The 57671-nt window shown below is 73.4% G+C and carries 44 protein-coding genes (1 of these 44 running past the window's edge); 11 read left to right on the top strand and 33 right to left on the bottom strand.

Annotation, left to right across the window (positions count from 1 at the left end; translation table 11 throughout):
• The 25 genes from AB0L89_RS00220 to sbnB all read right to left on the bottom strand — a co-directional run.
• Positions 1-6902, bottom strand: the 5' portion of a protein-coding gene (locus AB0L89_RS00220; RefSeq protein ID WP_365131827.1) for an amino acid adenylation domain-containing protein. 4411 nt of this gene lie to the left of the window's left edge; only the first 6902 of its 11313 coding nucleotides appear in the window; it begins with the start codon at positions 6900-6902; the stop codon falls past the left edge of the window.
• A gap of 114 nt (positions 6903-7016) precedes the next feature.
• Complete coding sequence (locus tag AB0L89_RS00215) at positions 7017-7730, bottom strand: DsbA family protein (protein WP_365131824.1); 714 nt, start codon at positions 7728-7730, stop codon at positions 7017-7019.
• A 54-nt stretch (positions 7731-7784) separates the two neighbouring features.
• On the bottom strand, positions 7785-8531 hold the full coding sequence (fabG, locus tag AB0L89_RS00210; protein ID WP_365131821.1) for a 3-oxoacyl-[acyl-carrier-protein] reductase: 747 nt from the start codon (positions 8529-8531) through the stop codon (positions 7785-7787).
• A gap of 120 nt (positions 8532-8651) precedes the next feature.
• Positions 8652-9746: a beta-ketoacyl synthase N-terminal-like domain-containing protein gene (locus AB0L89_RS00205; protein ID WP_365131818.1), complete on the bottom strand. Its 1095-nt coding sequence runs from the start codon at positions 9744-9746 to the stop codon at positions 8652-8654.
• Positions 9746-10978, bottom strand: a complete 1233-nt coding sequence (locus AB0L89_RS00200) for a beta-ketoacyl-[acyl-carrier-protein] synthase family protein (protein WP_365131815.1) — start codon at positions 10976-10978, stop codon at positions 9746-9748. Before AB0L89_RS00200 ends, AB0L89_RS00205 begins: the two co-directional genes overlap by 1 nt.
• 29 nt (positions 10979-11007) lie before the next feature.
• On the bottom strand, positions 11008-11280 hold the full coding sequence (locus tag AB0L89_RS00195; protein WP_365131812.1) for an acyl carrier protein: 273 nt from the start codon (positions 11278-11280) through the stop codon (positions 11008-11010).
• A 44-nt stretch (positions 11281-11324) separates the two neighbouring features.
• The gene (locus AB0L89_RS00190) at positions 11325-12302 is read right to left on the bottom strand and encodes a LysR family transcriptional regulator (protein WP_365131809.1); all 978 of its coding nucleotides are present in this window, start codon (positions 12300-12302) and stop codon (positions 11325-11327) included.
• A gap of 717 nt (positions 12303-13019) precedes the next feature.
• A complete protein-coding gene (ccrA, locus tag AB0L89_RS00185) occupies positions 13020-14357 on the bottom strand; it encodes a crotonyl-CoA carboxylase/reductase (protein WP_365131806.1) in 1338 nt (445 codons plus the stop codon).
• A gap of 30 nt (positions 14358-14387) precedes the next feature.
• Positions 14388-15593 (bottom strand): cytochrome P450, encoded by a 1206-nt coding sequence (locus AB0L89_RS00180; protein ID WP_365131803.1) that lies wholly within the window; start codon positions 15591-15593, stop codon positions 14388-14390.
• Positions 15594-15708: 115 nt separating this feature from the next.
• Positions 15709-17148, bottom strand: a complete 1440-nt coding sequence (locus AB0L89_RS00175) for an MFS transporter (protein ID WP_365131800.1) — start codon at positions 17146-17148, stop codon at positions 15709-15711.
• The gene (locus AB0L89_RS00170; RefSeq protein ID WP_365131797.1) at positions 17148-17945 is read right to left on the bottom strand and encodes a TauD/TfdA family dioxygenase; all 798 of its coding nucleotides are present in this window, start codon (positions 17943-17945) and stop codon (positions 17148-17150) included. The genes AB0L89_RS00175 and AB0L89_RS00170 overlap by 1 nt, the downstream gene beginning before the upstream one ends.
• An 18-nt stretch (positions 17946-17963) precedes the next feature.
• Positions 17964-19202 (bottom strand): hydrolase, encoded by a 1239-nt coding sequence (locus tag AB0L89_RS00165; RefSeq protein ID WP_365131794.1) that lies wholly within the window; start codon positions 19200-19202, stop codon positions 17964-17966.
• A 5-nt stretch (positions 19203-19207) separates the two neighbouring features.
• Positions 19208-19471: an acyl carrier protein gene (locus tag AB0L89_RS00160; RefSeq protein ID WP_365131791.1), complete on the bottom strand. Its 264-nt coding sequence runs from the start codon at positions 19469-19471 to the stop codon at positions 19208-19210.
• Positions 19468-23265 carry an amino acid adenylation domain-containing protein gene (locus tag AB0L89_RS00155; RefSeq protein ID WP_365131788.1) on the bottom strand — a complete coding sequence of 1266 codons (3798 nt, stop codon included), beginning with the start codon at positions 23263-23265 and terminating at the stop codon, positions 19468-19470. The genes AB0L89_RS00160 and AB0L89_RS00155 overlap by 4 nt, the downstream gene beginning before the upstream one ends.
• Positions 23258-26341, bottom strand: coding sequence for an AMP-binding protein (locus tag AB0L89_RS00150; protein WP_365131785.1), 3084 nt, complete (start codon positions 26339-26341; stop codon positions 23258-23260). The genes AB0L89_RS00155 and AB0L89_RS00150 overlap by 8 nt, the downstream gene beginning before the upstream one ends.
• A complete protein-coding gene (locus AB0L89_RS00145; RefSeq protein ID WP_365131782.1) occupies positions 26338-27834 on the bottom strand; it encodes a class I adenylate-forming enzyme family protein in 1497 nt (498 codons plus the stop codon). Before AB0L89_RS00145 ends, AB0L89_RS00150 begins: the two co-directional genes overlap by 4 nt.
• Complete coding sequence (locus tag AB0L89_RS00140) at positions 27831-28598, bottom strand: enoyl-CoA hydratase/isomerase family protein (RefSeq protein ID WP_365131779.1); 768 nt, start codon at positions 28596-28598, stop codon at positions 27831-27833. Before AB0L89_RS00140 ends, AB0L89_RS00145 begins: the two co-directional genes overlap by 4 nt.
• 18 nt (positions 28599-28616) lie before the next feature.
• Positions 28617-29972 (bottom strand): asparagine synthase C-terminal domain-containing protein, encoded by a 1356-nt coding sequence (locus tag AB0L89_RS00135; protein ID WP_365131776.1) that lies wholly within the window; start codon positions 29970-29972, stop codon positions 28617-28619.
• A gap of 14 nt (positions 29973-29986) precedes the next feature.
• Positions 29987-30736 (bottom strand): TauD/TfdA family dioxygenase, encoded by a 750-nt coding sequence (locus AB0L89_RS00130; protein ID WP_365131773.1) that lies wholly within the window; start codon positions 30734-30736, stop codon positions 29987-29989.
• Positions 30737-30903: 167 nt separating this feature from the next.
• Complete coding sequence (locus AB0L89_RS00125; protein WP_365131770.1) at positions 30904-31905, bottom strand: TauD/TfdA family dioxygenase; 1002 nt, start codon at positions 31903-31905, stop codon at positions 30904-30906.
• A 23-nt stretch (positions 31906-31928) separates the two neighbouring features.
• Positions 31929-34526 carry an amino acid adenylation domain-containing protein gene (locus tag AB0L89_RS00120; RefSeq protein ID WP_365131767.1) on the bottom strand — a complete coding sequence of 866 codons (2598 nt, stop codon included), beginning with the start codon at positions 34524-34526 and terminating at the stop codon, positions 31929-31931.
• A 255-nt stretch (positions 34527-34781) separates the two neighbouring features.
• Complete coding sequence (locus tag AB0L89_RS00115; protein WP_365131764.1) at positions 34782-35537, bottom strand: AfsR/SARP family transcriptional regulator; 756 nt, start codon at positions 35535-35537, stop codon at positions 34782-34784.
• Positions 35538-35827: 290 nt separating this feature from the next.
• Entirely contained in the window at positions 35828-38059 is a 2232-nt protein-coding gene (locus AB0L89_RS00110; protein WP_365131761.1) for an MMPL family transporter, read from the bottom strand.
• 224 nt (positions 38060-38283) lie between these two features.
• Complete coding sequence (gene sbnA / locus AB0L89_RS00105) at positions 38284-39261, bottom strand: 2,3-diaminopropionate biosynthesis protein SbnA (RefSeq protein ID WP_365131758.1); 978 nt, start codon at positions 39259-39261, stop codon at positions 38284-38286.
• Between the two features lie 15 nt (positions 39262-39276).
• On the bottom strand, positions 39277-40344 hold the full coding sequence (sbnB, locus tag AB0L89_RS00100) for a 2,3-diaminopropionate biosynthesis protein SbnB (RefSeq protein ID WP_365131755.1): 1068 nt from the start codon (positions 40342-40344) through the stop codon (positions 39277-39279).
• Between the two features lie 276 nt (positions 40345-40620).
• Here sbnB and AB0L89_RS00095 point away from each other — a divergent pair, with 276 nt between their 5' ends.
• The 8 genes from AB0L89_RS00095 to AB0L89_RS00060 all read left to right on the top strand — a co-directional run bounded on the left by AB0L89_RS00095 (position 40621) and on the right by AB0L89_RS00060 (position 48946).
• Entirely contained in the window at positions 40621-42156 is a 1536-nt protein-coding gene (locus tag AB0L89_RS00095) for a tryptophan halogenase family protein (protein ID WP_365133866.1), read from the top strand.
• Between the two features lie 19 nt (positions 42157-42175).
• Complete coding sequence (locus AB0L89_RS00090) at positions 42176-43471, top strand: cation:proton antiporter (protein WP_365131752.1); 1296 nt, start codon at positions 42176-42178, stop codon at positions 43469-43471.
• The gene (locus tag AB0L89_RS00085; RefSeq protein ID WP_365131749.1) at positions 43468-43998 is read left to right on the top strand and encodes a flavin reductase family protein; all 531 of its coding nucleotides are present in this window, start codon (positions 43468-43470) and stop codon (positions 43996-43998) included. Before AB0L89_RS00090 ends, AB0L89_RS00085 begins: the two co-directional genes overlap by 4 nt.
• 242 nt (positions 43999-44240) lie before the next feature.
• Positions 44241-44567, top strand: a complete 327-nt coding sequence (locus AB0L89_RS00080) for a winged helix-turn-helix domain-containing protein (protein WP_365131746.1) — start codon at positions 44241-44243, stop codon at positions 44565-44567.
• Complete coding sequence (locus tag AB0L89_RS00075; RefSeq protein WP_365131743.1) at positions 44564-44797, top strand: hypothetical protein; 234 nt, start codon at positions 44564-44566, stop codon at positions 44795-44797. The genes AB0L89_RS00080 and AB0L89_RS00075 overlap by 4 nt, the downstream gene beginning before the upstream one ends.
• Positions 44794-45588: a sensor domain-containing protein gene (locus AB0L89_RS00070; protein WP_365131740.1), complete on the top strand. Its 795-nt coding sequence runs from the start codon at positions 44794-44796 to the stop codon at positions 45586-45588. The genes AB0L89_RS00075 and AB0L89_RS00070 overlap by 4 nt, the downstream gene beginning before the upstream one ends.
• A complete protein-coding gene (locus tag AB0L89_RS00065; RefSeq protein WP_365131737.1) occupies positions 45585-46382 on the top strand; it encodes an ABC transporter ATP-binding protein in 798 nt (265 codons plus the stop codon). Before AB0L89_RS00070 ends, AB0L89_RS00065 begins: the two co-directional genes overlap by 4 nt.
• On the top strand, positions 46379-48946 hold the full coding sequence (locus AB0L89_RS00060) for an FtsX-like permease family protein (RefSeq protein WP_365131734.1): 2568 nt from the start codon (positions 46379-46381) through the stop codon (positions 48944-48946). Before AB0L89_RS00065 ends, AB0L89_RS00060 begins: the two co-directional genes overlap by 4 nt.
• A gap of 102 nt (positions 48947-49048) precedes the next feature.
• Here AB0L89_RS00060 and AB0L89_RS00055 read toward each other — a convergent pair whose 3' ends face one another.
• From AB0L89_RS00055 to AB0L89_RS00035, 5 genes are all read right to left on the bottom strand, one after another.
• A complete protein-coding gene (locus AB0L89_RS00055) occupies positions 49049-50062 on the bottom strand; it encodes a helix-turn-helix transcriptional regulator (protein WP_365131732.1) in 1014 nt (337 codons plus the stop codon).
• A gap of 146 nt (positions 50063-50208) precedes the next feature.
• Complete coding sequence (locus AB0L89_RS00050) at positions 50209-51141, bottom strand: ATP-binding cassette domain-containing protein (RefSeq protein ID WP_365131729.1); 933 nt, start codon at positions 51139-51141, stop codon at positions 50209-50211.
• 43 nt (positions 51142-51184) lie between these two features.
• On the bottom strand, positions 51185-51403 hold the full coding sequence (locus AB0L89_RS00045) for an MbtH family protein (protein WP_365131726.1): 219 nt from the start codon (positions 51401-51403) through the stop codon (positions 51185-51187).
• A 135-nt stretch (positions 51404-51538) separates the two neighbouring features.
• Entirely contained in the window at positions 51539-51772 is a 234-nt protein-coding gene (locus AB0L89_RS00040; RefSeq protein WP_365131723.1) for a hypothetical protein, read from the bottom strand.
• A 27-nt stretch (positions 51773-51799) separates the two neighbouring features.
• The gene (locus AB0L89_RS00035; protein ID WP_365131720.1) at positions 51800-52159 is read right to left on the bottom strand and encodes a winged helix-turn-helix domain-containing protein; all 360 of its coding nucleotides are present in this window, start codon (positions 52157-52159) and stop codon (positions 51800-51802) included.
• A gap of 168 nt (positions 52160-52327) precedes the next feature.
• Between AB0L89_RS00035 and AB0L89_RS00030 the strand changes: the two genes are divergently transcribed.
• From AB0L89_RS00030 to AB0L89_RS00020, 3 genes are read left to right on the top strand one after another with little or no spacing between them, the layout of a single operon-like run.
• On the top strand, positions 52328-53014 hold the full coding sequence (locus tag AB0L89_RS00030; protein WP_365131717.1) for a DedA family protein: 687 nt from the start codon (positions 52328-52330) through the stop codon (positions 53012-53014).
• Between the two features lie 22 nt (positions 53015-53036).
• On the top strand, positions 53037-54179 hold the full coding sequence (locus AB0L89_RS00025; RefSeq protein WP_365131714.1) for a sensor histidine kinase: 1143 nt from the start codon (positions 53037-53039) through the stop codon (positions 54177-54179).
• A complete protein-coding gene (locus AB0L89_RS00020; RefSeq protein WP_365131711.1) occupies positions 54170-54814 on the top strand; it encodes a response regulator transcription factor in 645 nt (214 codons plus the stop codon). Before AB0L89_RS00025 ends, AB0L89_RS00020 begins: the two co-directional genes overlap by 10 nt.
• A 37-nt stretch (positions 54815-54851) precedes the next feature.
• Here AB0L89_RS00020 and AB0L89_RS00015 read toward each other — a convergent pair whose 3' ends face one another.
• The 3 genes from AB0L89_RS00015 to AB0L89_RS00005 all read right to left on the bottom strand — a co-directional run bounded on the left by AB0L89_RS00015 (position 54852) and on the right by AB0L89_RS00005 (position 57204).
• Entirely contained in the window at positions 54852-55241 is a 390-nt protein-coding gene (locus tag AB0L89_RS00015) for a hypothetical protein (protein WP_365131708.1), read from the bottom strand.
• A gap of 125 nt (positions 55242-55366) precedes the next feature.
• On the bottom strand, positions 55367-56023 hold the full coding sequence (locus AB0L89_RS00010; RefSeq protein ID WP_365131703.1) for a response regulator transcription factor: 657 nt from the start codon (positions 56021-56023) through the stop codon (positions 55367-55369).
• Positions 56005-57204, bottom strand: coding sequence for a sensor domain-containing protein (locus AB0L89_RS00005; protein ID WP_365133863.1), 1200 nt, complete (start codon positions 57202-57204; stop codon positions 56005-56007). The genes AB0L89_RS00010 and AB0L89_RS00005 overlap by 19 nt, the downstream gene beginning before the upstream one ends.
• Positions 57205-57671: the final 467 nt, after the last annotated feature.

The raw sequence follows: 57671 nt of genomic DNA, 5'->3' as shown, positions 1-57671 counted from the left end.
GTGGAGCTGACGACGGCCTCGGTCGGGCCGTAGCCGTTGTAGAGCCGGACGTGCGCCGACCAGCGCTCGACGACGTGCGCGGGGACGGCCTCGCCGGCCACCGCGAGGCGCAGGTCGGCGGGGAGCGTGCTGCCCTCGGGCAGACCGCCGACCACGACCGGCGGCAGGCCCGCCAGATTGACGCGGGCGCCGTTGATCAGGTCGACCAGCGGCTGTCCCGGCGCCCGGCACTCCTCGTCCGCGATGACCAGCGTGCCGCCGTTGAGCAGCGCCAGCATGATCTCCCAGACGGAGGCGTCGAAGCTGATGGAGGCGAACTGAAGGACGCGGGTCTCCTCGTCGAGGCCGAAGCGTTCGACGAGGCTGTCGACCATCGAGAGCAGCCCGGTGTGGGCCACCACGACGCCCTTGGGCCGGCCCGTGGAACCGGACGTGTAGATCATGTACGCCGCGTTCTGCGGCGCGAGCGGTCCGGTGCGGTCGGCGTCGGTGAGGCCGGTGCCGGGCAGCGCGGCGAGGCGCTCCACGGTGTCGGGGGCGTCCAGGACCAGCGGCTCGGTCGCGAGGCCGGGCAGGCCGGCGAGGCGCTCGTGCGTGGCCTCGTCGGTGAGCAGCGCCGCGGGCCGGGCGTCGGCCAGCATGTAGGTGATGCGGTCGGCGGGGTAGCCGGAGTCCACCGGGAGGTAGGCGGCGCCGGTCTTGAGCACCGCGAGCACCGCGACGACCACCTCGGGGGTGCGGGGCAGCATCAGCGCGACGGTCCGCTCGGGGCCGATGCCGCGCTCCACGAGCAGCCGCGCCAACCGGTTGGCGCGGGCGTCGAGTTCGGCGTACGACACCTCCTCGTCGCCGAGGACGACGGCCGTCTTGTCCGGCGTGCGGGCGGCGTGCGCCTCGAAGACCTCGGTGGTCAGCGCGCCGGAGGAGGCCCGCACCCGGCCGGTGCCCGACCAGTCGTCGGCCAGCTGGCTGCGCTCGTCGTCGTCGAGCGCGTCGAGCCTGCCGAGCAGGGCCTCCGGCTCGGCGGCCAGCTGCTCCAGGACGCGTACGAAGCGCCGCAGGATCCCCTCGGCCTCGTCCGGCGTGAAGATGTCGGGCCGGTACTGCGCCTCCAGGTGCATCCGGTCGCCCGGGAACACGTTGAGCGCGAAGGGGTACTCGGCGATGACCCGGGCCTCCCAGTCGAGCATGCTCAGGCCGGGGACGTGCTCGCCGATGCGGTCCAGGACGCCGGTCGGGTAGTTGTGGAAGGAGACGACGGTGTCGAAGAGCTCACCGATGCCGGCGCCCTGCTGCACCTCGGCGAGGCCCAGGTGCTGGTGGGGCTCCAGGTCGAGCTGGCGGCCCTGGAGCGCGGCGAGCATCGAGGCGAGGTCCAGGGAGGGGTCGAGCCCGACCCGGACCGGCAGCGTGCTCAGGAACGAGCCGACCGTCCGCTCGATGCCGGGCACCTCCTCGGCCCGCCCGGAGACCACCGCGCCGAACGTCACGTCCTGGCGGCCGGTCAGCCGGCCGAGCGCGACCGCCCAGCAGCCCTGCATGACGGTGCTCGTCGTCAGGCCGCGCGAGGTCGCCCAGGACGTCACCGCCTCCGTCAGCTCCGCGGGCAGGTCCCGGTGCACGGAACCGGGCAGCACCGAGGCGCGCGGCCGGTCGGCCGGGCCGAGCCGGGTGGGCTCGTCGATGCCCGCCAGCTCCTTCTGCCAGGCCTCGCGCGCGGCCGGCTTGTCCTGGGCGGCGGACCACTCCAGGTAGCCGCTGAGCGGGACGACCGGCGGGAGCGCCGTGGTGTCGCCGCCGTTGGCCCAGAGCGTGACGAGTTCCTCGGCGAGGACGGCGGAGAGCGACCAGCCGTCGACCAGCATGTGGTGCGCGGTCCACACCACGCGGTGCCGGTCGTCGCCGAGCCGGTAGACGGTGAACCGGGTCAGGGGTGCCCGGGTGACGTCGAAGCGGTCGAGCCACTCCTCCTCGGTGCGCCGCCGCACCTCCGACTCCAGGTCGGCGCCCGGGACCTCGGTGAGGTCCACCTCGGTCCAGTCGAGCTCCACGGCCGAGGAGACCAGCTGCACCGGATCGCCCGTGTCGCGCTCGCGGAAGCAGGCCCGCAGGCTGGGGTTGCGCTCCAGGAGCGCCGTCGCGGCGGCGCGCAGCCGCTCCCGGTCCAGCGGTCCGGCCACGTCCATGGTGACCTGGAGGGTGTACGCGTCCATGCCCTGCCGGTCGAACTCGGCCTGGAAGAGCAGGCCGCGCTGGAGCGGGGAGAGCGGCAGGATGTCGTCGAGCCCCGGCACCGCGCGTTCGTACCCGTCGATCTCCGCCTGGGTGAGGGTGACCAGCGGGAAGTCGGAGGGGGTGCGCCCGCCCGCGTCGGGCCGCTCGGCGTGCGCGGCCAGCGCCTCCAGGGCGCGGAACCAGTCCTCGGCCAGGCGCCGCACGTCGTCCTCGGCGAGCAGCTCGCCCGCCCAGGTCCAGTCGGCGACCAGGACGGGGCCCTCCGCGCGGTCCTCGGTCATCGCGTCGAGTTCCAGGACGTGCCGCAGCGGGGTCTCGGGGGCGGCGGTGAGACCGGAGCCGCCGGCCTCCATCGTCCAGTCGCCGCCGGTGCCCGCGGCGAACCGGCCCAGGTAGTTGAAGCCGATCCGCGGGGCGGCGCAGCGGGCGAGGACGGCGGCGGTCTGCGGGTTGAGGTGACGCAGCAGGCCGTGGCCGATGCCGTGGCCGGGCAGGGCCCGCAGGCCCTCCTTGACGCTCTTGAGGGCGGCGCCGCAGGCCGCGCCGCCGTTCCACACCTCGGCCCAGTCCGGGTCGCCGACGTCGAGGCCGACGGGGTAGACGCTGGTGAACCAGCCGACGGTACGGGACAGGTCGAGGCCGTCGGTGAGCTGCTCGCGGCCGTGGCCCTCCAGCTCCACCAGCGTGCGCGAGCCCGTGCCCCGGTGGGCGAGCGCCAGCGCGAAGCCGGTGAGCAGGACCTCGTCGACCTCGGCGTGGAAGGCGGCGGGCACCCGGCCGAGCAGGGCGGCCGTGCGGTCGGCGGGCAGTTCGAGCCGGAGCCGGCCCGCGCTGCCGTGCACGTCCCTGGCCGGGTCGAGGGGGCGGTCGGCGAGCTCGACGGTGCCGCCGCCCAGGATCTCGGTCCACAGCGGGAGTTCGGCGGTGCGGCCGGTGGTGCGGGCCTGCTCGGACAGCACCTTCGTCCAGCGGCGGTAGGAGGTGCCGACCGGGTCGAGGGCGGTGCCGTGCCAGGCGGCGCGCAGGTCAGGCAGGAGGATCCGCCAGGAGACGCCGTCCACGGCGATGTGGTGGATCACCAGCAGGAGGCGGGCCGCGGCGGTGTCGCCGTCACCGCCCTCGGCGTCGAGGAGCACCGCCTGCACCAGCAGGCCGTCCTCGGGGCGCAGGCGCGCGCGGGCCGCCGCGAGCTGCTCCGCCGGTGCCGCGTCCCGGTCCGTGCCGGACGGGGTCACGGCCCTGCTGAGCACGTCGGCGGCGGGGACGGCGCCCTGCGGCAGCGTCTCCAGGGACCACAGCCCCGGCACCGGGGAGGTGAGCCGGGTGCGCAGCGCGTCGTGCCGGTCGAGGACCGTCTGGAGCGCGCGCTCCAGACGGGCGGTGTCGGTGTGCGCGCCCGCGGGCAGCGCGACGGTGACGTACTGGGCGAACTCGCGGACGGCCGTGGGCCTGTCGGCGAGGTCGGCACGCAACTGGTCGACGATCGGGGCGAGTTCGAGCTCGCCGACGCCGTCCGCCACGGCCGCGGCCTCCTCGGCGTGGTCCGCGCGCCGGGCGACCGCCGCGATGGCGGCCGGGGTGCGGTGCTGGAACACGTCGCGCGAGGTGATGACGAGCCCGGCCCTGCGGGCCCGGCCGACGACCTGGATGGAGCTGATGCTGTCGCCGCCGAGGGCGAAGAAGTTGTCGTCCACGCCGATGCTCGGCACGCCGAGGACCTCGGCGAGCACCGTGCAGAGGATCTCCTCCTGCGGGGTGCGGGCCGCCCGTCCGGCGGCCGTGACCGTGAACTCGGGTGCGGGCAGGGCCTTGCGGTCGACCTTGCCGTGCGGGGTGAGCGGCATCGCCTCCAGGGTCAGCAGCACCGCGGGGACCATGTGGTCGGGCAGCACGGCGGCCAGCCGCTCGCGCAGCGCCTCGGTGTCGGCGCCGCCCCGCTCGGGCACCACGTACCCGATCAGGCGGTGGTTGCCCGCCGGGTCGGCGACCGCGGCGGCCACCGCGTCGGCGACGCCCGGCAGGCCGCGCAGCACGGACTCGACCTCGCCCAGCTCGATGCGCTGGCCGCGGATCTTGACCTGGTGGTCGCGGCGGCCGGTGAAGACGAGCTGTCCGTCGGCGAGCAGCACCACCTGGTCGCCCGTGCGGTACATCCGGGAGCCGTCGTTCGCGAACGGGTCGGGCACGAACGTGAAGGCCGTGCGGGCCGGGTCGCCGAGGTAGCCGCGGCCGACGCCGGCGCCCGCGATGTACAGCTCGCCCGGCACGCCGCGCGGCACCGGCCGCAGGTCGTCGCCGAGGACGTGGAGGCGGGTGTCGCGCAGGGGCCGGCCGATCGGCATGGAGGCGCCGGACATCTCGGCCGCCGAGCGCGCGTACCCGTGGGTGACGTCGTCGGAGCACTCGGTGGGGCCGTACACGTTGGCGACGGGGATGTCGGGGTAGCGCGCGAACCAGCGGGCGCACAGCTCGGCGGGCAGCGCCTCGCCGTTGGAGATCATCCAGCGGAGCGCGGGGAGTTCGGGGGCGCCGCCCGCGGTGTCCCACACGTCGAGCGTGGCGCGCAGCAGCGAGGGCACCACTTCGAGCACGGTGAGGCGCTCGGCGGCGATGGTGCCGAACAGCGCCTCCGGGTCGGCGGCGTCCGCGCGGGCGACCGCCCGGATCCGGCCGCCGACGAGCAGCGTGGTGAGCGACTGCCAGACGGAGACGTCGAAGGTGACGGGCGCGTTGTGGACGAGCGCGTCGGTGGCGTCGAGGGAGAGCTCCTCGACCTTGGCGAGCAGGTGGTTGACCATGCCGCCGCGCTGCACCATCGCGCCCTTGGGCCTGCCGGTGGAGCCCGAGGTGTAGATGACGTACGCCAGGTCCAGGGGCCCGCCCGCGACGGGCGCGAGGCCGTCGGCGGCGTCGCAGGCGCCGTCCAGGAGGTGCACGGGCAGGCCGCTGTCCGCGGCCACCCGCTCGGCGAGGCCGTGGTGCGTGGTGTCGGTGAGCACCTGGACGGCGCCGCTGTCCGCGAGGAGCGAGGTGAGCCGGTCCAGGGGCGCGCGCGGGTCGAGGGGCAGGAAGGCCCCGCCGGCGCCGAGCGCGGCGAGTTCGGCGGTGACGAAGTCCCGTCCGGGTTCGGTCAGGACGGCCACCGGGCCGTCGACGGACACCTGCCGCGAGGCGGCGCTGGCCCGGCCGACGAGTTCGGCGTAGGTGAGGCTGCCGCCCTGGTCGGTGACCGCGACGGCGTCGGGGCGCTCGGCGGCGTGCGCGCGGATCCGCTCGACGACGCCCCGGTAGGGCTCCTGGGCCACCGGGCCGGTCAGGGCGGTGGCCAGCTCCTCGGCCTCGCCGGGCGCGAAGAGGTCGAGGTCGGCCACGCGGTCCTCGGCGTCCGCGGTCAGGAAGCGGTCGAGGTAGGCGACGAAGCGGGACAGGTGGCCGCCGACGTCGTCCTGGGTGTAGCGGGCCTCGTTGCCGCTGAGGTCGACGCCGATGCCGTTGTCGCCCTTGTCGGCGACGGTGAACTCCAGGTCGTCGACCAGGCCGGTGGAGGGGCTGTAGATGGTCGCCGCGCAGGGGCCGATGCTCAACTCCTCGACCTGCGGCATCATGTTGATGAACGGGCCGAAGGGCCTGCGGTCGTCGCTGGAGAGGCCCATCGCGCGGCGGATGCGGCTCACGCGGTAGCGCTGGTGCTTGAGCCCCTTGGACAGCGCCTGGTAGGCGGCGCCGAGCAGGTCGCGGCGGGTCAGGCCGGGCGTGAGGGTCAGCCGCAGCGGCACGTAGTTGACCACCATGCCGGGGATGTCCTGCATGGTGCCGCCCACGCGCCCGGTGGCGGGCAGCGCGAGGAGGACGTCGTCGGTGCCCGCCAGGCGTCCGGTGTACGCGCCGAGGGCGGCGACCAGCACGGTCTGCCAGGTGGCGCGGGCCTCCCAGGCCACCGCGCGCAGCCGCTCGGCGACCGCCTCGGGCAGCACGGTCTCCTCGCGCAGGAAGGTCTGCGCCGGTTCGGCGTCGCGGGTGGCGAGGCTGAGGGGCTCGGGCCGGTCGGCGAGCTGCTGCTCCCAGTAGGCGCGGTCGCGGTCGCAGCGCGGCGAGTCCGCGTAGGCCGCCTCGGCCTCGATCAGCTCGCTCAGCGGCGGGAAGCGCCCCTCGTCCAGGGAGGTGCCGGCGAGCATCGCCCCGTAGATCGCGGAGAGCCGCTGCCAGTAGATGACGTAGCTGAAGCCGTCCGAGACGAGGTGGTGGTTGAGCAGGCAGAAGAAGGTGCGCTCCGCGCCGAGGGTGAACACGCTCAGCCGGAACAGCGGCACGTGGGGGACGGCGGTCGGCGACAGCGGGACGCGCAGGTCCTCCTGGATGGCGGCGCGCGCGGCGGCGGCCGGGTCCGCGGCGCCGCTGACGTCGGTGACGGTCAGCGGCAGGTCGACGTCCGGCTCGATGAACTGCCAGGGCTCGCCGTCGACTTCGGTGAAGCGTGCGCGCAGGCAGTCCGACTCCTCCACCAGCCGCGCGAGCGCGGCCCGGAACAGCTCCTGGTCCAGCGGCCCGCGGATGTCCCAGAAGATGGCGGTGTTGTACGTGGCCCCTCCGCCCGAGAGCTTCTCGTCGAACCAGATGTCCTTCTGGCCGGCGGTGAGGGGCAGGCCGCCCGTCTGAACATGACTCATAGCAATCCCCTAGCGAAGGTCACCTGGTGCACACCGTCGATCATTCGAAAAACCGCTGACAGTGGGCTGACCCCCAACTGACGGGTCAGCCCGTGCGCGGCGTGGCGGGAGCGGTCAGCCGCAGCCGCCCGCGTGCGCGTCCTCGACCGAACGGCCGAGGGCCACCGCGGCGGCCGGCTGCGCGAGCGAGGGGGCCGGGGCCGCCTTGGTCCGCAGGTGCTCGACGAAGCCGTCGAGCCGGTCGAGACCCCAGAAGCGGGTGAATCCGTGCACGAAGAAGGGCACGCCGAACACGCCGTCCTTGCAGACGTCCAGGAGGATGCGGACGCCCTCGGCGCGCCGCTCCGGGTCGTCGCTCGCGTCGGCGATCAGCCCCCGGTCGATGCCGAGTCCGGTGCCGATGTCCGCGATGGTCGCGCGGTCGCAGATGTCGCGTCCCTCGCCGAACCGGGCGCGGTAGACGGCCGCGATGTACTCGTGGCCGAGGCCCTGGTCCCGGGCGACCAGGTAGCCGAGGTGCGGGACCTCCCACACCGGGGCGCGGTCGACGGGCCAGTTCACGGTCAGGCCGCGGGCCTTGGTGAGACGGCCGACGTCCTGGAGGACGTACCGGTTCTTCTCGCGGGACATCTCCGAGTAGGGGAACCTGCCGCCCTGCTCGTCGAGTTGCCGTGCGCTCTCGGCGTCGGGCTCGAAGAACGGCAGCCATTCGAGGCGGTCGACGAGGTCCTTGTGCTCGCTCATCACCTCGCGGTAGGCGAGCCAGGAGTAGGGGCTGCGCAGGCTGAAGTAGAACCGCGGCGTCTTGTTCCGGCCGGCTGGGGACATGGGAGTTCTCCCTTTTCTGCTCTCTCTTCGGGGACGTGGGGCCTTGGGGCGGGGTCAGACGACGAGGCCGCCGTCGACGCCGAAGACCTGTCCGGTGATGTACGAGGCACGGTCGGAGGCCAGGAAGGAGACCAGGTCGGCGACCTCCTCGGGGCGGCCGAAGCGGCCGAGCGGGATCCGCTCGGTCATCTTCTTGGTGTGCTCGTCGCCGAGTCCGGAGAGCATGTCGGTGTCGATGAAGCCCGGGGCGACGGCGTTGGCGCGGATGCCGTAGCGCCCCGACTCCTTGGCCAGCGCCTTGGTGAAGCCGATGATCCCGGCCTTGGTCGCCGAGTAGTTGGTCTGGGTGGCGTTGCCGTACACGCCCGCGACCGACGACATGGTGATCACCGAGCCGGTCCGGCGCTTCATCATCGAGAAGACCGCCGCCTTGCAGAGGTTGTACGTGCCGTCGAGGTTGACCCGCAGCACGGCGTCCCAGTCGTCCTCCGCCAGCATCACCAGCGGGTTGTCGCGCACGATGCCCGCGCAGGAGACGACGGTGCGCAGCGGCCCGAGCTCCTTCTCGCTGTCGCGGACGAAGGCGCGTACGCCCGCGTGGCGGGCCACGTCGACCTGCGCCGTGTGGACCCGGGCGCCGGCGGCGGTGGCCTCCTTGGCCACGGCCTCGGCGGCGTCCTTGTTGGACTGGTAGCAGAACGCCACGTCGTAGCCGTCCTCGGCGAGCCGGGTCACCACATGGCGGCCGATCCCCCGGGAGCCTCCGGTCACCAGCGCGACCCGTGGTTCGGTTGCGGACATGCGTAGTTCCTCTCGATGGGTACGTCGGGTGGGTCGCCGCGCGGGGGCAGGCCGATGGGCACGGCTGACCGGGGTACGGCCGTGCCGTACCCCCTCAGCCGCGGTCGTCGTCCGTGGCGGTCAGGCGCGCTCGGCGCCGCCGAGCACCGCGCAGCCGACGGTGCCGTCCCGGTCGATGCCGGTGACGAGGGCCGCCTCGCCGGGGGCGAGCCCGGCTTCGCCCGCGGTGGCGAGCACCGCGGCCAGCTGGAGGCTGGTGGAGGCGGCGGAGGTGTCGCCGAGCAGCGGGCGGCAGCGGATCCACTCCGGTTCCGCGGCGCCGAGCGCGTCGGTGATCCCCGACTCCTCCAGGGCGGCGAGCTTGCCGTCGGCGCCGAGCGGCGCCACCAGGCGGACCTGGCCGGGCGCGACGCCGGCCCGGTCGAGCGCGCCGCGCACGCAGTCGGCCAACGCCCGCTGGGCGTCGCTCCGTTCGGCGTACGCGCCGAACCGTGTCGCCAGGATCCGGGCGAGGGGTTCGCGGCCCGCGGCGCGGGCGTCGTCGGCGGTCTCCATCAGGAAGACGGCGCTGCCCTCGCCGAGCGGCGTCGACTGCTCCTCGGCGCCCCGGCCGTGCCACTCCAGCCAGGCGCGCTGGGTGGAGTACTCCTCGGCCGCCCCGCACAGCACGCGGGCGCAGTGGCCGCCGCGGTGCAGCCGCACCGCGTAGCTCAGGGCGAGCAGACCGGTCAGCCAGCCGCCCGCGACCGTGGTGTTGGGCCCCTTGATGCCGTGCCAGATGGCGCTCTGTCCGGCGGCGCGGTTCATCACGGTGTTCGGGAAGCGGGCCGGGTCCACGTGGTAGGGGCGCTCGCTGGTCAGGGCGTCCCTGGTGAAGTCCATGATGCTCTGGACGCTGCCCGAGCCGGTGCCGAGGACCAGGCCGACCTGCTCGGGCCGGGCGGTCAGTTCGTCGCCGCAGGAGGCGAGGAGCCGGCCGACCGCGGTGACGGCGATCGCGGTGACCCGGTCCATGGTGCGGGTGCCCTTCTTGCCCACGTACTCCCGGGCGGTGAAGTCGGGCACCAGGCCGCACCGGTCGAAGGGGCCGGGCCAGGCCTCGCGGTCGAGCGCGGTGACGGCGCCGCGCCCGGCGCCGATGCCCTCGCTGAAGGGCGTGCTGCCCACGCCGTATCCGGAGACCACCGACCAGGCGGAGAGGACCAGTTCGGACATCACGCCGCCTCCCGGTACCGGCCCAGGATGAGCACGGCGTTGTTGCCCGCGAAGGCGAGCGCGTTGTTCTGGACCACGTTCAGTTCGGTGGGCCGTGCCTCGTTGGGCACGCAGTCCAGGCCGCACTCCGGGTCGGTCTCGCGGTGGTTGATCGTGGGCGGGATGAAGCCCTCGGTCAGGGAGAGCGCGCAGGCCGCCGAGGCGAGCGCGCTGGCGGCGCCCATGGAGTGGCCGATCATGGACTTGATGGAGATGGTGGGCGGCGGCGCGTCGAAGACCTGGCGGATCGCGCCGGCCTCGGTGACGTCGTTGGCCCGGGTGCCGGTGCCGTGCGCGGAGATGAAGTCGATGTCCTCGGGCTTCACCCCGGCGTTGCGGTGGGCGACCTCCATGCACCGGGCGAGGCTGTCCTGGTCGGGCGCGACGGGGTGGTGGGCGTCGCAGTTGAGGCCGTAGCCGAGGACCTCGGCGTAGATGCGGGCGCCGCGGGCGCGGGCGGACTCCAGGCTCTCCATGAGGAGGATGCCGGCGCCCTCCCCGGTCAGGATGCCCTTGCGGTCCTTGTCGAAGGGCTGGCAGACCTCGGGGGCGATCGTGCCGAGCCGGTAGAACCCGGTGAAGGTCTTGCGGCACACGGCGTCCGCGCCGCCGCACAGCGCGACGTCGACGTCGCCCTCGCGGATGGCGTCGTAGCCGCTGCCGATGGCGTAGTTGCCGGCCGCGCAGGCGGTCGGGATGGTCAGGGCCTCGACGTCGGTCAGGCCCAGCTCGCGCACGATGCCGCTGGAGAGCCGGCCGGCCTGCGCGCGGCGCGCGACGACGGCCGGCAGGTTCTCCGGTCCGTCCGCCAGCTGGACGCCGACGAGGGTGTCCAGGTCGCGGGACTCGGCGTCGGTGGTGCCGACAGAGACCAGGGCCGGACGCCGCCTGAGCTCCGCCAGGTCCATGCCCGCGTCCTCGACCGCCATCTTGGCCGCGGCGACCGAGAACTGGGAGGCCCGGCCGAGTTCGGCGGGGTCGACCCGGTGGATCCAGTCCGCCGGGTCGAAGTCGGTCACCTCGCATCCGTTGGCGTGCGCGAAACCCGTTGTGTCGAAGGCCGTGATCGGCTTGACCCCGCTGCGTCCGGACCGCAGTCCGTCCAGGAAGGCCGTGACGCCGAGCCCGATGCTGGTGACCGCACCGAGCCCGGTGATCACCACGCGACGCGGCCCGTGGTCGCTGTCGTACACCCTGTGCTCCAGTCGTCCGGGGCCGATACCTACTGGGACGCCTTGGCCGTCATGGCTTCGCCGACGACCGTGGCCACGCCGTCCAGGTTGACCATCCGGGCCAGTTCGGCCTGGTCGATGTCGATCCCGAAGGCGCGCTCCAGCTGGGAGAGGATCTCGATGGCACCCATCGAGTCGGCCTCGTGGTCCTCCTTGAAACGACTGGTGTCGGTCATCTCATCCGGGTCGATCTCCAGGATGTCGCAGATGATTCCCTTGATCGTGGCGCGGCTGTCCGCGTCCACCTGGTTCGCTGTAGTCATGCGGCGATGCTGGCGAAGGGCCCTGACAGCGAGCTGACAGCTCCTCAGCCCGAGGGGGTGGTGAGCGGCAGGAAGTCGGCCAACTCGGGGAATTTCGCCGGGTGTTCCACGATCCAGGGCCAGTAGCCCGGTATGGTGCGGGCGTATCCGCAGTAGTATCGCCGGACCGTCTCCACCAGCCGTCGCAGGGTCTCCTTGGCGACCGAGCCCCGGCGCCAGACCAGCATCAGCTCGATGTCCCGGGTCTCGTGGACCGGCACCAGGCGCACGTCGCCGGTGGCGCCGGTGGGCGGGGTGAGCGCGGCCGCGTCGGTGTCCCTGACCCAGTTCATCGCCTCGTGGTGGCCGTCGACGTGGTGCGAGCCGCTGACGTCGGCCTGGCCGAGCCGGGCGAGCAGGTCCCTCTCCACGTCGTGGAACCAGTGGTCCCGTGAGTAGTGGACCCAGTTGAGCCCGGCGAGGTGGGAGCCGTCGACGCAGGGGAGGTCGGCCAGCGGGTGCCCGCGCGAGACGGCGAGCCAGATCGGCTCGCGGAAGATGACGGTGGAGTCGAGGTCGGGATGGTGGACGAGGCCCGGGGCGGCCCTGGCGGGGCTCGGGACCATGGCGACGGTGAGGCCGCCGCCGTGCACCGCGTCGACGGCGGCGGCCGGCGCGAGCGTCTCGGTCTCCACGTCGAGGGCGGGCATCGAGGCCTGGATCGCCCCGAGCAGGGTCGGCGGGGTCCATTCGGTGTTACCGAAGCGCAGGGTCCGCGCGACGCTCGCGGCCGCCTCGCTCGTCACCTCGTCGGCCTGCTGGACGAGGCGGGCCAGCAGCGGGATGAGCCGGTTGCCCAGGGAGGTCGGCACGATGCCCGACCGCGACCTGACGAAGAGGTCGCCGCCCAGCATCTTCTCGATCCTGCGTAACTGCGCCGTGAGACTGGGCTGTGGAAGGTTCAACCAGCCCGCCGCCTTGGAGATACTGCCAACCTCGGCAATGATCCACACAATCCGGGCATGCCTCAGTTCCAGATCCATATCCCTTGCAATCTTGTGATTCGTCGACGTGAGTCGATGGCGACAATGACCGCAGGCTCGCAGGCGATTGTGGCCGGAGTGAGGACACCGCCAGAATTCCCGGCATCCCGGACATGGGGCGGGCGGGGAATCATGCCCTCGCCGAGACGCTGCCCCCTTCCGCGCAACGTCCCGCGACAGCCCCTCGTCTTCGCCGGGCGGCGAAATGTCCGCACTCGACCCGGACCAGGCCGACCTTCACAAGTGGTCGGCGACGGAACGCCGACCCACATCCCCCGTCATTACGCATGAAACTACGCCTCCGCTTCTATTCCCCGCTCCAGCGGCGTCACGGGGATATCGAACCACAGTCGAGAACCGGAAATGTGGAGTTATGAAATCCGGTTCTAGGTTCAGGTGGCACGTTCCTCAAGATTGCACGAGATTCAATTCCCGCGCACGAGGGGCGGCAAGCATGAAGCGGAGGGACGCATACCGCTTGTCCTATTTCCATCGCCTTGACCAATGGGCCTGATACACCAATATCCCCGGCATGATCAGGCCATTTACTTCGCACCGGGTCGCGATGTTCACGATCATGAACATTCGGTGATGGCCGAAGATGATCGACCGAGGTCGTGCGAGCGCCCCGCCCGGCGGCTCGGAGGCCGTCGGACGGGGCGGTCGGGAGGTTCCGGAAGCGTCGCCCGCGGGTTCCGCGAGGCAATTTCCGGACTTTTATGTTCCGTTTGACCCGGAGGACCTCAGGGGGGCCACCGCCTCCTCCCCCAGCCGCGCCCGCAGCCCCGGATCCGTCACGCCGAGGCCTTCCCTCGGCGCCAGACAGAGCACCCCCACTTTGCCCACGTGCCGATTCCGCTGGATCGCGTACGCCGCCTCGCCGACGCCCCGCAGCGGATAGACCTCGGAGAGCATCGGCGCGATCCGACCGCGCTGGATGAGACGGTTCATCTGCCACTGCTCGTAGAGATTCGCGCCATGGCTTCCGATGACTTTCTTCAGCCGCATCCACAGATAGCGATTGTCGAATGTGTGCTGATATCCCGTGCTCGATCCACAGGTGACGATCGTGCCGCCGCGCCGGGCCACGAAAACAGAGACACCGAACGTCTCGCGCCCCACGTGTTCGAAGACGATATTCGGGTCCTCGCCTATTTCCTGCCGGATGATCTGCCCCAGCCGCTTTCCGGCCTTCAGGGTGACCTCGGGATCGGCCGACATCTCCCCGATCTCGCGCCGGTCGATCACCGCCTCGCAGCCGAGGCGCCGGGCCAGGGCGGCCTTCTCGTCCGAACCGACGACGCCGACGGGGATGCCGCCGCCGTTCTTCACGAGCTGCACCGCGTAGCCGCCGAGACCGCCGGCCGCGCCCCAGATCAGGACGACGTCGCCCTGGCGCATATTGGCCCCGCGCTCGCTGATCAGCATCCGGTAGGCCGTCCCCGCGCACAGCGGGTTGGAGGCGGCCTCCTCCCAGGTCAGATGGGGTGCCTTGGGGAGGATCTGGCTGGCCCGCGCGACGGCGTAGTGGGCGAGCCCGCCGAAGTTCGTCTCGAAGCCCCAGGCCCGCTGTTCCGCGCCCAGCATGCCGTCGTCGTGGGTCACCGGGTCCTGGTCGTCCACGTGCGCGGTCGCCACGACCACGTGGTCGCCGACCCGGACGTTGCGCACCCCCGTGCCCACGCGCACGACGACTCCGGCGGCGTCCGAGCCGATCACGTGGAACGGCTGGTCGTGCCGCGCCGCCCAGCCGCCCTGTTTCCCGTAATGCCGCAGGAAGGTGAAGCTGGGAATCGGCTCGAATTTCGCCGACCAAATGGTGTTGTAGTTCAGGGCCGCGGCCATGACGGCGACGAGGACCTCGTCGGGCGCGAGTTCCGGCATGGGCACCGGGCCGACGTGAAGGGTATCCCTGACGTCCCGTTCGGCGGTGCCGGAGACGGCGTCGACGTCCTCGACCCGCAGATGTGCCGCCACGTACTCCTCGGGGACCGCGAGACGCGCGAGCACATCGGGCGCCGCGCCGTCCACCACGGCCTGGGAGAGCTCACTCATGAAGGGCCTTTCCTTTTCCGCCGGGCGAGGTCATTTCGTGAGCCGGACCGGGAGCGTCAGGAGGGTCCGGGCGATCATGCTCTGCTGCCAGCGCAGCTGGCGGACGTCCACCGCGAGGGCGAGGTCGGAGTAGCGGGCCAGCAGCGCGGCGATCGCGATCCGGGCCTCGGTGCGCGCCAGCGCGGCGCCGGGGCAGCGGTGGATGCCGTACCCGAAGGCCAGATGGCGGTTCTCGGGGCGGTGCGGGTCCAGCACGTGGGGGCGGTCGAAGTGCCGCGCGTCGCGGTTGACCGCCGCGGCGGCCACGAGGACGACCTCGCCGGCGCCGATGGTGTGCCCGTCCAGCTCGACCGGCTCCGTGGTGAAGCGGGGCGAGGCGAGGTTGCCCGCGCTCTCGTACCGCAGCGTCTCCTCCAGGAAGGCGGGGATCAGCGCGGGGTCGCGGCGCAGCTCGTCCTGGAGGGCGGGCTGGGCCGTCATCATCAGCACGGCGTTGCCGATGAGTCCGGCGACCGTGCCCACGCTGCCGAGGAGGATGGCGTTGACCATGGAGACGAGCTCGGCCCGGTCGAGCCGTTCGCCGTCGCCCGCCGGGCTCATCAGCTCCGAGATCAGGTCCTCGGCGGCCCGCTCCTCGCGCTCGTCGAAGAGGCGGTACACGTACGCCTCGAAGTCGGCGGCGGCGGCGTACTTCACGTCCGTGTCCGCGGTGGAGACCTGCGTGGCGAGCCAGCCCTGGAACCGGGTGCGGTCGGCGGCGTCGATGCCGATGATCTCGCAGATGCCCGAGCCCGACACCGGATACGCGTACGTGGTCAGGAGGTCGACCTCGTCCTCGGCGGCCATGGCGTCGAGCGCGGTCTCGGCGATCTCCTGGATGCGCGGGGTGAAGTCCCGTACCACCGCACTGGACAGGGCCTTCATGGCGACCTTCCGCAGCCGGGTGTGGTGCGGCGGATCGCGGTAGAGCATGTGGTCGTTCACGGGCGGGTCGAGCCGCAGGACGGTGCGGGCGTTGGCCTGCGCGACCTCGCCCGCCGGACCGTAGAGCTCCTTGCTGATGGTGGGGTCGGCGAACACCTGCTTGGCGAGGTCGTATCCGGTGACCACCCAGGCGCGCATGCCGCTCGGGAACTCCACGTGGTGGACGTGGCCGTGCGCGGTGAGCTCCCGGTAGACCGCGTGCGGGTCCTGGAAGAAGTCCTCGGACAGCCGATGGACGGATTCGACGGACATCTGGGCCTCCTGAGCCACGAGTTGCTTTCTCGCGTCGATACGGACGGGCGGGCGGACGGCTGGGGTGGGACCAGGGGGAGACGGAGTGGGACGACGGAACGCACGGGACCCTCGGCTACGCGTCCCGGCGGGCCCCGCGGCGGAAGGCGAGCGTCCCCAGGAGCGTCAGCGCGGCCATGGCGGCGGCGGCCGCGAACGCGGCGGTCACGCCCTGGACGAGCTGCCGGCGCGCGGGGCCCGCCGCGCCGTCGGAGGCCGCGCCGAACACCGTGGTCAGGACGGACAGGCCGAGCGCGGTGCCGGTCTGCTGGATCGTCTGGAGCGTGCCGCCGGCCGCCCCGGCGACGCCCGGCGGCGCGGTGGACATGACGAGCACGCTCAGCGGCATCAGGGCGAGGCCGGTGCCGCACCCCATCAGCACCGCCGCGAGGAACACGAGGGGGAAGTAGCCGCTGTCGGCGGTGAGCCGGGTCAGCGTGAGGAGCGCGGCGACCAGGCACAGCGACCCGGTGGCGGTGACCGGCTTGGGCCCGAAGCGCCGCAGCAGCCGCGGCACCCACTGGATCAGCGCGAACATCAGGACGGCGGCGGGCAGGAACGCGACCCCCGTCGCCAGCGGCCCCGCGCCGAAGACGTCCTGCATGTACAGGGAGAGGAAGAAGAGCATGGGGATGCTCGCCATGTAGCCGACGAACACGTTGCCGTAGGCGGCCGCGCGGTCGCGGTCGGCGAACAGCCCGAGCGGCAGCAGCGGTTGGGGCGCCCTGCGCTCGATGACGACCAGCGCCCCGACGAGCACCGCCCCGGCCAGGAGCGAGAGGCGCGTCACCGGGGCGTCCCAGCCGTCCGAGACCGCGCCGTGGAAGCCGTACACCAGGGCGGCGACCCCGGCGGTCGCGGTCAGCGCGCCCGGCAGGTCGAGCCGGGCGGGGTGGCGCGGCACGGCGGGCAGCCACCGCGCGGCCAGGGCGAGGGCGAGCGTGCCCACCGGGACGTTGATGAACAGCACGGCCCGCCAGCCGAACCACTGGGTGAGCACGCCGCCCACGATCAGCCCGATGGCGAAGCCCGCGCCCGCCATGCCCGAGTAGAGCGCGAGCGCCCGCACCCGCGCCTTCGGCTCGGTGAAGACGGCGGTCAGCAGCGCGAGGGCGGTGGGCCCCGCGAGCGCGGCGCCGGCGCCCTGGAGGGCGCGTGCGGCGAGCAGCCAGCCCGCCGAGGGGGCGAGCCCGCCGGCCAGCGAGGCCGCGGTGAACAGCGCGAGCCCCGCCATGAACACCCGGCGCCTGCCCAGGAGATCGCCCGCCCGGCCGCCGAGCAGGAGCAGTCCGCCGAAGACGAGGGTGTAGGCGTTGCCGACCCAGGGCAGTGCGGTGGCGCTGAAGTGCAGGTCGGCGCGGATGCGGGAGAGCGCCACGTTCATCACGGTGCCGTCGAGGACGATCATCAGCTGGCAGGCGAGCAGGACGGTCAGGACGACGCCGGCGCGCACTCGGGGTGTGCCCCCGGCGACCGGCGCGGCCGGTGCGTCCCGGGGCGATGCGGCCTCCTTCATCAGCCCACCGAGATACGGAGGATCTTCCTCCGTGCGTCGACGGGGTAGGCCGCCCTGGCGTGCACGACCCGGCGGTTGTCCATGATCAGCACCTGTCCGACACGCCAGGTGTGGGCGTACATGACCTCGGGCAGGCGCAGTAGCCGGTCCAGTTCGGCGAAGAGCGCGAGGCTCTCCTCCTGGGTGCGGCCGCGGACGGCCGCGCCGAAGTTGCGGGTCGGGTCGTGCGGGTGGTCGAGGCCGACCCACAGGGTGTCCTCGCCCGTCACCGGGTCCACCTGCACCGGCGCCACGACGGGGTTGCCGCCGGGGCGCTCCGCGTAGAAGCCGGAGACCCTGGACCAGTACTCGACCTCCAGGGTGCGCAGCCGTGCGACGAGGTCGTCGGGGGCCGCCGCGAAGAACGCCCGGCTGCTCGCGACGAGCGTCTCGCCGCCCTCGTACGGCGCTTCGAGGCACTCCAGGCCCACGTAGTCCACCGCCTCGGCGTTCAGGTGCCCGTCGACGTGCATCGGGATGGCGCCGGTGCGGAACTGGGAGTTGTCGGTGCCCGGCCGCTGCTCCTGGATCAGCCGGGTGCCGAAGCCGTACGACACCTGCGCGCCGAGCGGCGCCATGAGGTCCGCGAGCGGCACGGGCTCCGTGCCGTCCGGCTCCCCCGTGCCCCCGGGCTCCGTGCCGTCCGGCTCCAGGACGACGAAGCCGTACCGCTCCAGCTTCTCCCGGTACGGCGCGGACGGCCGGCGCGCGCACCGCGCGTCGGCGGCCATGTGCCGCATGTCCGTGGTGGTGTCCATGGTGTCCGGTGTCTCCCTTCAGCGGACGGGGTCGGTGGACGGGGCGGGTTCGGTGAACCGGGTGGCCTCGGGGCGCAGGAACTCGCGGGCGTACCCCGCCGCCGCCGGACCGAACTGGAGCGCCATGTGCGCGCCCGCCGTGTGCAGGTCGCGCCAGAGCCGCTGGAGGTCACCGCCCGTGCTGTGCCCGCCGGAGCCGGACGCCCGCATCAGCCGGTCCGCTGCGCCCACCAGCAGACCGGCGGCGAAGGCGCAGTCCCGCTGGTTGCGCGCCACGTCCGCGCGGCCGACCTGCGGGGCCGCGTCGATCAGACGCGCGACGCGGTCCAGGACGAGTTCGGCGGCGTCGATCTCGCCGGAGCTGCGCGCGAAGACGTCGGCGTAGTGCGCGACCAGCGGGTCGTACGCGGCCTCGCGCGCCTGGAGCTTCGCCCCGATCAGCCCCGTCCAGCGGTGCAGCAGTCCCCGGGCCGCGCCGAGCATCGGCAGGCAGAAGACGAAGGTGTTGACCGCGAGGAGCGGCACCGGGCGGCCGTCCGGTCCGGGCGGCGGATCGTCGATCTCCGCGAGGCGGGCGTACGGGAACGACAGCGGCGCCTCGACGAATACCTCCTCGACGACCGCGGTGTGGCTGCCGGTGGCCCGCATCCCCAGGTCGTCCCAGGTCCGCTCGACCCGCACGGCGGAGCGCGGCACCACGAACACGCGCGGTCCCGGCTCCGGGCCCTCCGTCACCTCGGCGGCGAGCAGGAACCACGCGGCGTGCTCGGCCGCCGTCACCGACGGCCAGGAGCCCGAGAGCGTCCAGCCGCCGTCGGTCCCGACGGCCCGGCCCCGGGGCGCCACACCGCCCGCGACGAGGGTGTCGGGGCCGTCGGCCCACAGCCTCTTGCGCCCCTCCGGCGGCAGGAAGCCCGCCGTACGGGCCATCAGCGCGGCCAGCACCGCGCACCAGGCGGTCGCCGGGCACGCGGCGCCGATGACGGCGGCGGCCCGCTTCAGCTGCGCGAAGGTACGGCCGGGGGCGCCGAACGGCGGCGGCACGAAGTGGCCCGCGAAACCCGCGGCGGTCACCGCGTCGACCACCTCGGGGTGCGGGGTGTGCGCCGCCTCGGCCCGCCCGGCGTGCGCGCCGGCGAGCGCGGCGACGCGGGCCGCGTGCTCCTCCGGCGAGGAGACGGGCGGGGCCGGGGCCGGGGGTGCGTCCGGGGTCGGGGGTGCGTCCGGGGTCGGGGGTGCGTCCGGGGTCGGGTTCATGGGGGTCATCCCTCCGTGTTCCGCGCGTCGCGCGCCGCCTCGGCGACGATCACTTCGGTGAGCCGGGCGACCGTGACGGGACCGGCGAACACGGCGGCGCCGTCGAACTCGACGTCGTACCGCTCCTCCAGGCCGGACAGCAGCCGCACCAGGTCCACGGAGTTGACCCCGGCGCCGATCAGGTCCGTGCCGTACTCGTCCGGGCCGATCCCGTATCCGTGCCGGGCCAGTTCGCCCGCGATCGCCTCGGCCACCGTCGCTTCGTTCACGTCCATCCGCTCCCGATCTCGTCGCGTACGCGCCGTGTGTTCGCCGTCGTGAGTACGTCGAAGTGCCCGCCGGTCAGCGCGACGGCGCGCGCCGTCGGCGACCACCGCCGCCAGGCGCCCGGGTCCGGTTCGGCCGGCCGTGTCCCGGCGCGGAGTTCGACGAGGGGCACCGTGACGGGGCCCGGCCGCCAGTCGCGCAGCAGCCGCGTGTTCTGCCGGTAGACCGCGAACCGGTCGCGCAGGACCGGGTCCTCGTGCACGTCCGCCGCCGCGACGGCCACGCCGCCCGCCTCCCGGATGTCGCCGACGAACCCTTCGAGCAGGTCCGCATCCGTGCCGTCGCGGTGGCGGGCGGCGGCCGACACCGGGGTGTCGAGCACGACGACGCGGGCGACCGGGTACGCCGCCGCCCGCGCCGCCTCCACGGCGAGCGCGCCGCCGAACGACCAGCCCGCGAAGAGCCGGGGCACGTCCGTGCCCGCGACCTCCGGCGGCAGGCTCCGCAGACAGGCGGCCGCGACGTCGGCGAGGTCCGGCTCCCCTTCCTGGGCGGGCTCGAAGGGCAGGTCGAGGCCGAGCACGTGCACGTCGAGGTCGCCCGGCAGGCTCCGGATCAGCTCGGCGTAGCACGCGACGCCGCCGCCGACCGGCGGGAAGAGGACCACCCGGCCGCGCGGGTCCGCCACCGAGCGCGGGGCGAAGCTCCACACGGCGGCGGCCGCCGTGTCGCGCGCGGCCCCGCAGAGCGCCGCGAGCCCGGTCGCCGTGGGGTCCGCGAGGAACCGTCCGAACGGGATCTCGTAGCCGTACCGGCCGCGCAGCGCCGACAGCAGCCGGATCGCCTCGACGGAGCTGCCGCCGGACGCGAAGAACCCCTCGTTCCCCGCGGGCCGCCCGAGGACCTCGGCCCAGCAGGACGCGACCTCCTGGAGGTGCACTCCGGTATGGCGGGCGTCCTCGGGCGGCCGGGGCGCGCTCCGCACCGGCACGGCCGCGAGGCGGCGGTGGTCGACCTTGCCGTTGGCGGTCAGCGGGATCTCGTCCAGGGCGACGAGCGCGAACGGCACCATGTACGACGGCAGTTCGCCCCGCAGCACGGCGAGGGACCGCTCCGGCCAGTCGGCCGGCGGGTCCGGGGCGAGCGTCACGTGGGCGACGATGCCGCCGCCGTGCGCGGTGACGGACGCGGCGCTGGAGCGCACGTGGTCCAGGGCGTTCAGACGCGCCTCGATCTCGCCGAGCTCGACCCGGTGGCCGTTGACCTTCACCTGGCTGTCGGCGCGGCCGAGGAACTCCACGACGCCGTCCGGGCCGCGCCGCCCGCGGTCGCCGGTGCGGTAGACCCAGCCGTACTCGGCGTACGCGGCGAACGCCTCGGCGGTGCGCTCCGGGTCGTTCAGATAGCCGTCGGCCACACCGGCTCCGGCGATGTGGATCTCGCCGATGTGCCAGTCCGGGCAGATGTGCCCCTGGGCGTCGAGGACCAGGATGTCCTGGCCCGGCAGGGGCGTTCCGTACGGGATGGAGCGGCCCGCGGCGTCGGCCGGGGTGACGCGGTGGTGGATGGACCAGATGGAGCCCTCGGTCGCGCCCCCGAGGCCGATGACGTCCGCGCCCGCGGAGAGTTCGCGCAGCGCCCCGGGCAGGTCCAGGGGGATCCAGTCACCGCTGAGCAGGTAGGCGCGGACCGACGGCAGGGCGCCGCCCTCCTCCCGCAGCAGGGAGGCGAGCGGCGGCGTCGAGTTCCAGACCGTCACCGCGTGGTCCTTGACGGCCCGCGCCCAGGCGGCCGGCGTCCGCGCGGTGTCCTCGGAGAGCAGGACCACCGCCGCGCCCGCGAGCAGCGGGCCGAAGAGGTCGTACACCGCGAGGTCGAAGCCGATCGACGACACCGACAGGACGGCGTCGGCCGGTCCGAGGCCGATCAGGCCGTTCAGCGCGTCCAGGGTGTTCAGGACGGCGCCGTGGCGGATGACCACGCCCTTGGGCTCGCCGGTCGAGCCCGAGGTGAAGATGACGTAGGCGACGTCGGGCGCGCTCCGGTCCGGCAGGGGGTGCCGCCGCCCGGTCTCCCGCGTGGGGCGCGCCGGGACGGGACACACGCCCCGCCCGCGCCAGGCCTCGGCGTCGCGCTCGTCGGGACCGGTCACCGCGTACCGTACGTCGGCCTGGCGGGTGATCCGGTCCAGGCGCCCCGGGGGCAGCCCGTGGTCGAGCGGGACGAAGACGCAGCCGGCGAGCAACGCGCCGAGGACGGCGACCACTTGACCGCCGCCGCGCGGCACGTGGACCGCCACGTGGTCGCCGGGCGCCGCCCCGGCGGCCACCAGGCGCGCCGCGAGCGCGGTGGCGGCTTCGGCGAGGTCGGCGTAGGTGAGGTCGCCGGTGGCGTCCCGGACCGCCGTGGCGTCGGGGCGGCGTCCGGCGGTCCGCAGGAACCGCCCGTGCAGCGTCTCGGTGCCGCGCGCCAGGGGCGGCATCGTGGTGCGTACGGGGAGCAGGGGCTCGCGCGTGCCGTCCCAGCCCGACTCCCCCGCCGCGAGGCCCGCGACGGCGCGGGCGTAGTCGTCGATGAACGCGTCCACGAACCCGTCGTCGAACGCGTCGGCCCGCCAGTCGAAGCCCAGCCGGACGCTCCCGTCCGCGTCGACGCCGACCTGGTGGTCCAGCAGCACCTGGGGGACGCGCAGTTGGACGCTGTCCCAGACGCGGCGCAGGCCCGCCCCCGCCTCGCGCCCGCTGTCGAGCTCGACGGAGGTGAAGGCGAAGGGGTGCCGCAGTCCGCGCCGGTCGGCGGCCGGGTCGGCGAGGCGTGCGATGTCGGGGCCGCTGAGCGAGGGGTGCAGCGCGTGCGCCAGGAAGCGGCCCTGCACCTCGCGCGCGAGGTCGGCGAAGGCGCGTCCGGCGCGCTCCGGTACCGCCAGCGGCACGGTCGTGCCGAAGTTGCCGAGCGCGGATCCGGCGCCGACGTGCCGCCGTTGCGAGTGGACGACGGTGACCGTGTGCGCCCGGTCGCCCCCGGCCGCGCCGAGGAGCGCCCCGTACACGCCGAGGAAGACCATCGGGAGCGTGAGGCCGCGGTCGCGCGCCCGCTCGGCGAGCGCCGTCGCCGCGGTCGCGTCGACGCGCAGCATCCGGTGGCACACGGCACGGCCCGCCTGCCGCCAGCCGGGCCGCAGCGGCACCTCGGCGGCCTCCGGGAGGCTCGTCGCCACGTCCCGCCAGTACCGCTCGTCCCGTGCCCGCCGCCGGTCCCCCGTGGGGGGCGCGGCCGGGGGCGGCGCGGCGGGCAGGAGGGCCGTGGCGTCGGGGTCGACCAGCGCGGCGAGGAAGTCGGCGAGCGAGGCGGCGTCCATCAGCCACAGCGCGTAGACGAGATGGAGCCTCGCCCGCCGGGGCGTGCGCACGACGGTGAGCCGCAGCTGCGGCCAGCCGCCGAGGTCGAGGGTGTCGGAGCGGAAGGCGTCCCGCACCTCGGCGTCGACGGCGTCGAAGGTCTCCTCCGTCGCCTCCCGGTGGACGAGGGGCACGGTCGCGTCGTCCGCGACCGGGGCGGGCACCAGGTCGTCGCCGACCCGCAGGCGCAGGACGGCGTGCGCGCGCACGAGTCGGTCAAGACGGCCCCGGAGGCCGGGCACCCGGGCGACGTCCACGTCGCAGGCGAGGTAGTAGCGGGCGGGTCCGCGCAGGTCGAGGCCGTCCTGGTCGCCGACGAGGTAGGCGCGCTGGATCGGCCCGAAGGGGTACGGGGGCGGTGTCCCGTCGCGCTCGCGCAGCGCGGCGACCTCAGCCACGGGTCGCCTCCCGCCCCGCGCGGACCGTCCGCAGGAGCGCGCGGTGCACGCGGTCGATCTCGTCGGTGCGGGCGATCCCCTTCCGGTAGTAGTACGCCATGACCAACTCGGCTCCGGACATCTGGAGTTCGCCCTGCAACTGGTAGGGCAGGGCCCGGCCAAGGGCGCGCGGGCGCCACGACCCGAGGTCGCGGGCGCGCAGGCCGCGCGGCAGGGGGCGCTGGTTGAACAGGACGGTGGACAGCGGGAAGCAGTCGCCGCCGCCGAGGCCCAGGTCGTCGACGCGCTGGTCGAACTCCCAGTCGCCGTGCGCCGTGCCGTCGGTCAACTGCCCGGCGAGTGCGGTGATGTTGTGGCTCAGGGACGGGTCCCCGGGGCCGCGGACGGTCAGTGTGCTGGTGAACATCCCGACCGTCCCGGCACCGGTCTCCCCCCGGTCCTGGCTCACCACGATCACCGGCAGCCGGTCGAGGCCGAAGGTCTCGGCGACCGCACGCTCGAAGGCGGCCAGGACGACGGTGAACGCGGAGACGCCCAGGTCCCGCGCGAGGCGATGCACCTCGCGCGTGCCCAGCGCCCCCAGCGGCAGGGACAGCAACTCCCCTTGGGGGCCGCCGTGTTCGGCGTACTCGGGAAGACGCGTCTGGGTGGCCCCGGCCAGCAGCGCGCGCCAGTAGGCGGCCGACGCGTTCGGCTCGTCCGAGCGCTCCGTGGCGAGGCAGTAGTCGCGGTAACTGTTCTGCGGCGCCCCGGCGTCGAGGCCGCGCCCGGTCAGCAGGGCGGTGAGTTCCCCGGTCAGGGTGTCCATGCTCAGCCCGTCCACGAACAGGTGGTGCACGACGAGGACGACCGAGGCGCCGTCGCTCCCCCGCACCAGCAGGGCCCGCAGGGGCGGCGGCTTGGCCGGGTCGATCAGGCGCGAGACCAGCGCGGCGCGCGCCCGCTGCACGCGGTCGCGGTGCTCCGCCGAGTCCACCGCGAGTCCGGTGTCCACGGCCTCGACCGGGCAGGCGAGCCCGGCCGCCGCCGTGAAGGTCTGGTGGCGCCCGTCGGGGGCGAGGGCGAGGCCGAGCGCGTCGTGCCGCGCCAGCAGGGTGCCGAGCGCCGCCTCGACGTCCGCCGCCTCGGTGCGCCGGGGCAGGGTGATCTCCCGGGAGAGGTTGCACCAGTTCCCGTTCCCCTGGGGCATGCAGATCCGGAGGTAGCCGACCTGGCGCGTGGAGAGCGGATAGCGGTCGCGGGGCGCGGCGGCGGGTGCGGCGACGGCCGGGGCGGCGGTGTCCGGGGCGGCCGGGGCGTGCCTCCTCCGGTCGATCTCGCGGGCCAGCGACGGCACGTCGCCCAGGCCGAAGCACTCGTGGACGGTCAGCCGGATCCCGTACGTCCGCCGGATCCGCGCGACGGCGGCGACCAGGTCGAGCGAGGAGACGCCCGCTTCGGTGAGGACGTCCTCGTCGGCGCGGGCGCCCAGGGCGGCGCGCAGCGTCCGCTCGATCCCGGCGGGCCCGGTGCCGGGGGCCTGGTCGTCGGGCGTGACGTCCGCCGGACCGTCGCCGGAACAGTCGCCGAGGGACGCGAGCAGGGCGCGCCGGTCCGCCTTGCCGCTGCGCAGCGTCGGCAGGTCCGGCCGGACGTGCAGCGCGAACCTCGGCAGCCCCAGGCTCCGTCCGGCGCCGTGGACCGCGTCGCGCAGTGCCGCGCCGGCCGTGTGCGCCGCATCCGCCGCCTCCGCCGCGATGAACACCTGTGGCCCGTCGCGCTCCACGACGACGCACTGCCGTACGCCGTCCAGCGCCTCGACGGCGTCGATGAACCCGTGGAAGGAGACGCGCCGGCCGCCGACCTTGATGTCGTGGTCACGGCGCCCGATGACCACCAAGTCGCCGTCGGAGCCCAGGAATCCGAGGTCGCCCGTGGGCAGCGGCGCGGGGAACGGGTCGGTGCGGTGCACGCCGTCGCCACCGTCGCCGGAGGGCGCGCGCAGCAGCCCCAGGGCCGGTGCGTCGACGGTGAGGACCACCTCGCCGGTGCCGTCCGCGTCGGGCTCCGCCAGGGTCACCGAGACGCCGGGGCGCGGCCCGCCGACCGGTGTCGACCGGGCCCCGTCGTGGGTGAGGCGCTGGACGTCGCGCCGGTACAGCTGGGCGAGCGTGGCCTCCGTCTGGCCGTACAGGTTGACGATCTCCGCGTGCGGCGCGAGGGCGGACCACCGCTCGACGACCCGCCGGCCGAGCACCTCACCGGCGAAGAAGAGCAGCCGGAGATCCGGCAACCCGGCTTCTGCCAGGGCCGGTTCACCGGCCAGGAGCAGCGCCGTCGACGGCACGAGGAAGGCCACCGTCGGCCGCCCCTCGACCAGATGACCGGCGAGGGCGGACAGGTCGAGCTGGGCGTCGACCGGCGGCAGCGCCAGCGTGCCGCCGACGCCGAGCACCCCGAGCAGCTCCCGCAGCGACGGGTCGAAGTTGACCCGGGTGACGGCGGCGCACCGGTCGGCGGGGCCGAGCGCGAACTCGTCGCGGAACCAGCCGAGGAACCCCGCCAGGCCGCGGCGGCTCCCGACGACGGCCTTCGGTTCGCCCGTCGAGCCGGAGGTGGGGATCACATAGCCCGCGTCGGGATCGCCGAACACCACTGATCCGTCAGGCACTTGGGGGTACGACTCGACGACCACGGCGCCCGTGGCCGCGTCGAGGAGCACCTCGGCCGGACCGGTGCCGCTCCCCCGGTACTGGCCGACCGGAGTGACATCGCTGCTGATCACCACGGCCGGGCGGGTGCGCCGGGCGAGCCACGCGTACTGCTCGGGGGTCAGCCCCGCGTCGACCGGCACCGGCACCGCCCCGGCCCGCCACGCGGCGAGCAGCCCGACCACGTACGCGGGCGTCAGCGGGCCCATGACCAGCACACAGGCGCGGGCGGCGCCGAGCGGGGCCAGGCGCCGGGCCAGGTCGGCGACGGCGGCGTCGAGCCGGGCGTACGTCAGGTGGTGGCCGTCCCAGGCGACGGCGGGGGCGTCGGCGGCGCGGGCGGCGGTGATGAAGGGATCGTCGGTGAAGGCGCTGGTGGCGGTCATGCCGTCCGTACTCCCGTGTCCTGGACGATCCTTCGGACGGCCTCGTAGTCGGTCTTGCCGACGGGCGTGCGGGGCAGCGCGGCGGCGAAGGCGTACCGCTGCGGGAGCTGGTGGGGGAGCATCCGCGCGCCCAGCTGCCGGCGGACCGTGCGCGGATCGCGCCCGGCGTCGCCGACGATCAGCGCGGCGATCTGCTCGCCGCCCGCGCCGTCGGGCACCCCCACGACCGCGCAGTCCTCGACGCCGTCGCACGCGCGCAGCGCCGACTCGACCTCGATCGGCGCGACCTTGTTTCCGGTGACGTTGATGAACGTGGACTTGCGGCCCCTGATGTACCAGCCGTCGGGCCGCTGGACGACGAGGTCGTGCGTGCGCAGCCAGCCGTCCACGAACATCGCGGCCTCCGCGGCCGGGTCGCGGTAGTAGCCGCGCGCGAGGGCGGGCCCGCGCACGAGCAGCTCGCACAGCCGCTCCGGCCCCTGCCCCGCGCCGTCCGCGCCCTCGGGTTCGACCGGCTCGAACCGCCAGTCGACGCCCGAGATCGGCAGCCCGATCGTGCCGGGGCCGGTGTTCCTCGCGTCGTACGTGATGATGCCGATCTCGCCGAGCCCGTACCCCTGCCGCAGCGGGAGGCCGAACCGCTCGCCGAACCGTGCCTGCGTCTCGGCGGCGATGGGCGCGCTGCCGGTGAGGGCGAGCCGCAGCGAGCCGAGTGCCGAGGCGTCCACGCCGTCCGCCGCCACGAGCATCTGGTACATCACCGGCAGCCCGCTGACGACGGTCACCGCGTGCCGCCGGACGGTCCGGGCGAGGCCCCGCGCGGTGAGCTGCCCGCCGCGCGTGAACACCGCCTTCGCGCCGCTGAGCAGCGTGGGCAGCGCCAGGACGTCGATGCCGTGCCCGTGCCACAGCGGCAGGGCGCACAACACGACGTCGTCCGGGCCCAGTTCGCCCTCCAGCGACCAGGACCGCACGCGCTCCATGACCGCCGCCTGGCTCATGACGATGCCCTTGGGCTCGCCGGTCGAGCCGGAGGTGCAGTGCACGACGAAGTCGGTGGGCCGGTACGCGTGGGGCCTGCGGGGGCCGTCACCGGCGACCGGCTCGACCACGACCGCGCCACCGCCGTCGGCCCCGTCCCGCACCAGCGCGTCCAGGTCGAACTTGGCCGCCAGGCGGGCCAGTTCGACCGGGTCCGCCCTGCTGTCGAGCAGCACGGCGACGCAGCGGATCCTGGCGGCGGCGAAGTAGGCGGCGACGAAGGCGAGCGGGTCGTCGACGGCCAGGCCGACGACGGGCCGGGGCCCGGGGCGGGCGCCGAGCAGGTCGGCGGTGGCGTCCGTCAGCTCCAGGAGGCGGCGGTACGAGGTCACGGTGCCGTCGTGGCCGACGACGGCCGGCGCGTCGGGGCGGGCCCCGGCGACGGCGCGCAGCGCCGCGTACACCGGACCGGCGCTCCCCTCGGCCCCCGTGGTGCGTAAGGCCGCGGTCATGACGCGGCGGTCGCGGCGCCGAGCACCTTGTCGAAGTGCCCGTGCATCGCCTTGGCGCCGAAGGTCGCGCGGTGCACCGCCTTGGAGTCCTCGCGGCTGCTCTCCAGGGCCGCCCGCATGGGGTTCGTCAGGACGCGCTTGGTCGCCGAGAAGGCGACCTTCGGATAGCGGCCCATGCGCCGCGCCCGCTGCATCGCCCGGTCGAGCAGGAACTCGGGCTCACAGGTCTCGTCGACCAGGCGCAGCGCCAGCGCGCTCTCGGCCGCGATCGGACGGCAGGACATGACGGTGTGGCGGGCCAGGTCGTACCCGACGGACGTGGTGAGGATCGTGGCGGCCATGGAGGCCCCGATGCCGTGCTCCAGCTCCGGCATGACGAGGTCGGCACGGGTCGACATGATCTTCCAGTCGAACATCATGGCCAGCTGGAAGCCCAGGCCGATGGCGTGCCGGTCGATGGCCGCGACCGTGGGCTTGCCCGTGTCGAGGACCGACAGATAGAGGTCGGTGCACCAGTCGATGGTGTCGTTGACGGCCTCGTCGGTCGCGAGCCGCCGGGCCTCGTTGAAGTTGCCGCCCGCGCTGAAGCAGCGGTCCTCGCCGCCGCTCACCACGACGGCGTCGACACGGTCGTCGCGGCCGGCCTCACGGACGGTCTCGATGAAGAGCTCCGCCATCACCTTGCCGAACGGATTGGTCGGCTTCTCGTGTGCCAGCGTCAGGACTCTGGTGCGGTCGACATCGACGACGTCGATCAGTGCCATGGCTCGGCTCCCCTTCTCTCACCGGGTCTCGCGGGTGTAGGCGGACATCGCGGCCTCCAGGCACTTGTCCGGGTCGATCTGTTCGTGCGGCGACGCGGCCAGGGCCGCCGCCAGCTCCAGACCCACGTGGCCGTAGAACCGCTCCGCGTCGAGGGCGGCCACGCCGAAGCGGCGCGCGAGGGCACCGTCCAGGTGGCGGTCGACGCCGCTGCCGTGGTGCAGGGCCTGCTTGGGGCGCCAGGCGATGGCGTCGGGCAGGATCCGGGTGGCCGCGAGCCGCATGTGGCCCTTCTCGCGGTCGCCGTGGCGCATGAGCGCGGGCAGGGTGTCGAGGGCGGCCTGGATGACGGGAGCGTTCCAGTACATGTGGCGCAGGACGTAGCCGTGCGCGGCGGCCGAGAGGCCGGACAACTCCCCCGCCAGGGCGGCGCTTTCGAGGCAGTCGGCGACCGCCCGCGGCAGATCGGGCACCGGTCCGGCGTCCACGCGCAGGCCGGAGTTGATGAAGTCGGCGCCGACGCCGGTGAGCACCGTGCCGACCGGCAGCCGCCCGCCCTGGTAGACCGCGACGAGGTTGACGCCCCCGGCGACGGCCTCCCGGCCCGGCGCGCCCAGCATGCGGACGGTCTCCGGGATCGCCCGGAAGATGTCGTCCTCGGAGAGCGCGAGGTGCTGGACCGGCATGCCCAGGTGGGCGCCGAGTTCGTCGGCGGTGTCGTACTCGTCGCCCCACGGCGTGCCGAGGGTGGCCAGGTGGTCGAGGATCCCCGCCTCCTTGGCCAGCGCGGCGACGAGCCCGGAGTCCACGCCGCCGGAGACCACGGCGGTGACGGGGCCCGGCTCCCCGGCGGTGACGATCTCCTCGCACAGGACCTCGATCTGCCGGTCGCCGGCCTCCATCGCGGTCTCGCCGACGATGGGCGCGGCGTGCCAGCGCGCGGTCACGCGCTCGGTGGTCTCCACGGTGCCGCCGGCCGGGGCGCGGGTGAGCGTGAGGGTCCGGCCGCCGCCGACCTTGCGTATCCGGTCGCGCACGGCGCGCAGTTCGGCGTGGCCGGTGCCGGCGCGGGTGTCGGTGGCGATCCGCGCGGTAAGACCGGCGAGGTCGGTGCCGATGAGGGCGCGGCCCGTGCCCGGGTCGGCCCAGAGGTACAGGAGCGTCGGGTTCTGCCGGCTGGTGCGCACGACGACGTGCTCGGGGGTCCACTCGACCGTGGTGCAGCTGTCGGCGCCGCCGGAGGGCAGCGGCCAGCCGCGGCCGAGCTCCTCGACGACCAGCCGCCCGCTCTCGCGGGGTTCCGCGGCGCCGAGCCGTGTCTCCAGGCGGCCGTGCCGGTCGCGTACGTCGAGCAGGAGCGAAGGGAAACTGTCCATGGCGTCCCCAGTTCTCACGAGACCGACAGGCGGACCATCTTGCGGGGCTGGCCGGGGAACGCGGCGCGGCCGTGGACGAGCCTGCGGTTGTCCAGCACCATCACCTCGCCGACCCGCCAGGTGTGGGCGTACAGGACGCTCGGCAGGTGCAGCGCGTCGCTGATGCGGCGCATCAGGTCGGCGCTCTCCCGCTCCGTGCGCCCGACCACCAGCGCGTCGTGGGTGCGCTGCGGGTCGTCGGGGTCGGTGAGGCCGACGACGATCCTCCTGCGGCCGGTCTCCGGGTCGGTCTGCACGGGGGCCACCCGGGGGTGGTCGCCCTCGGCGCGTTCCTTGTAGTACCCGGAGATCCGGTTGCGGTACTCGATGACGATGCCGTCCATGGCCTCGACCAGGTCCTCGGGCGCGTGCGCGAAGAACGAGTCGGCCCCGGCCACCAGCGTCTCGCCGCCGCCGTCGGGGGCGGTCACGCACTGCATGCCGATGTACTTGACGGGCGGCCCTTCGTTGAACGCCGCGTCGACGTGCAGCGGCATGCCGCGCGTCGTGAACTGCACGTTGTCGGAGTCCTCGTGGGGTTCGAGGGTCAGCTTGGTGCCGAAGTGGTACTCGACCGGCCTGCCCAGGCCCGCCATCAGCTCGTCGAGGGTCCGGCCGTCCATGACGTCCGGACCGAGGACGACGAAGCCGCAGTCGTCGAGCCTGTCGAGGAACTCCCGGTGATCCTTGGAGACGCACACCGCGCGACGCGCGATGTCCGTCATGTGATGCGAGCTGATGGTCCTCACCCCTCCATGAACCCAATCGGTCATCTCGGCGTCATGCGGTCATACCGGTGATGCTGGCGCACCCCGCTGACACCGAACTGACACACGCCGTTCAGGAGTTGTGGGGCGGTCCGGGAGCCGTCGGGCGGAGGGACGGCGGGCGGTCAGTCCCCGGCCCGGCCCGCCATGCGCACCGGGTCGCCGAAGAGGGCGACCATCTCGCGCTCGCCCTCGTAGGGGTCGCGGCCGTGCGCCATCCGCAGGTTGTCGACCATCAGCAGGTCGCCGTCCTGCCAGGGTTCGGTCAGACCGGCCATGCCGTAGACCTTGTTGATGGTGTCGACGACGTCGGTGGGGATGCTCTCCCCGCCGCCGTACATCGTCCGGAAGGGCAGCCCCTCGACGCCGTACAGCTCCTCCAGGTGCTCCCGGATGACCGGGTCGAGGGACGACTCGTGCAGGAACGCCGCCTGGTTGAACCAGACGCGCCGGCCGGTCGCGGGGTGGCGCAGCACCGCGGCACGGCGCTGGCGGGTGCGCAGGCCGCCGTCCTCGGTCCAGGTGCGGTCCACGGCGTTGCGGGCGCAGTACCGGTCGACCTGGTCCTTGTCGTCGGTGCCGAAGGCCTCCGCCCAGGTGAAGCCGAACTCCAGGTAGTTGCGGGCCAGTTCCCAGCCGTCGCGCTCGAAGCGTTCGACCAGCGCGTCCGGCAGGAGCTCCAGGACGCGCTCCCCGTCGGCGACGGCGGCGGCCGCGCCGCCGGCCGGCGCGCGCAGGCACCCGAACAGGGCGACCGACGGCACGACGGCGGCGTAGCTCAGCTCGTGGTGCATGCAGAGCTGGTCCTCGGCGGGCCAGTCCGACGCGGAGTAGACGCCGTCGGCGTGGGCGACGCGGCTGGTGAAGGCCTCGCGCTCGGCCGTGACGCGCACGCCGAGTACCCGCGCGGCGGCGGCGAGGTCGGCGGGCGCGGCCAGGCCGAGGCCCCGCACCAGGACGGCGCCGTGCCCGGCGGTCACGGACCGGATCGCCTCGGCCGGCAGGTCCGCGACCGGCACGGTCCCGGGCTCGGCCCGCCGCAGCACCGGTATGCGGTCCTGCGCGAGCGTGAGGTGCCAGCCGTCCGGGAGGGCCGCGCCGGCCCCCGGCTCGTCGAGGGTGGTCATTGCGCTGCCTCCAGTTGGGGGTTTCAGGCCGCTTGCCGCGACTTGAGGTCGAGCAGGTCCGCTGCCGCGCCGAGGAGCGGGGCCTTCGCCAGCTCCTGCGCGGTCACCGCGTTGTCCAGGGCGATCACCACGCGCAGCAGGGCGATGGAGCTGCCGCCCGCGTCGTAGAAGTGCGTGGTGCGGCCGATGGACTCGACGGGCACCTTGAGCGCCTTGGCCCACAGCGCGGCGAGCCGGTGCTCGGTGGGCGTGAGCGGGGTGCCGGACACCGCGGCGGGCGCCGCGTCGGGGGTCTGGGGGGCGGCGGTCTCCGCCTGCCGGGCGAGCAGTTTGCGGTCGATCTTGCCGTTCGCCGTGAGCGGCAGCGCGTCGAAGCGGTGGAAGCGGCCCGGCAGCATGTACGCGGGCAGGGCGCGGGACAGTTCCGCGCGCAGCTCCTCGTCGGGGATCGGCGCGGCCGACGCGTAGCAGCCCTCCAGGCGGCGTACGCCGTCCGCGCCGACGACCACGACGGCCGCGTCACGGACGCCCTCGACCCGCGCCAGCTGGTTCTCGACCTCGCCGATCTCGATCCGGAAGCCTCGGATCTTGACCTGGGCGTCGCGGCGGCCGAGGAACTCCAGGCGGCCGTCGGGCAGCCAGCGCCCGAAGTCGCCCGAGCGGTAGAGGCGTCCGCCGGGGAGGGCCGGGTCGGGCAGGTAGGCGGCCCGGGTGCGCTCCTCGTCGTTGATGTAGCCCCGGCCGACGCAGACCCCGGAGAAGACCAGTTCGCCGGGCGCGCCCAGGGGCACCGGCCGCAGCAGCTCGTCGACCACGGCCACCCGTACGTTGCGCACCGGGCGGCCGAGCGGCACCGAGGCGCCCTCGGGGGCGCGCCGCAGCACCTCGTGGTTGGTGTCGTCGGAGGTCTCGGTCAGGCCGTAGGCGTTGACGAGCTCGATGTCGGGCAGGGCGGCGAACCACCGCTCGGTGAGTTCCTTCTTGAGGGCCTCGCCGGTCACCGAGACACAGCGCAGCCGGGGCAGCGGGCGCGGGTGGCGGCCCAGGTGTTCGAGGACGACCTCCAGGTAGGAGGGGACGAGTTGGGCCACCTCCACCTCGCTCTCGGCGATCAGGTCGACGAAGCGGGCGACGTCCAGGACGTCGCGCTGGGCGACGACGAGGGTGCGCCCGCCCGTGACGAGGGCGGCGACCAGCTGCCACAGGGAGATGTCGAAGCACTGCGGCGCGGTCTGGGCGACCACCGTGCCGTCCGTGACGCCGAGGTCCTCGATCTTGGCGAGGAGGTGGTTGACGAAGCCCGCGTGCTCGCACATCGCGCCCTTGGGCTGCCCGGTCGAGCCGGAGGTGAAGTAGATGTAGGCGAGCTGGTCCGCGGCGACGGGCAGTGCGGGGTTCTCGTCGTGGTCCGCGGACGCGTCGCCGGTGGGTGCGGCGCCGAGCTCGGCGACGTCGTCCACGCGGACCTCGCCGAGGTGGGCGAGCGCCGCGTCGAGGCCCGCGCTCGCCCCGCGCCGGGTGAGCACCTGGCGGCAGTCGGCGCGGGTGAGCATGGCGGTGATCCGGTCGGCGGGGAACTGCGGCTCGACGGGGAGGTAGACGCCGCCGGCCTTGAACACCGCGAGCACGGCGGTCAGCCACTCCAGGTCGCGTTCGGTGACGACCGCGACGACGTCCTCGTCGCGCAGGCCGCGCCGGCGCAGGGCGTGGGCGACGCGGTTGGCGCGGCGGTTCAGCTCCCCGTACGTCAGGGACCGGTCCTCGAAGACGGCGGCGACCTCGTCGGGGCGCTTGCGCGCCTGCTCCTCGAAGAGTTCGTGGAAGCGCCGGTCGGGCAGCTCGCGCCGGGGGCCCGCGAGGCCCTCCCGCTGGTACGCGGCCTCGGTCGCTGAGACGGGGTTCCACTGGTCCTGCGCCGACTCCGGGCGGGCGCCGAGCTCGTCGAGGGCGGCGAGGAGATAGCCGCCGACGCGGGCCGCGGCGTCGGCGTCGAAGGCCTGGACGCGGTAGGCGAGGGCGAGTTCGAGCCGGTCGCCGCGGTGCACCAGGCCCGCAGCGAGGACGGTGGCGGGGGCGAGGTCGGCGGCCTCCGGCACGCGCCCGGCCACCACGACGGTGTCGAACAGCGGCTCGGTGCGCCCGAGTTCGGCGCGCAGCCGGTCCAGGGGCGCGTCCCGGTGGCGCTCGGTGGCGGCCTGCGCGGCGGCGGCCGCGCCGAGCAGGTCCCGCCAGGTGCCCTCGTCGATGTGCACGGGGCAGGGCAGCGGTGCGGCGTCGGCCCCGGGGGCGGTGGCGGCCTCGGGGGCGGCGGGCGGCAGATAGCCGGTGACGACGGCCGTCTCGCCGGTGACGGCGGCGAGCACCCGGGAGCAGGCGGCGAGCAGCAGCGTCTCCAGGCCGACCCCGGCCCGCCCGGCGAGGTCGAGGAGCCCGGCGGAGCGGCCCGCGGGCAGCATGGTCCGGCGCTCCGCGATCCGGTCGAGCGGCGGCGCCTCGGCGCACCACCGCGGTACGGGCGTGTGGCGGGCGCCGTTCAGGACGCCCCGCCAGTACGCCGGGGCCTCCTCCTCCAAGGCCGGCCGCTCCGTCCGCTCTCCGGATCCGCTCTGCCTAGCCGTCACGAGCTGTGCCCTCCCTGATGGATATCCGGCCGGGCCGGACGTGAATGGAAATCCGGCGGCGCCGGACGTGAGCCGAAGAAATGGACCCGGCGGCCTCGCCCGGGCACCGCGGAAATCCTGCGGGGCGGCGAGACGGCGGGAAAAAGAACGCCTGGTGTATTGCGAAGAAACAGGACGCGCCGGGAAGCCTCGGGCGCGTGGGGAAACCGTGGGCGCGCCGGAAAACCCTGGGCGCCTCAGGAAACCCCGGGCACGTCAGGAAGCCTGGCTCGAATACGCCTGGCTCGAATAGAACGGGGTGCGGCGCGGCCGGCCGAACACCACGTCCTGCTTCAGGATCGCCTGGTAGGTGAGGTGCAGCGCGGGGCCGGGCTCCAGGGCCAGGTCGCTGGCGAGCCGCTTGCGGGCGCCGTGGAACACCTCCAGGGCCTCGGCCTGCCGGCCGTCGCGGTAGAGCGCGAGCATGAGCAGTTCGCTCAGCCGCTCGCGCTCGGAGTGCTCGGTGGCGAGCTGGCGCAGTTCGGCCATCGAGACCCGCTCCACGTCGACGGCGAGCTTGGCCGCGGTGAGGTCCTCGAACGCGGTGATCCGGCGTTCTTCCAGGTGAACGGCGTGGATCCGGCACCGCGAGCCCTCGCGGGCGTCCAGCAGCGCGGGTCCCTGCCACAGTGCGAGCGCCTGCTCCAGGCGCTCGATGGCCTGGGCGGGGTTGCGCTGGACCAGGTCGCCGCCGGCCTCGGCGAGGGCGAGGAAGCGGTGCGCGTCCACCGTCTCGCGCGGCACGTCCAGGAGGTAGCCGTTGCTGCCGGTGCGGACGATCTCGTCGCCCTTGAGCCCGGTCACGGACTGGAGCAGCCTGCGCAGCCGGCTGACGATGGCCTGCAGGGCGTTGCGGGAATTGGTCATCACCTGGTCCGCCCACAGCTCGTCGACGAGCTGGTCGAACGGGACCGGAGCCTGGGGTGACATGGCGAGAAGCGTGAGTACGGCGCTCGCCCGCTTCGAGGCCACGGCGGACCGACGGTCTCCGTCGGACAGAGAGAGCGCGCCCAGAACCTTTATTTCCACAGCGATTAACCCCCGTTATCGGCAGCTGGCGAACCCAATGCTGACCGGATTTATGCGGTCGGGGAAATATCACTTGGCCGGGTGCCGCGCACTCCGGTGGTATGGCTCGCCGGACAGGGGTTTTGGCCTGCGACAACCCGAACGCCGAACCGGCGGGGGATCCGGTCCGGCGCTCGGGACAGGACGCCGAACCAGCGGGGGATCCGGTCCGGCGTCCGTTCTGGGGCCCGTCGTTACTGGTGCAGGTGCACCGGCGGGACGGGGGCCGGCGCGGGTGCGGCCGGGGCGGGTGCGGCGTTCTCCTGGGCCCGCCGCATCCGGCGCGAGGGCCACCAACTGGCGTTGCCCAGCAGGATCATGGCCGACGGAAGGATCATGGTCCGGATGATGAAGGCGTCAAGGAGGACGGCCACCGCGAGGCTGAAACCGATCTGCTTCATCTCGGCCAGGTGCAGGAACATGAAGCTCGCGAAGACCGTCACCATCACGACCGCCGCGCTGGTGACCACCTTGGCGGACTTGCTGATCCCGTCGATCACCGCCTGCCGCGTCGGCACGCCGCTCATCGCGGCCTCCTTGATCCGGCTGACGACGAAGACCTGGTAGTCCATCGACAGGCCGAAGAGGATCACGAAGAGGAAGAGCGGGACGCGGGAGCCGATGCCGTTGGTGGCGCTCTCCTCGAAGCCGAACAGGGTCGACCCGAGGCCCCACTGGAAGAAGACGACCACCAGACCGAACGAGGCGGCGACGGACAGCAGGTTGAGCAGCACACCGAGCAGGGAGATGGTCACGGAGCGGAAGACGAGGACCATCATGATGAAGGTCAGCAGCAGCAGGAAGCCGATGACCACGGGCAGCTTGTCGTTCTGGTGGGCGAGGTAGTCGACGTCCTGGGCGACGGGGCCGCTGACGCCGTACTCCAGGCCCTGCACCTTGCCGAGCGTGGCCGGGATCATGTCGTCCCGCAGGTGCTCCAGCGACTCCTGGGCCTCCGAGGAGTTCAGCTTGTGGGGCACCGACAGCGTCATCATGCCGATGGTGCCGTCCCGCGTGGTCTCCAGCTTGGGCTGCTTCTTGGAGAACAGGCCGTCGTCCTTGGCGCGTTCGGCCAGGGCGTCCAGCGCCGTACGCATCTCCTGCTTGTTCCCGGCGTCGCCGCGCACGGCGACCCAGTGCTCGGCCAGCAGGTCGGGGAAGGCCGCGTTGAGCCGGTCGTAGGCCTGCATCTCCGGGATCGAGCGGGAGTGGGTGGCCGTGCTCAGGACGCGCAGTTCCATGCCGAGCACGGGGGCCGCGAGGCCGAGCATCAGGAGCACCGACACCACGAGGGTGCCCACGGGGTGGTTCTTGGCGGGCTTGAGGAGCGCGGTCCACAGCCGGCCGGTCTCCTCCGTCTTGCGCCGCTTGACCCGCTTGCCGCGCTCGGCGGCGCGGGCGGCCCTGCGGTCGGAGCGCTTGCCGATCTTCACGAGCAGGGCGGGCAGCACGGTGATCGAGCTGAGCACCGCGACGGCGACGACCACGATCGTGCCGATGGCGAGCGAGGAGAAGATGACGTCGGCGGCGAGGAAGAGGGTGGCGGTGGAGAGGATCACCGCGAGGCCGGAGACCACGATCGCGCGGCCCGAGGTCGCGGCGGCGATGCCCACGAGGGCCTCGGGGGTGAGGCGTCCGCCCGCTCGGGCGCGTTCCTCGCGCTCGCGCTTGAGATAGAAGAGCGTGTAGTCGACGCCGACCGCCATGCCGATCAGCAGGATGACGTTGTTGCCGACGCCCGCGTCGGGGATCAGGTGCGAGATCAGCTGGGACAGGCCGATGGAGGCGCCGATCGAGGAGACCGCGAGGAGCAGCGGTACGCCGACCATGACCACGGAGCCGAACACGAGGGCCAGGGTGATCAGGGTGATCGGGAAGGTGATGGTCTCGGTGGTCGCGAGGTCCTCGCTGCGCTGGTCGTCCAGGCCCACCTCGACGGAGGCGTCACCGGTCTCCTCGACCCGCAGGTCGGGGTTCTTCTTCTGGACCTCGGCGGTCGTCTCCAGCAGCGGGTCGATGTGCTTCTGGGCCTCCAGGCGGGGGCCCTTCAGGGTCACCTCGACCATCAGCATGCGGCCGTTCTCCGAGCGCACCGGTTCGGCGACGTGGAGGACCGGGTCCAGCTTCTTCATCCGGTCGACGACGTCCTGCGCGGCACCCTTGGCCTCGGCGCCCAGCGGGGCGTCGGACCGGTTGGTGATCATGATGCGCTCGGCCGACTTGTGCTGGAGGTCCCCGTCGGTGGCGATGGACTCGGCGCGGCCGGCCTCGCCGACCCAGTAGTCCTTGTCGCCGGCGTTGTTCGTGCCGACCAGGCCCCCGAGGGCGAGACACAGAGCGACGAAGACGAACCATCCGACGATGGCCCGCCCTGGGTGCAGCGCACTCCAGCTCGCCACCTTCACGGTAAGTGGCTGTTTCTTCACTGAACCCAGCTCCTTAGAGGTAGTCACTCCTACCCAACGGGTGTAAGTGAAAAATTACATGTGCAGCGATGGACCGTCAACCCGGATCCGGGCCCGCCGCCGCGCCGGCCCCTGCCCCGAGGACGGCGCAACCCCCGTCACCTGCGGGGCAGTTGACGGGGGCCGCGGAGAATCCGTGCGCGCCGGTGACCCGGGAGCGGGGCGTCGGGGCGCCCGGACCGCACTCAGTGCGCCCAGACCGCACCGGCGTCCAGCGCCTGGGCGCCGTAGATGTCGCTCACCCAGTTGCTCTGGTACAGGGAGTCCAGATAGCGCTCCCCGAGGTCCGGGGAGATCGCCACCGCCGTGCCGGCCCCCTCGCTCCGGTGTTCGGCCAGCCAGCCGAGGGCGCCCGAGATGACCGTCCCGGTGGACCCGCCGAACAGGAAGCCGCCCGCGGCCAGCCGATGGGCGACGCGGATCGTGTCCGTCTCGGGCACGTGCACCACGTCGTCCACGAACGACACGTCGAGCAGCGGCGGCCGCACCCCCGACCCCAGGCCCGGGATCATCCGCGGCGAGGGTGGCCCGCCGAAGGTGACGGAGCCGACGGAGTCGACCGCGACCACGGTGACCGGACGGCCCGAGTCCTTGAAGTACCGGGCGCAGCCCATCAGCGTCCCCGTGGTGCCCGCGCCGACGAACAGCACGTCCAGGTCCGGGAAGCGCTCGGCGATGGCCGGGGCCGTGGTGCGGTAGTGCGCCTGCCAGTTGCACGGGTTGGCGTACTGGTTGAGCCACACGTGCCGGTCGTCGGAGGCGACCAGCTTGCGCACGTGTTCGAGCCGCGCGCCGAGGAAGCCGGTCTCGGGGTGGGGCTCGGTGATGGTGTGCACCTGGGCACCCATCGCCTCCATCAGCCGCCGGGTGTTGAGGTTGCAGCGGGTGTCCGTGACGCACAGGAACGGGTAGCCCCGGCTCGCCGCGATCATGCTCAGGGCGACCCCGAGGTTGCCCGACGAGGACTCGACGATGACCGAGTCCCGGGTGAGCCGGCCCGTGCGCTCGGCGTCGGCGACCATCTCCGACGCCGCCTTCAGCTTGATCGATCCGGCGAAGTTGAAGCCTTCGCACTTGAGATGGAGCGGAGCGTCCAGGACGGACCGCAGGTCCACATAGAGATCTTCCACGTGGAAGTCCTCCGGTACGGAGATCACCGGCACTTGGGCCTCCTCGCCTCAGGAACGGCTGCTGGTCGCGCCTGCGCGCCCATACCTGTCCACCTCGTGGAAGAAGCCCTCGATCACATGGGCCTCGCCGCTCGCGAGCACCTCGTCGTAGACGGACTTGCCGACCGCGAGGTCCAGGACGCCGAGCCCGAACGGCGAGAACACCACCGGACGGTCCGCCGGCAGCGTCACCTTCCCGGCCATCACCTCGTGCAGCGTGCCGTCGATGAACTCCCGCCCACCGGTGAGCTTCTCGGTGAGGTGCGGCGAGGTGTCGGCCTTCAGGCAGTGCTCGATGTCGTCGAGCACGTTCGCCGAGGCCAGCAGGACCTCGGGCGCGAGGTCACGCAGCGAGACGTTCAGGACCAGCGGGTCGTGCGCGAACCAGGCGGGCTCGTGCACGTGCGGGGCCGCCGCGACGGTGGCGAAGACCACCAGGTCCGAGGAGCGGATCAGCTCCTCGGCGCTGTCGTGGACGGTGATCCGCCCGCTCTCCCCCGCGTCCTCCAGGTAGGTGCGGAAGTCGCCCGCGTACGCGGCGGACAGGTCGTGCACGCCCACCTCGTCGAAGGACCAGCCGGACCCGGCGAGATAGGTGTGGATGTGGCGGGCGATCAGGCCCGTGCCGATGAAGCCGACCCGCTTCGGCCGGTCGACGCCCCGGGCCCGGGAGAGCCGGTCGGCGGCCAGCGCCGCGGAGGCCGCGGTGCGGGCGGCGCTGATGATCGAACTCTCCAGGCACGCGATCGGATATCCGGTCTCGTGGTCGTTGAGCACCAGCACCGCGGAGGCCCGGGGAATTCCCGCGGCCACGTTCTCCGGGAAACTGGAGATCCACTTCAGCCCGTCGACCCGCGTTTCTCCGCCGAGCGAGGCGGGCAGCGCGATGATACGCGCGGAAGGCCGGTCCTGGAAACGCAGGAAATACGAGGGCGGATTGACCGAGTCGCCCTCGCCGTGCACCCGATAGGCCGCCTCCACCAGGTCAATGGTGTGCTGCTCGCGGCCGGTCAGAATGCTGTGCACCTGCGAGCCAGGGATCACGGCAAACGGCGGAACAAGTTTTTCCGTTGGCATCCATAACTCCATTGCAGTGGGAGGGCGGAGCGATTCCCACCCAGTAATCCCGATTTCATGCTCCCCGATGCCACTGACAGCATGCTGACGCCCCATCAAGCCCGTTCCGACCTGCGATATTCGGCCATCACCAAATGATCTGGGCGGCGAATTGACCCGCGCCTAGGCTCACTTCTCGGTGGCGCCACCGTGGCAGGTTCACTCCACGGTCCGGGAGCCACTGTTTCCGGAACTCGTGGAGCTACCGAACAGGAGTCACCAGTGCTGAACAGAGTTGTGATCGTGGGTGGCGGAACCGCCGGTTGGATGACGGCCTCGTATCTCAAGGCCGCGTTCGGGGAGCGAATAGACGTCACTCTCGTGGAGTCCGGCCACGTCGGCGCGGTCGGCGTCGGCGAGGCCACCTTCAGCGACATCCGCCACTTCTTCGAGTTCCTGGGACTCAAGGAAAAGGACTGGATGCCGGCCTGCAACGCGACGTACAAGCTCGCCGTCCGGTTCGAGAACTGGCGCGAGAAGGACCACTACTTCTACCACCCCTTCGAGCAGATGCGGTCGGTCAACGGCTTCCCGCTGACCGACTGGTGGCTGAAGCAGGGCCCGACCGACCGGTTCGACAAGGACTGCTTCGTGATGTCCTCGGTCATCGACGCCGGGCGCAGCCCGCGCATGCTGGACGGCACGCTCATCGACCAGCCCTTCGACGAGGGCGCGGACGAGATGCAGGGCCTGACGATGTCCGAGCACCAGGGCAAGACGCAGTTCCCCTACGCGTACCACTTCGAGGCCGCGCTGCTCGCCAAGTACCTGACGAAGTACTCGACGGACCGCGGCGTCAAGCACGTCGTCGACGACGTCCAGCAGGTCAACCTCGACGAGCGCGGCTGGATCAGCGGTGTCACCACCGCCGAGCACGGCGACCTCACCGGCGACCTGTACATCGACTGCACCGGCTTCCGCAGCCTGCTCCTGAACAAGGCGCTCGAGGAGCCGTTCATCTCGTACGCGGACACGCTGCCCAACGACAGCGCGGTCGCCCTCCAGGTCCCGATGGACATGGAGAAGCGCGGCATCCGTCCGTGCACCACCGCCACGGCCCAGGACGCCGGGTGGATCTGGACGATCCCGCTGATGGGCCGCGTCGGCACCGGCTACGTCTACGCGAAGGACTACACGACCCCCGAGGAGGCCGAGCGGACCCTGCGCGAGTTCGTCGGTCCCGCGGCCGCGGACGTCTCCGCCAACCACATCAAGATGCGGATCGGCCGCAGCGAGAACTCCTGGGTGAAGAACTGCGTGGCCATCGGCCTCTCCAGCGGGTTCGTGGAGCCTCTGGAGTCCACCGGCATCTTCTTCATCCACCACGCCATCGAGCAGCTCGCCAAGAACTTCCCCGGCGAGGACTGGAACCCCACGCACCAGAAGCTCTACAACAAGGCCATCGCCCATGTGATGGACGGCGTGCGGGAGTTCCTTGTCCTGCACTACGTGGCGGCGAAGCGGGCGGACAACCAGTACTGGCGCGACACGAAGACCCGCGCGATCCCCGACGCGCTCGCCGAGCGCATCGAGAGCTGGAAGACCCAGCTGCCCGACTCCGAGTCGGTCTTCCCGTACTACCACGGCCTGCCGCCCTACTCGTACATGTGCATCCTCCTCGGCATGGGCGGCATCGACCTCCAGGCGTCCAAGGCGCTCTCGCTGTGCGACCCGACCGCCGCCGAGCGGGAGTTCACCGCGATCCGTGAGAAGACCCAGCGGCTGACCGAGGTGCTGCCGCCCGCCTACCAGTACTTCTCCCAACACCACTGACAGGGCGGCGGTTCGAGACATGGACACGCTGGATGAGCACGTTCTGGACCTCGGGCTCCTCGCCCACTCCGCCGCGGCGCTCGGCGTCATCCTGGCGCTCGCCCTGGCGGGCCGGGCGCTCGCGCGGGCGCTGCGGCAGCCCGAGGTCATCGGAGAGATCGTGTTCGGGCTGCTCTCCGGCCCGGTGGTGATCGCCCTGCTCGGGCGGGACACGTTCGAGACGGTCCTGCCGGACTCCGTGTTCGACCTGATCAAGCTCGTCTCCCAGGCCGGCCTCGTGCTGTTCCTGGTCGGCCTCGCCCACAAGCTGGGCACCGACCACGGCAGGCCGCCGCGGCGCGGCATGGCCTGGGTGGCGGCGGGCTCCCTCGTGCCGCCGCTGCTGACCGGTCTGCTCCTGGCCGGTCTGGTGCTCCTCACCGACGACGAGGCGGCGCGCGGCGGCGCCCCGCTGCCCGCCTTCGTCCTGATGGTCGCGGTGTCGATGTCCATCACGGCCGTCCCCGTGATGGCCCGCATCCTGGCGGACCGGGGCATGTCCCGGTCGGCGGCGGGCCGGATGGCGCTGGGCTCGGCGATCTTCATCGACGCCGTGGGCTGGCTGCTGCTGACCCTCGCCATCAGCCTCGGCGAGGGCAGCCTCGCGGACTCCCTGCACTCCGTGCGGGCGCTCGCGTTCGGCGCGGTGTGCGCGCTGGCCGTCCGGTACGGGCTGCGCACCCGCGCGGCCAAGGACGCCTGCCGGCGGATGCCGCGCACCGCCGCGGTGCTCCTCGGCGCGACGGCCCTGGCGGTCGCGCTGACGGTGGAACACCTCGGCATGACCGCGATCCTCGGGGCGGCCCTGGTGGGCCTCGCGATCCCGCAGGACGAGGACGCGCCCTGGGAGCGGGCGGTGGCCACCGTCACCCGGGCGGGCGCCGCCCTGGCCCCCGCGTTCTTCGTGGTCACCGGCGTCACCGTGCTCACGGGCTCGTTCGCCGACACCTCCTGGGTGCTGATCGTCTCGGCCGTCGTCCTCGGCTGTCTGGGCAAGGGGCTCGGCGGCTATCTGGGAGCCCGGCGCGGCGGCCAGTCGCGGGAGACGGCGCGCACGATCGCCGTCCTCATGAACACCCGGGGACTGACCGAACTCATCGTGCTCCAGGCCGGGTTCAGCTCCGGCATCCTCACCGGGCCCATGGTCCTCGCGCTGATCGTGATGGCGCTGACCACCACGGCCATGACCGGTCCGCTCCTGACGCTCCTCGACCGCGGGGCGGCCCGCCACGCGTCCGGGGCGCTCGCCCCAGCGACAGAAAGCAGTGTCCGATGACCGATGGCACCGTCAACCTCGACATCGCGGGCGAGGCCGACAAGGCGACGCCCGACGGCTTCCGCGCGATGATGAGCGGCTTCCCGACCGGCGTCGGCGTGGTCACCTCCACCGGTCACGACGGGGCGCCGCGCGGCATGACCTGCTCCTCGGTGTGCAGCGTCTCGCTCGACCCGCCGACGCTCCTGGTCTGCCTGCGCGACGGCAGCCCCACCCTGGAGGCGATCATGGAGCGGGGCACCTTCGCGGTGAACCTGCTGCACGAGGGCGCCCGGGAGACGGCCGAGCTCTTCGCCTCCGGCAACCCCGAGCGGTTCCGCATGGTGCCGTGGGAGCAGGAGGCGGACGCGGGCGGCCCGCACCTGGCCCGTGACGCGCACACCGTCGCCGACTGCGACGTGGTCATGACCCACCGGACCGGCGACCACGTCACCGTCTTCGGCGAGGCCCGGCTGCTCACGCGCCGGCACGAACTCCCGCCGCTCCTCTACGGGTTGCGGCAGTTCCGCGCCTGGTCCGGGGCCTGATCCACCGCACCGCACCGCGGCCCTCCCGCACCCCTCACCTCCTCCCGAAGCACAGCGCCATCAGGTCCGTCCCCGTCCGCGGGGCCGGACCTTCGCGCGTTGGCGCGGGCACCCTCGCGGACGCCCTCGGCCGGGGGCACCAGAAGGCCGGAACTTACCTTTGACGGCACGCACCGTCATGTGTCAGTCTCGACTTACACGCTTCGGAGTAAGCGAGTTCGGGAGTACGGGAGGGGACGGCGATGACGAGCGAGGACCTGCTGGCCGTACTCGCCGCCATGGGCCATCGGCAGCGGCTGCGCGCCGTCGCCGAACTCGCCGACGGGCGGCTGCACATGGGCGAACTGGCCCGCCGTCTGGGCATGTCCCGGCCGCTGCTCCACCTGCACCTCAACCGCCTGGAGAAGGCCGGCCTCGTCGCCTGCCACCTGGAGCGCTCCCGCGAGGGCAAGGCGCTCCGGTACGTCGAACTGGCGCCGTTCGCCCTGAACCTGACCGTCGACACGGTCCTCGGGGCCCTCGCACAGGACACGGAAGGGCACGTCAACATGAAGGGGACCGCCACATGACCGGCGCCGTCATCACCATCGCCGTCATCCTGCTCGTGGTCGGCGGCATCACCGGCAGCGTGGTCGCGTACTTCCGGCTGCAGCGCCACCGCGCCGACGCCGTCGCCATGGCCGGCTACCGCAGGCTGGCCGAGGAGGCGGCCGACGCACAGCGGGCCCTGCAGGGGCAGTTGAGCGCGCTCGACGAGCGGGTGAAGGCCGTCGAGGGCCTGCTGCGGAGCGTCGGATGATCGCGCTGCGGCCCGCCGGGCGGCTGGCGGTGCGCCGCGGTCCGCTGGGCGCGCTGCTCTCGGCCGCGCCCTGGCGCGCGAGCGGCTATCTGGCCTCCTACCTCCTGGCGGGACCCGCGCTGTTCGCGGTCGCGGCCACCGCCGTCGTGCTGGGCATCGTGTTCATGCAGTTCACCGTCTCGGTGGCGCTGACCGTCGGCTCGGCCTGGGTGGTGCGCTGCTGCGCCCAGGTGGAGCGGGGCCGCGCCGTCCTGGTCGACGCGCCGATCCCGTACGCGTACCCGGAACCCGCGCGGCCGGGCCTCGCCGAGCAGCTCAGGGCGCGCTGCGGCGACCCGGTGTTCTTCCGCGACTGCGTCTGCCTGATCGTCTTCTTCCCCTTCCTCCTGCTCCTCGACCTGCTCGCGCTCCTCGCCTGGCTGGTGCCGCTCGCCGGGGTGTCCCTGCCCCTGTGGTTCTGGTCCCTCGACTCCCTCCAGGCGGACGGCACCCGGCTGCACGGCGTGTGGCTCGGCGGCCCCGACGACGGCGACCCGGGGCTGCGGATCGACACCTGGCCGGCCGCCCTGGCCGTCGCGGCGCTCTGCCTGGGCCTCGCGGTTTACGCCGCCCGGCTCGTCGTCGCCGCCGCCCGGCTGCACCTGACCGTCGCCCACACCCTGCTCCGCCCGGCCCCCGACCCCCTGGCGCGGGCCAAGCGCATCCTCACCGAGCCCGGCCCTCTGGCGCTCGCGCTCGCCTCGACCGGCCCTCGGACCGGACCGACCACCAGCGAAGGACACAGCACATGATGGGGACACCGAGTCCGCAGGCACGGGACGTGGTCCAGCTCGACTCCGTACGCAAGGTCTACGGCAGGTCCAAGAACCAGGTGGCGGCCCTCGACGGCGTGACGATCAGCCTGCCGCGGGGCACCTTCACCGCGGTCATGGGTCCCTCGGGATCCGGCAAGTCCACCTTCCTGCACTGCGCGGCCGGCCTCGACCGGCCCACCTCGGGCAAGGTGCTGCTCGACGGCGTGGACCTCTCGCCGCTCAAGGAGCGCGAGCTGACCAAGCTGCGCCGCGAGCGCATCGGCTTCATCTTCCAGGCGTTCAACCTGCTCCCCGCGCTGAGCGTGGTGGACAACGTCGCGATGCCGCTCCGGCTCGCCGGCCGCAGGCCCAAGAAGGGCGCGATCGACCAGGTCCTGGAGCGCGTCGGCCTGGCCGAGCGCCGCAACAACCGGCCCGGCGAGCTCTCCGGCGGCCAGCAGCAGCGCGTCGCCATCGCCCGCGCGCTGATCACCCGGCCCGCGGTGATCTTCGGCGACGAGCCGACCGGCGCCCTCGACACGTACGCCGCCCGCGAGGTCCTCACGCTGCTGCGCGAGGCCGTCCGGGAGGCGGGGCAGACCATGGTGATGGTCACCCACGACCCGGTCGCCGCCTCGCACGCCGACCGCGTCCTGTTCCTCGCCGACGGGCAGTTCGTCAGCCACCTGGACCGGCCCACCGCCGACCAGGTCGCCGAGCGCATGACCCACCTGGGCGCCTGGGGCCAGGAGTCGGCCGCGGTGCGCGCCGGACACGGGGTGCCCCGGTGATCGGCGTCGCGCTCCGCACCCTGCGGTTCCACAAGGGCGGCTTCGTCGCCTCGTTCATCGCGCTGTTCTTCGGCGCCACGATCGTGATCGGCTGCGGCGGCCTCTTCGAGACCGGGCTGCGCAGCGCCGCTCCCCCGCAGCGCCTGGGCGCCGCGCCGATCGTGGTCACCGGCGACCAGAGCCACCCCGGCACCCACGGCGAGTACGTCTTCTCCGAACGCCTGCGGCTGGACGCCGCGCTCCTCGACAAGGTCGCCGCGGTGCCCGGCGTCGCCCGCGCCGTACCGGACGTGTCCTTCGGCGCCACGCTGGTGCGCGACGGCGGCAAGGGCGCGGCAGCCGAGGTCACCGGCCACGGCTGGTCCTCCGCGCGCCTGGCCCCCTACCGGCTCACCGAGGGCGCCGCGCCCACCCGGTCCGGCCAGGTCGTCCTGGGCGCCCGGCTCGCCGAGCGGGCCGGGCTGCGCCCCGGCGACCGGGCCGAGTTCCTGGTGAACGGCGACGCGAAGCGGTTCACCGTCTCCGGCCTCGCGAGCGGCTCCGGCGCCGTGGCCGCCGACGCCGACGAGAACGCCGTCTTCCTCTCCGACCGGACGGCCGAGGAGATCGGCGGCCGTCCCGGCACGCTCGACAACATCGGCGTCCTCACCGAGGCGGGCGCCGACCGCGGCGACGTCGTGGGGGCCCTCAAGGAGGCGGTGGACGGCGCGCCCGCCACCGTGCTGACCGGCGACAAGCGCGGCTGGGCGGAGAACCCGAGGATCATCACCGACGGCACCAAACTGGTCACCCTGGCCTCGGTGTTCGGCGGTCTGTCCGCGATGGTCACCGTCTTCGTGGTGTCCAGCACCATGGGCCTGTCCATCCAGCAGCGGCAGCGCGAGATGGCCCTCCTGCGGGCGATCGGCACCACGCCGGGCCAGCTGCGCCGCCTCATCCTCGGCGAGACGCTCGTCGTCGCCCTCGTGGCCACCGCGCTCGCCTGCTACCCCGGTCCGCACGTCGGGCGGTGGCTGCTCACCGCCTTCGCCGAGGGCGACGTGGTGCCCGACACCCTCGCGTATCGCGCGGGCTGGATCCCGATGGTGACCGGCGTGGGCGCCGCCCTGCTCACCGCGCTGGGCGCGGCCTTCATCTCGGCCCGCGGCGCGGCGCGCACCCGGCCCACCGAGGCGCTCGCCGAGGCCTCCCTCCAACGCAAGTGGTTCAGCGTCCCGCGGCTGGTCTTCGCGCTGCTCTTCCTCGGCGGCGGCGCCGCCCTCGCGCTGGTCACCGCGAGCCTGGACGGCCCCATGGCGGGCAGCACCGCCACCCCGGCGGCGATGCTGTGGACGGTCGGCTTCGGGCTGCTCGGACCGGGACTCGCCAAGCTGATCACGGCCGTGCTGCACTGGCCGCTGCGCGCCCTGACCGGTTTCTCCGGCCGCCTCGCCACGCTCAACGCGAAGGCGCGCAGCAGCCGGATGGCCTCGGCGGTGATGCCCGTCATGCTCGCCACCGGTCTGGCCATCGCGCTGATCTATCTGCAGACCACCCAGTCCAGCGGCTCCCAGGAGGCGTTCGACGAGAACATGCGGGCCGACGTGGCGGTCACCTCCGTATCCGGCGGTCTGCCGCTGTCCATGGTCGACACCATCAGGAAGCAGCCCGGCGTGTCCGCCGCCTCCGCGCAGGTCGCCACCCTCGGCTACCTGGAGCCGAAGACGCCGCCCACGCAGTCCGAGATCGACGAGGGCGACTTCGAGCCCACCGAGATGCCGCTGCAGGGCGTCACCGCCGAGGGCGTCAAGGGCACCACCGCCTTCCGCGCCGAGAGCGGCAGCCTGGACGACCTGCGGGGCGACACCGTCGCGCTGCCCTCGTCGGAGACCGACGGGCACGAGATCGGCGACAAGGTCCCGATGCGGCTCGGCGACGGCACGGAGGTCCGCCTCGAACTGGTCGCCACCGTCGGCGCGCGCCGCGGCTACGAGACCGCGCTGGTGCCCGCCTCGCTCCTCGTCCCGCACACCGACTCCGGCCTGGTCCCGCAGATCACGGTGACCGCGGCGCCCGGCACCGACCAGGCCCGGCTGACGAAGACCCTGTCGGCGCTGGCCGACGAGCAGCCCGGTCTGACCGTGCTGCCGCGGACCACGGTCAGCGCGGTCCACGCGGACGAGGACGACACCCAGGCCTGGATGGCGTACATGGTGCTGGGCGTGGTCATCGCGTACTCGACGATCGCCCTGGTCAACACGCAGGTCCTCGCGACCACCGAGCGGCGCCGCGAGTTCATGCTCCAGCGGCTCGTGGGGGCCACCCGGCGGCAGGTGCTGCGGATGATGACCGTGGAGGCGCTCCTGGTCTCCGTGGCCGGCATCCTCCTCGGCCTGCTGGTCGCGGTCCTGACGCTGGTGCCGCTGAGCCTGAGCGTGCTGGGCGAGCCGATGCCGCAGGGCCCGCCGTGGATCTTCGCGACGGTGGTGGGCGCGGCGTTCGCGCTGACCCTGTTCACCACGCTCGTGTCGGCGGCCGCGGTGCTGCGCCACCGGCCGGGCGCCGCGGTGGGCATCCGCGAGTGAGCACCGACGACGCGTCCCCCGGCCGTGGTGCCCGTGGCCGGGGGACGCGTCGTACGGAGAGGCGAAGAGGTACCGAGAGCCATGGAGAGCCGCGCGGCTCCCTCAGGAGGCGTGCAGGACGACCTGCCGGGGGATGCGGGCGGTCGGCACCGCGCCGGCGCGGGCCATGCGGTCCGGTCCCGGCTGCGCGGGCAGTCCGTCGAGCCCCGGCTGTGCGGGCAGTCCGTCGAGGAGGGCGACGCCCAGCGGACTGACCGAGTGCAGCACGGTGTTGCGGATCCGCCGGGTGGTGATCAGACCGGTCTCGCGGAGCACCTTCGTGTGCTGGCTCGCGCTGGCCGCCGAGATGCCGAGCCGCTCGGCGAGCTCGCTGGTCGTGCAGGTGGCCCGCAGCACCCGCAGCGCGGCGGCCCGGGTCTGGCCGACCAGCGCGCCGAGCGACTGGGCGGTGTCCTCGGGCGTGTCCCACAGGCCCGCCGCCCGCTGGGCGTCCGGCGGCGCAGCGAAGGCGAGGACCAGTTCGCCGCTGTCGCTCTGCACCCCGATGACCTGCGCGGGGCGGTGGTTGAGGAACACCGAGGGGACGAGCACCAGGCCGCGGCCGTCGAGGTGGATGTCCCCGTCGGGGCCGCCGGGGATCTCCAGGACCTGCGGGCGCCAGGTGGTCCGGGGGTGCAGGGTGGCGAGCAGGACCTCCACGCCGCCGCCCATCACCACCCGGCCGCGCGCCTCGCACTCGGCCTGCAGATACGCCACCATGCGCGCCCAGTACGGGGAGATGCCCTCGCGCCAGACCTCCGAGAGGCCCGCCGCCTCCTGGTGGGCGGCGAGCTGCGGCACCAGCGACACCGGGTGGGCGCCGCCGCCTCCCTCGCCGCCGCCGCGCTCGATCAGCCGCAGCAGCGCCTCGGGGTCACCGGCCGCGCCGGCGCTCCCCGACCGTCCCTGCGGGCGGGCGGACAGCCGCTTGGCGACCTGGCGGTACCACCGGACGTAGGGCGGCCCCACGCACCGCCCGAGCAGGCCGTACGCGAAGGCCGTCTCGACGAGCGGCCCCGCGTCCGTACGCAGCCGGGTCCTGGCGATGTCGTCGGCGGTGAAATGGATTCTCTGCATGGGTGACTGCCCCCCGTTGGTCAGCTTTTCCGCAGGTGTCGAGAGTGTCCGGGACGGCCGGAGCAGCCCTGTCCCGCCCCCGTGGACGGGGGCGGGAGATTTCCTGGGGCCGCGTCAGCGGGCGCGGTGCCCGGACGGCGAGGCGCTCAGGCCGACTGGCCGGTGAGCGTCACGAAGACGTCGTCCAGCGTCGGCCTGCGCAGCGCGAAGTCGACGACGTCGACGCCGTCCTGGCGCAGGGCCGAGGCGGCGTTGGCGATGCCCGTCATGCCGTCGCCGAGCGCGATGGAGACCAGGCGCCGGTCCTGGTCGGCGGTCGGCTCGTCCGCCGAGATGCGGCGCAGCGCGGTGACGGCGGCACGCACGTCGTCGGGGCGGGCCACCACGATCTCCAGGCGCTCGTCGCCGACCTTCCGCTTGAGCTCGTCCGGGGTGCCCTCGGCGATGACCCGGCCCCGGTCGACGACGGCGATCCGGTCGGCGAGGGCATCGGCCTCGTCCAGGTACTGCGTGGTCAGCAGGACGGTCACGCCGTCGGTGACCAGTTCGCGTACCGCGTCCCACAGCGCCATCCGGCTCACCGGGTCCAGTCCGGTGGTGGGTTCGTCGAGGAAGAGCACCGACGGCGTGGTGACCAGGCAGACGGCCAGGTCGAGGCGGCGCCGCATGCCGCCCGAGTAGGTGTGCGCGGGCCGGTCCGCCGCGTGGGACAGGTCGAACCGGTCCAGGAGCTCGCCCGCGCGCCGCCGTGCCGCGCGCCGGCCCAGGTGCAGCAGCCGGCCGATGAGCACGAGGTTCTCGCGGCCCGTCAGGAGCTCGTCCACCGCCGCGTACTGACCGGCGAGGCCGATCCGCCGGCGCACCTCGTGCGGACTGCGCGCCACGTCGAAGCCGGCCACCTCGGCACGCCCGCCGTCCGGCTCCACCAGGGTGGCCAGCGTGCGCACGGTGGTCGTCTTGCCCGCGCCGTTGGGGCCGAGCAGTCCGAACACCGTGCCGCCGGGCACCTCGAGGTCGACTCCGCTCAGCGCCTCGTGCTCCTTGTAGCGCTTGCGCAGGCCCTCCGCCTGAATCGCCATGCTCACTGTTGTTCCTCCGGCATCCTGGCGAACCGACGGTGACTCAAGAAGCCTGCGCCGAAGCGGCCTCGCGCAGGCTGCGCGGACGCATGTCGGTCCAGTGCTCCTCGACGTAGCTCAGCGCGGCGTCGCGGGGCCCCTCCTCCAGGGCCACCCGCCAGCCCTCCGGGCGCTGGGCGAACGCGGGCCAGAGCGAGTGCTGGCCCTCGTCGTTCACCAGCACCAGGAAGGTTCCGTCCGGATCGTCAAAGGGATTCGACACGTCGCGCACTCCGTATCCGAGTCGTATGGGGTTCGGGCCCCTGGCCCGAACCCCATGCTCTCGGCCACCGCTGACACGGCGCTGACTGCCGCGGCGGGGCTGCGCGCGGCCCGCGCGGGGCCGCCCCGCGGCGGGTCAGTCGACGCTGCGCAGCAGGCTCTCCACGGACTTCACGCGGTCGTGCAGCTCTGCCAACTGCCCTTGCAGGGCGACCTGGTTCGCGACCGCCTCCTCGGCGAGCCTGCGGTATTCGGCCATGGCGACGGCGTCCGCGCGGTGGCGCTGGAGTCTGAAGTACGCGGCCACACTCGCCGTGATGCCGCCGACGACGATCAGAACGATGGCGATGGCGATGACAGCGCCGGTCATGTGCGCTTCCCCTTCGGGTTCATTGGGTTACTGCGGACCCGCCGCGTCGGCGGCCGCGTCCGTGGCCCCGTCCGCGGCGTCGCCCTCGTGCGCGGCGATGTCCTCGTGCGCGGCGGCCAGGACCGTGTCCACGTTCAGGCGCAGGTCGAACGGCGCCAGTTCGAAGTACTTCAGCGCCTTGCCGTCGTCGGAGAGCTCCAGGTGACCGACGACGAGGCCGGCCTTCTCCAGGCGCTCCAGGTGCATGTAGAGCAGCGGCCGGGACATCTTCAGCCGGCGGGCCATTTCGCTGACGTACATCCGGCCCTCGGCGAGCTCGGTGATGACCCGCAGGCGCTGGGCGTGTCCCACGGCCGCCAGGAAGGCCAGAAGCTCCTCGCTGGTCATGGCTCACCTCGGGCGTCCTGGGGGTACCTGTCAGCTGAAGCTTTCTCGTGCAATATACGCTTGTCAAGCCGCTGGGGCCAAGCATCCGCCCGGGGTGCGGAAAACCGCACCCCCGGTCGACGGCAACCCCCATACCGCAGCTGACCTGCGTTTTCTAGCGTTGCTCGCATGGACCTCACGACTCTCGCCCTCCCCCAGGAACCCGCGGGCGGCATCGCGGGCTGGGCCGCCGACCTGGTGGACACGCTCGGCGGCCCCGGCGCGGGGCTCGCCATCGCGCTGGAGAACCTCTTCCCGCCGCTGCCCAGTGAGGTGATCCTGCCGCTCACCGGCTTCGCGGCCGGGCAGGGCGTGATCAGCCTGGCCTCCGCGCTGTTCTGGACGACGCTCGGCTCGGTGGTCGGCGCGGCGGCCCTCTACTGGATCGGCGTGCTGTTCGGGCGCGAGCGCATGCACGCCCTCTGGGCGAAGCTGCCGCTGGTCAAGGCGTCCGACCTGGAGCGCACCGAGGCGTGGTTCGCCAAGCACGGCACCAAGGCCGTCTTCCTTGGCCGGATGGTGCCGATCTTCCGCAGCCTGATCTCCGTGCCGGCCGGCGTGGAACGCATGCGGCTGCCGGTCTTCCTCGCCCTGACCTCGCTGGGCAGCCTGATCTGGAACTCGGTCCTGGTCCTCGCCGGGTACTGGCTGGGCGACCAGTGGGACGCCGTCGAGACGTACGTGGGCCTGCTCTCCAAGGTCGTCCTCGTCACCGTCCTCGCGGCCGCCGTCGTCTGGGCGGTGGTCCGCGTGCGCTCGCGCAACCGGCCCCGCGCCGGTGCCGGGGCCGGGCCCCGTCACCGGCGCGTCGACTAGGGGTCGACTAGTGTCGGACGACGTGAAGGAGCCCGTGGCCGCCCCGTTCGTACTGAGGGTCGCCGGTGTGCTCATCGGCTGCCTCACCGCCCTGCTCGGGCTCGTCTACTTCGTCGTCGCCGGCGCGGCCCTCGGCGCCTTCCTGCTCTGGCCGCGCACCCGCGCCCGCGCCCACGCGCTGCTCGCCTCGGGCGCGCGGAAGGTCACCGTCCTTGAGCGGTGGCGCCGGTCGGTCTTCTTCCACGACACGTTCCCCGACCACCGCGCCTCCGACCAGCAGATCCTGCGCTACCTCGCCGCCCGTACGTACTCCGGACTGCTGTGCGCCGTCGTCGTCGCCCTCGTCGACTTCGGTGCCGTCCTCGCCGGGATCTTCGCCGTCTCGCTGATCGACACGTCCATGACCTGGGTGGACGTCCTCAGCCAGGTCGTCCTCGGCGGCACCCTGCTCTTCCTCGCCGTGCAGGGCCTGCGCGCGCTGACCGACCAGGACGCCCGCCTGGCCCGCGAGTGCTTCGGCCCCTCCGAGCGCGAGCTGCTCCAGCGCCGCATCGACGAACTGGCCACCAGCCGCGCCGCGGTGGTCCGGGCGGTCGACGTGGAGCGGCGCCGCGTCGAGCGCGATCTGCACGACGGCGTCCAGCAGCGGCTCGTCGCGCTCGCCATGCTGCTCGGCAGGGCCCGCCGCGGCCGCACCCCCGAGCGCGCGGACGCCCTGCTCGAACAGGCCCACAAGGAGGCCCAGGAGGTCCTCACCGAGCTGCGCGAGGTGGCCTGGCGGGTCTACCCCACCGCGCTCGACAGCCTCGGGCTGCGCGAGGCGCTCGGCGGGGTGTCGGAGCGGTGCGCGCTGCCGGTGCGCATGGAGTACGACGTACCGGAACCACTGCCCCCCACCGTCGAGACGGCCGCCTACTTCGTCGTCTCGGAGGCCGTCACCAACGCCGCCAAGCACTCCGCCGCCGAGGAGGTCTTCGTGCGCGTGGCGCGGCGGGGCGCGACGCTGACCGTCCTCGTCCGCGACAGCGGCACCGGGGGCGCCGACCCGGCGGGCAGCGGGCTCACCGGCCTGGGCAGCCGGGTCGCCGCGCTCGACGGCACCCTGCACGTCGACAGCCCCCTCGGGGGACCCACCACCATCACCGCGGAGCTGCCGTGCGCGTAATCCTGGCCGAGGACTCGACCCTGCTGCGGGAGGGCCTGGTCCGGCTGCTCGCCGAGGAGGGCCACGAGGTCCTCGCCGCCGTGGGCGACGCGGACGCGCTGCTCGCCGAGGTCGAGGCGCACACGCCGGACGTCGTCGTCACCGACATCCGGATGCCGCCCGACCACACCGACGAAGGGCTGCGCGCCGCGGTGCGGATCCGCGAGACGCGCCCCGGCATCGGGGTCGTCGTCCTCTCCCAGTACGTGGAGCGCAACTACGCGGCGCAGCTGCTCACGTCGAGCGCCGAACGCGTCGGCTACCTCCTCAAGGACCGGGTCGCCCAGGTCGAGGAGTTCCTCGACGCGCTGGAGCGGGTGCACGCCGGGGGCGCCGCCATCGACCCCGAAGTCGTACGGCAGTTGCTGATCCGCACCACGCACGTCGACCCGCTGACCCGGCTCACGCCCCGCGAGCGCACGGTGCTCGAAGCGCTCGCCGAGGGGCACACCAACGCCGCCATCGGGCAGAAGCTGCACATCTCGCTGAGCGCGGTCGAGAAGAACCTCAACGCGATCTTCGACAAACTGGGTCTGTCCCGGACCACGGGCTACAGCCGCCGGGTCCTCGCGGTGCTGCGGTACCTGGAGTCGTGAGGCGCGCGCCCGCGCGCCGCCCCGCCACGGCCGATCGCTACGACAGGACGACCCCGTCCATGACCAGCGCCGCCGCGAGCCCCGCGGCCAGCAGCCAGGTGCCGAGCCTGGTACGGCCGCGGCGGCTCAGCTCGATCACCACGCCGCACAGGATCAGCAGCAGGCCGTAGACCCCGACGACCAGGACGGAGGACCGGCTCGCCAGGCGCAGCGCGAGCACCACCGCCGCCACGGCCATCAGCAGCGAGGCCGCGGCGATGCGGGCGCGCCGGGCGCGGGCGGCGGGGGTGGGTCCCTGGTCCGGGGCGGTGTCCGGGTCCGGGACGGTGTCCGGGTCCAGGCCCTGCCCCTGGCCTCGGTCCGTCTCCGTGTCCCGGTCCTCGTCCTGGAGTTCCGCCGTGGCCTTGGGCTGGTCTGACGTGCTCATGAACGTGGATCGTAATCGCTCGTACGGCCCCGGGCCGTCCTCTCGGCCACTCCCCACGGATCCCTCACGCGGATCCTTGGTGCGGTTCCTTCGCATGGATCCCCCACGCCCGCAAAGTGGATCCCTCACGCCCGCAGATACGTCAGCACCGCGAGCACCCTGCGGTGCGTCCCGTCCGCCGGAGGCAGGTCCAGTTTCCCGAGGATGTTGCCGATGTGCTTGCCCACCGCCGCCTCGGAAACGACGAGTTCGGATGCGATCGCCGCGTTCGACTTCCCCTCCGCGACGAGCGCCAGCACCTCGCGCTCGCGCGGCGTCAGCTGCTCCAGCGGATCGCGGCGGCGGCGCAGCAACTGCCGTACGACCTCCGGGTCGACGACCGTCCCGCCCTCCGCGACCCGGGTGAGCCCCTCGACGAACTGCTCGACCTGGCCCACCCGGTCCTTGAGCAGATAGCCGACGCCGGTGCCGTCACCGCTGTCCAACAGCTCGGCGGCGTAGGACCGTTGGACGTACTGACTGAGCACGAGCACCGGCAGCTTCGGGCGCCGTGCGCGGAGCGCGACCGCCGCCTTCAGCCCCTCGTCCTGGAAGCCGGGCGGCATCCGCACGTCGGTCACCACGATGTCCGGCTCGTACGCCGACACCGCGTCCCGCAGCGCGTCCGCGTCGCCCACCGCGGCGACGGTCTCGTGCCCGAAGCGGGTGAGCAGGCCGACGAGCCCTTCCCGCAACAGCACGCTGTCCTCGGCGAGGACGACTCTCAGGCTTCGGCTGCGCACGGGATCTCCACGGACAGGACGGTCGGGCCGCCGGGCGGGCTGGTGACCGTCAGTGTGCCATCGAGCACGGCGAGCCGGTCCGCGAGGCCGGTCAGGCCCGTGCCCCGCTCCGGCTCGGCGCCGCCGCGGCCGTCGTCGCGGACCTCGACGCGGAGCACTCCGCCGGTGTGGGCGGCGGTGACGCGGGCGCGGGTGGCCCCGCTGTGCCGGTCGACGTTCGCGAGGGCCTCGCGGACCGCGAAGTACCCCGCCGACTCGACGGCTTCGGGCAGCCGGGGCAGCGCGAGGCCCGCCGCCTCCACGGGGACGGCGGAGCGGTCCGCCGCGTCCTCGATGGCGGTGGCCAGGCCGTGGTCGGTGAGGACCTGCGGATGGATGCCGCGGATCAGCTCGCGCAGCTCGGCCAGGACGCGGCCCGCCTCGTCGTGGGCGTTCGCGAGGCTCGCCGCGAGCGGGCTGTCCGGGGGTACGTCGAGGCGGGCGAGGCCGAGGCTCATGGTGAGGGCGACGAGCCGCTGCTGCGCCCCGTCGTGCAAGTCCCTCTCGATCCTGCGGCGTTCGGCCTCGAAGGCGTCGACAAGGCGGGCCCGCGACCTTGTCACCTCGGCGAGGCTGGCGGCCAGTTCGGACTCGCGGGGCGCGAGCAGGAGGCGGGCCAGGGCGGCGCGGGCTGCGGCGTAGGCGCCGAGGGGGTAGGCGAGGGCGAGGAGCAGGACGAGGCCGGCCAGCGCGGTGCCGCAGGCCGCCGGGTAGCTCTCGACGAGCCACAGCTTGGCGGGGCGGATGCCGTGTCCTTCGGCGAGGGCGAGGTGGGCGGGGGCGACGAGGAGGAGGGCGGGGAGCACGACGGCGCAGGCCAGGACGAGGAGGTCCAGGGGCCACAGCACGAAGGCGAGGAGGGCGGCGTGGGCGAGCTCGCGCCAGGTCGCCTGCTCCTTGATCCGCAGCCGGAGCCAGGCGGGGGCGCCGGGGGTGGCGGGGGTGCGGTGGGGGGTGGGGGCCGGGGCGGGGTCGACGAGGCGGAGGCGGCGGCGTTCGAGGGCGGCTACGGGGAGGCCGGAGAGGGCGAGGGCGGCGAGGAGGGGGAGGCCGAGGAGGACGGGGGTGAGGACGACGCCGAGCGTCAGCAGGACGAGGCCGCCCAGCAGCACGACGCTCCCCACGACCGCGCCACTCCCCAGATACCCCGCACTAACCCAGGGCCCCACCCCCCACACGAACCCCCACCGCCACAGCCCATCCCACACACGTCCCCGACCACCCATGGGGCTCACAGTATGCGGGCGTCTGGCGGGGGCGCCTTGGGCGGTGCGCCTTTGTCCGTCTGTGGGGCGGGGCCGCGGGGGTATGTGCGTACTCGCCATCCCTGCGCCCCGCCCCAAGTCCAAAGGCGCTATTGCTGGCTCGGTGCTCCGTTCGCACATACCCCCACGTCCCCTCGGGAGCGCGTGCGGGCGCGGCCCGGTGGGGGCGGGCCGGTGGCCGTCCCCGCTGTGGGCAGGCGTTCCGCAGGGCGGAACGGGTGGGCACAGCCCCCGGTGCCGGGCAGCGACAAGTGTGGCTCCAGCCCCGGCGCAGCCGGTCCCGCAGGGCGGTGCGGGGTAAACGGGTGGGTGGGTGGGGAAGACCCGGCGCGGAGCGCCGGGAA

The organism is Streptomyces sp. NPDC052114, assembly GCF_040680155.1.
In the GTDB taxonomy this organism is placed as follows: Bacteria; Actinomycetota; Actinomycetes; order Streptomycetales; family Streptomycetaceae; genus Streptomyces.
This window is presented reverse-complemented; position numbering and strand designations above follow the sequence as displayed.

Coding starts and splice junctions, on each gene's coding strand:
- AB0L89_RS00215 (WP_365131824.1), bottom strand. CDS start 7,730: ATGTCCCCAGCCGGCCGGAACAAGACGCCGCGGTTCTACTTCAGCCTG.
- fabG (WP_365131821.1), bottom strand. CDS start 8,531: ATGTCCGCAACCGAACCACGGGTCGCGCTGGTGACCGGAGGCTCCCGG.
- AB0L89_RS00205 (WP_365131818.1), bottom strand. CDS start 9,746: ATGTCCGAACTGGTCCTCTCCGCCTGGTCGGTGGTCTCCGGATACGGC.
- AB0L89_RS00195 (WP_365131812.1), bottom strand. CDS start 11,280: ATGACTACAGCGAACCAGGTGGACGCGGACAGCCGCGCCACGATCAAG.
- AB0L89_RS00190 (WP_365131809.1), bottom strand. CDS start 12,302: ATGGATCTGGAACTGAGGCATGCCCGGATTGTGTGGATCATTGCCGAG.
- ccrA (WP_365131806.1), bottom strand. CDS start 14,357: ATGAGTGAGCTCTCCCAGGCCGTGGTGGACGGCGCGGCGCCCGATGTG.
- AB0L89_RS00180 (WP_365131803.1), bottom strand. CDS start 15,593: ATGTCCGTCGAATCCGTCCATCGGCTGTCCGAGGACTTCTTCCAGGAC.
- AB0L89_RS00175 (WP_365131800.1), bottom strand. CDS start 17,148: ATGAAGGAGGCCGCATCGCCCCGGGACGCACCGGCCGCGCCGGTCGCC.
- AB0L89_RS00170 (WP_365131797.1), bottom strand. CDS start 17,945: ATGGACACCACCACGGACATGCGGCACATGGCCGCCGACGCGCGGTGC.
- AB0L89_RS00165 (WP_365131794.1), bottom strand. CDS start 19,202: ATGAACCCGACCCCGGACGCACCCCCGACCCCGGACGCACCCCCGACC.
- AB0L89_RS00150 (WP_365131785.1), bottom strand. CDS start 26,341: ATGACCGCCACCAGCGCCTTCACCGACGATCCCTTCATCACCGCCGCC.
- AB0L89_RS00145 (WP_365131782.1), bottom strand. CDS start 27,834: ATGACCGCGGCCTTACGCACCACGGGGGCCGAGGGGAGCGCCGGTCCG.
- AB0L89_RS00140 (WP_365131779.1), bottom strand. CDS start 28,598: ATGGCACTGATCGACGTCGTCGATGTCGACCGCACCAGAGTCCTGACG.
- AB0L89_RS00135 (WP_365131776.1), bottom strand. CDS start 29,972: ATGGACAGTTTCCCTTCGCTCCTGCTCGACGTACGCGACCGGCACGGC.
- AB0L89_RS00130 (WP_365131773.1), bottom strand. CDS start 30,736: ATGACGGACATCGCGCGTCGCGCGGTGTGCGTCTCCAAGGATCACCGG.
- AB0L89_RS00125 (WP_365131770.1), bottom strand. CDS start 31,905: ATGACCACCCTCGACGAGCCGGGGGCCGGCGCGGCCCTCCCGGACGGC.
- sbnB (WP_365131755.1), bottom strand. CDS start 40,344: ATGCCAACGGAAAAACTTGTTCCGCCGTTTGCCGTGATCCCTGGCTCG.
- AB0L89_RS00090 (WP_365131752.1), top strand. CDS start 42,176: ATGGACACGCTGGATGAGCACGTTCTGGACCTCGGGCTCCTCGCCCAC.
- AB0L89_RS00085 (WP_365131749.1), top strand. CDS start 43,468: ATGACCGATGGCACCGTCAACCTCGACATCGCGGGCGAGGCCGACAAG.
- AB0L89_RS00080 (WP_365131746.1), top strand. CDS start 44,241: ATGACGAGCGAGGACCTGCTGGCCGTACTCGCCGCCATGGGCCATCGG.
- AB0L89_RS00075 (WP_365131743.1), top strand. CDS start 44,564: ATGACCGGCGCCGTCATCACCATCGCCGTCATCCTGCTCGTGGTCGGC.
- AB0L89_RS00070 (WP_365131740.1), top strand. CDS start 44,794: ATGATCGCGCTGCGGCCCGCCGGGCGGCTGGCGGTGCGCCGCGGTCCG.
- AB0L89_RS00065 (WP_365131737.1), top strand. CDS start 45,585: ATGATGGGGACACCGAGTCCGCAGGCACGGGACGTGGTCCAGCTCGAC.
- AB0L89_RS00055 (WP_365131732.1), bottom strand. CDS start 50,062: ATGCAGAGAATCCATTTCACCGCCGACGACATCGCCAGGACCCGGCTG.
- AB0L89_RS00050 (WP_365131729.1), bottom strand. CDS start 51,141: ATGGCGATTCAGGCGGAGGGCCTGCGCAAGCGCTACAAGGAGCACGAG.
- AB0L89_RS00040 (WP_365131723.1), bottom strand. CDS start 51,772: ATGACCGGCGCTGTCATCGCCATCGCCATCGTTCTGATCGTCGTCGGC.
- AB0L89_RS00035 (WP_365131720.1), bottom strand. CDS start 52,159: ATGACCAGCGAGGAGCTTCTGGCCTTCCTGGCGGCCGTGGGACACGCC.
- AB0L89_RS00030 (WP_365131717.1), top strand. CDS start 52,328: ATGGACCTCACGACTCTCGCCCTCCCCCAGGAACCCGCGGGCGGCATC.
- AB0L89_RS00015 (WP_365131708.1), bottom strand. CDS start 55,241: ATGAGCACGTCAGACCAGCCCAAGGCCACGGCGGAACTCCAGGACGAG.